Source organism: Burkholderia sp. Ap-955, assembly GCF_011753045.1.
GTDB classification, from domain to species: domain Bacteria; phylum Pseudomonadota; class Gammaproteobacteria; order Burkholderiales; family Burkholderiaceae; genus Burkholderia; species Burkholderia lata_D.
Genome location: NZ_VWWH01000015.1, coordinates 55270 through 111626, shown reverse-complemented (window position 1 = coordinate 111626; position 56357 = coordinate 55270). Strand labels below are relative to the sequence as shown.

Annotated in this window: 51 protein-coding genes (2 of these 51 only partly in view); 22 read left to right on the top strand and 29 right to left on the bottom strand. The window is 68.4% G+C overall.

All coding sequences use genetic code 11. The features are described 5' to 3' along the window. From F3J15_RS11835 to F3J15_RS11825, 3 genes are all read right to left on the bottom strand, one after another. On the bottom strand, positions 1-425 hold the 5' portion of the coding sequence (locus F3J15_RS11835) for a (2Fe-2S)-binding protein (RefSeq protein ID WP_089449363.1). The gene continues 76 nt to the left of window position 1, outside the view; only the first 425 of its 501 coding nucleotides appear in the window; the start codon lies at positions 423-425; its stop codon lies beyond the left edge, outside the window. Continuing rightward, a complete protein-coding gene (locus F3J15_RS11830; RefSeq protein ID WP_166891048.1) occupies positions 422-1708 on the bottom strand; it encodes a cytochrome c in 1287 nt (428 codons plus the stop codon). The genes F3J15_RS11835 and F3J15_RS11830 overlap by 4 nt, the downstream gene beginning before the upstream one ends. A gap of 338 nt (positions 1709-2046) precedes the next feature. Beyond that, positions 2047-2319, bottom strand: coding sequence for a UBP-type zinc finger domain-containing protein (locus tag F3J15_RS11825; protein ID WP_166891045.1), 273 nt, complete (start codon positions 2317-2319; stop codon positions 2047-2049). 219 nt (positions 2320-2538) lie between these two features. On the opposite strand from F3J15_RS11825, the gene F3J15_RS11820 reads away from it, so the two are divergent. Then, a complete protein-coding gene (locus F3J15_RS11820; RefSeq protein WP_166891042.1) occupies positions 2539-3810 on the top strand; it encodes an NAD(P)/FAD-dependent oxidoreductase in 1272 nt (423 codons plus the stop codon). A gap of 25 nt (positions 3811-3835) precedes the next feature. On the opposite strand, the gene F3J15_RS11815 is transcribed toward F3J15_RS11820, so the two are convergent. Further along, a complete protein-coding gene (locus F3J15_RS11815; RefSeq protein ID WP_166891039.1) occupies positions 3836-5284 on the bottom strand; it encodes an efflux transporter outer membrane subunit in 1449 nt (482 codons plus the stop codon). Further along, positions 5281-6327, bottom strand: a complete 1047-nt coding sequence (locus tag F3J15_RS11810) for an HlyD family secretion protein (RefSeq protein ID WP_166891036.1) — start codon at positions 6325-6327, stop codon at positions 5281-5283. The genes F3J15_RS11815 and F3J15_RS11810 overlap by 4 nt, the downstream gene beginning before the upstream one ends. An 83-nt stretch (positions 6328-6410) precedes the next feature. Here F3J15_RS11810 and F3J15_RS11805 point away from each other — a divergent pair, with 83 nt between their 5' ends. Further along, positions 6411-7979, top strand: coding sequence for an MFS transporter (locus F3J15_RS11805; protein ID WP_166891033.1), 1569 nt, complete (start codon positions 6411-6413; stop codon positions 7977-7979). A gap of 85 nt (positions 7980-8064) precedes the next feature. Here the strand turns inward: F3J15_RS11805 and F3J15_RS11800 are convergent, their stop codons facing one another. Continuing rightward, a complete protein-coding gene (locus tag F3J15_RS11800; protein ID WP_089449369.1) occupies positions 8065-9045 on the bottom strand; it encodes an alpha/beta hydrolase in 981 nt (326 codons plus the stop codon). Positions 9046-9409: 364 nt separating this feature from the next. On the opposite strand from F3J15_RS11800, the gene F3J15_RS11795 reads away from it, so the two are divergent. From F3J15_RS11795 to F3J15_RS11780, 4 genes are all read left to right on the top strand, one after another. Further along, entirely contained in the window at positions 9410-9841 is a 432-nt protein-coding gene (locus F3J15_RS11795; RefSeq protein ID WP_166891071.1) for a DUF3331 domain-containing protein, read from the top strand. Between the two features lie 547 nt (positions 9842-10388). Further along, positions 10389-12197 carry a winged helix-turn-helix domain-containing protein gene (locus F3J15_RS11790; RefSeq protein WP_166891030.1) on the top strand — a complete coding sequence of 603 codons (1809 nt, stop codon included), beginning with the start codon at positions 10389-10391 and terminating at the stop codon, positions 12195-12197. Between the two features lie 231 nt (positions 12198-12428). After that, complete coding sequence (locus F3J15_RS11785; RefSeq protein WP_166891026.1) at positions 12429-12842, top strand: DoxX family protein; 414 nt, start codon at positions 12429-12431, stop codon at positions 12840-12842. A gap of 89 nt (positions 12843-12931) precedes the next feature. Beyond that, positions 12932-14425, top strand: coding sequence for a mechanosensitive ion channel family protein (locus F3J15_RS11780; protein WP_166891023.1), 1494 nt, complete (start codon positions 12932-12934; stop codon positions 14423-14425). A gap of 168 nt (positions 14426-14593) precedes the next feature. On the opposite strand, the gene F3J15_RS11775 is transcribed toward F3J15_RS11780, so the two are convergent. Further along, positions 14594-15502 (bottom strand): LysR family transcriptional regulator, encoded by a 909-nt coding sequence (locus F3J15_RS11775; RefSeq protein ID WP_069250246.1) that lies wholly within the window; start codon positions 15500-15502, stop codon positions 14594-14596. A gap of 120 nt (positions 15503-15622) precedes the next feature. On the opposite strand from F3J15_RS11775, the gene F3J15_RS11770 reads away from it, so the two are divergent. Next, the gene (locus F3J15_RS11770; RefSeq protein WP_166891020.1) at positions 15623-16528 is read left to right on the top strand and encodes an AraC family transcriptional regulator; all 906 of its coding nucleotides are present in this window, start codon (positions 15623-15625) and stop codon (positions 16526-16528) included. Positions 16529-16714: 186 nt separating this feature from the next. On the opposite strand, the gene F3J15_RS11765 is transcribed toward F3J15_RS11770, so the two are convergent. Beyond that, complete coding sequence (locus F3J15_RS11765) at positions 16715-17392, bottom strand: hypothetical protein (protein ID WP_166891018.1); 678 nt, start codon at positions 17390-17392, stop codon at positions 16715-16717. Between the two features lie 107 nt (positions 17393-17499). Here F3J15_RS11765 and F3J15_RS11760 point away from each other — a divergent pair, with 107 nt between their 5' ends. Further along, positions 17500-18663 (top strand): aldose epimerase family protein, encoded by a 1164-nt coding sequence (locus F3J15_RS11760; protein ID WP_166891015.1) that lies wholly within the window; start codon positions 17500-17502, stop codon positions 18661-18663. Between the two features lie 27 nt (positions 18664-18690). On the opposite strand, the gene F3J15_RS11755 is transcribed toward F3J15_RS11760, so the two are convergent. Next, positions 18691-19548 carry a PhzF family phenazine biosynthesis protein gene (locus tag F3J15_RS11755; protein WP_166891012.1) on the bottom strand — a complete coding sequence of 286 codons (858 nt, stop codon included), beginning with the start codon at positions 19546-19548 and terminating at the stop codon, positions 18691-18693. Positions 19549-19557: 9 nt separating this feature from the next. Between F3J15_RS11755 and F3J15_RS11750 the strand changes: the two genes are divergently transcribed. Then, positions 19558-20445 carry a CoA pyrophosphatase gene (locus tag F3J15_RS11750; protein WP_345891583.1) on the top strand — a complete coding sequence of 296 codons (888 nt, stop codon included), beginning with the start codon at positions 19558-19560 and terminating at the stop codon, positions 20443-20445. A gap of 32 nt (positions 20446-20477) precedes the next feature. On the opposite strand, the gene F3J15_RS11745 is transcribed toward F3J15_RS11750, so the two are convergent. Continuing rightward, positions 20478-21449 (bottom strand): AraC family transcriptional regulator, encoded by a 972-nt coding sequence (locus F3J15_RS11745; protein WP_166891009.1) that lies wholly within the window; start codon positions 21447-21449, stop codon positions 20478-20480. A gap of 94 nt (positions 21450-21543) precedes the next feature. Here F3J15_RS11745 and F3J15_RS11740 point away from each other — a divergent pair, with 94 nt between their 5' ends. Both F3J15_RS11740 and F3J15_RS11735 read left to right on the top strand, forming a co-directional pair. After that, on the top strand, positions 21544-22374 hold the full coding sequence (locus tag F3J15_RS11740) for an oxidoreductase (RefSeq protein WP_166891006.1): 831 nt from the start codon (positions 21544-21546) through the stop codon (positions 22372-22374). Between the two features lie 159 nt (positions 22375-22533). Beyond that, positions 22534-23370: an alpha/beta hydrolase gene (locus F3J15_RS11735; RefSeq protein ID WP_166891003.1), complete on the top strand. Its 837-nt coding sequence runs from the start codon at positions 22534-22536 to the stop codon at positions 23368-23370. Between the two features lie 100 nt (positions 23371-23470). On the opposite strand, the gene F3J15_RS11730 is transcribed toward F3J15_RS11735, so the two are convergent. Further along, positions 23471-24391 carry a LysR substrate-binding domain-containing protein gene (locus tag F3J15_RS11730; protein WP_166891000.1) on the bottom strand — a complete coding sequence of 307 codons (921 nt, stop codon included), beginning with the start codon at positions 24389-24391 and terminating at the stop codon, positions 23471-23473. Positions 24392-24556: 165 nt separating this feature from the next. Here F3J15_RS11730 and F3J15_RS11725 point away from each other — a divergent pair, with 165 nt between their 5' ends. Both F3J15_RS11725 and F3J15_RS11720 read left to right on the top strand, forming a co-directional pair. Further along, positions 24557-25207: a LysE family translocator gene (locus tag F3J15_RS11725; RefSeq protein ID WP_166890997.1), complete on the top strand. Its 651-nt coding sequence runs from the start codon at positions 24557-24559 to the stop codon at positions 25205-25207. Positions 25208-25265: 58 nt separating this feature from the next. Beyond that, on the top strand, positions 25266-25640 hold the full coding sequence (locus F3J15_RS11720; RefSeq protein ID WP_166890994.1) for a gamma-glutamylcyclotransferase family protein: 375 nt from the start codon (positions 25266-25268) through the stop codon (positions 25638-25640). A gap of 43 nt (positions 25641-25683) precedes the next feature. Here F3J15_RS11720 and F3J15_RS11715 read toward each other — a convergent pair whose 3' ends face one another. From F3J15_RS11715 to F3J15_RS11690, 6 genes are all read right to left on the bottom strand, one after another. Continuing rightward, positions 25684-26391 (bottom strand): DUF3142 domain-containing protein, encoded by a 708-nt coding sequence (locus F3J15_RS11715; RefSeq protein ID WP_166891065.1) that lies wholly within the window; start codon positions 26389-26391, stop codon positions 25684-25686. Between the two features lie 16 nt (positions 26392-26407). Next, positions 26408-28579: a hypothetical protein gene (locus F3J15_RS11710; RefSeq protein ID WP_166890991.1), complete on the bottom strand. Its 2172-nt coding sequence runs from the start codon at positions 28577-28579 to the stop codon at positions 26408-26410. Positions 28580-28765: 186 nt separating this feature from the next. After that, complete coding sequence (locus F3J15_RS11705) at positions 28766-30178, bottom strand: 3-deoxy-D-arabino-heptulosonate 7-phosphate synthase (RefSeq protein WP_166890988.1); 1413 nt, start codon at positions 30176-30178, stop codon at positions 28766-28768. 140 nt (positions 30179-30318) lie between these two features. Further along, positions 30319-30873 carry a GNAT family N-acetyltransferase gene (locus tag F3J15_RS11700; RefSeq protein ID WP_166890985.1) on the bottom strand — a complete coding sequence of 185 codons (555 nt, stop codon included), beginning with the start codon at positions 30871-30873 and terminating at the stop codon, positions 30319-30321. A gap of 8 nt (positions 30874-30881) precedes the next feature. Beyond that, positions 30882-31061, bottom strand: a complete 180-nt coding sequence (locus tag F3J15_RS11695; protein ID WP_166890982.1) for a hypothetical protein — start codon at positions 31059-31061, stop codon at positions 30882-30884. A gap of 285 nt (positions 31062-31346) precedes the next feature. After that, positions 31347-32108 carry a fumarylacetoacetate hydrolase family protein gene (locus tag F3J15_RS11690; protein ID WP_166890979.1) on the bottom strand — a complete coding sequence of 254 codons (762 nt, stop codon included), beginning with the start codon at positions 32106-32108 and terminating at the stop codon, positions 31347-31349. A gap of 295 nt (positions 32109-32403) precedes the next feature. Here F3J15_RS11690 and F3J15_RS11685 point away from each other — a divergent pair, with 295 nt between their 5' ends. Beyond that, positions 32404-32883 (top strand): universal stress protein, encoded by a 480-nt coding sequence (locus F3J15_RS11685; protein ID WP_166890976.1) that lies wholly within the window; start codon positions 32404-32406, stop codon positions 32881-32883. Positions 32884-32896: 13 nt separating this feature from the next. Beyond that, a complete protein-coding gene (locus F3J15_RS11680) occupies positions 32897-33088 on the top strand; it encodes a DUF2964 family protein (protein ID WP_166890973.1) in 192 nt (63 codons plus the stop codon). A gap of 103 nt (positions 33089-33191) precedes the next feature. Here F3J15_RS11680 and F3J15_RS11675 read toward each other — a convergent pair whose 3' ends face one another. Beyond that, positions 33192-34376, bottom strand: coding sequence for a tetratricopeptide repeat protein (locus tag F3J15_RS11675; protein WP_166890970.1), 1185 nt, complete (start codon positions 34374-34376; stop codon positions 33192-33194). A 305-nt stretch (positions 34377-34681) separates the two neighbouring features. Here F3J15_RS11675 and F3J15_RS11670 point away from each other — a divergent pair, with 305 nt between their 5' ends. From F3J15_RS11670 to F3J15_RS11660, 3 genes are all read left to right on the top strand, one after another. Then, positions 34682-36415, top strand: a complete 1734-nt coding sequence (locus tag F3J15_RS11670) for a site-specific integrase (protein WP_166890969.1) — start codon at positions 34682-34684, stop codon at positions 36413-36415. A gap of 176 nt (positions 36416-36591) precedes the next feature. Further along, positions 36592-36915, top strand: a complete 324-nt coding sequence (locus F3J15_RS11665; RefSeq protein ID WP_166890966.1) for a TfoX/Sxy family protein — start codon at positions 36592-36594, stop codon at positions 36913-36915. Between the two features lie 89 nt (positions 36916-37004). Next, a complete protein-coding gene (locus F3J15_RS11660; protein ID WP_166890963.1) occupies positions 37005-37916 on the top strand; it encodes a hypothetical protein in 912 nt (303 codons plus the stop codon). Between the two features lie 30 nt (positions 37917-37946). On the opposite strand, the gene F3J15_RS11655 is transcribed toward F3J15_RS11660, so the two are convergent. Next, positions 37947-39098, bottom strand: coding sequence for a branched-chain amino acid ABC transporter substrate-binding protein (locus F3J15_RS11655; protein ID WP_166890960.1), 1152 nt, complete (start codon positions 39096-39098; stop codon positions 37947-37949). 36 nt (positions 39099-39134) lie between these two features. Further along, positions 39135-40364, bottom strand: coding sequence for an FAD-dependent oxidoreductase (locus F3J15_RS11650; RefSeq protein WP_166890957.1), 1230 nt, complete (start codon positions 40362-40364; stop codon positions 39135-39137). Between the two features lie 231 nt (positions 40365-40595). Here F3J15_RS11650 and F3J15_RS11645 point away from each other — a divergent pair, with 231 nt between their 5' ends. Then, entirely contained in the window at positions 40596-42008 is a 1413-nt protein-coding gene (locus F3J15_RS11645) for a PLP-dependent aminotransferase family protein (RefSeq protein ID WP_166890954.1), read from the top strand. 10 nt (positions 42009-42018) lie between these two features. On the opposite strand, the gene F3J15_RS11640 is transcribed toward F3J15_RS11645, so the two are convergent. Continuing rightward, positions 42019-44187 (bottom strand): DUF4132 domain-containing protein, encoded by a 2169-nt coding sequence (locus tag F3J15_RS11640; protein ID WP_166890951.1) that lies wholly within the window; start codon positions 44185-44187, stop codon positions 42019-42021. Positions 44188-44739: 552 nt separating this feature from the next. Between F3J15_RS11640 and F3J15_RS11635 the strand changes: the two genes are divergently transcribed. Continuing rightward, complete coding sequence (locus tag F3J15_RS11635; protein WP_069249436.1) at positions 44740-46164, top strand: PLP-dependent aminotransferase family protein; 1425 nt, start codon at positions 44740-44742, stop codon at positions 46162-46164. Positions 46165-46217: 53 nt separating this feature from the next. On the opposite strand, the gene F3J15_RS11630 is transcribed toward F3J15_RS11635, so the two are convergent. From F3J15_RS11630 to F3J15_RS11620, 3 genes are all read right to left on the bottom strand, one after another. Then, positions 46218-47657 (bottom strand): MFS transporter, encoded by a 1440-nt coding sequence (locus F3J15_RS11630; protein WP_166891062.1) that lies wholly within the window; start codon positions 47655-47657, stop codon positions 46218-46220. Between the two features lie 166 nt (positions 47658-47823). Beyond that, complete coding sequence (locus F3J15_RS11625) at positions 47824-48975, bottom strand: CaiB/BaiF CoA-transferase family protein (protein ID WP_089449400.1); 1152 nt, start codon at positions 48973-48975, stop codon at positions 47824-47826. Positions 48976-48982: 7 nt separating this feature from the next. Further along, on the bottom strand, positions 48983-49921 hold the full coding sequence (locus F3J15_RS11620) for a hydroxymethylglutaryl-CoA lyase (protein ID WP_089449401.1): 939 nt from the start codon (positions 49919-49921) through the stop codon (positions 48983-48985). Between the two features lie 147 nt (positions 49922-50068). Between F3J15_RS11620 and F3J15_RS11615 the strand changes: the two genes are divergently transcribed. Further along, positions 50069-50986: a LysR family transcriptional regulator gene (locus F3J15_RS11615; RefSeq protein ID WP_089487224.1), complete on the top strand. Its 918-nt coding sequence runs from the start codon at positions 50069-50071 to the stop codon at positions 50984-50986. 74 nt (positions 50987-51060) lie between these two features. Here the strand turns inward: F3J15_RS11615 and moaD are convergent, their stop codons facing one another. The 5 genes from moaD to fdhD all read right to left on the bottom strand — a co-directional run bounded on the left by moaD (position 51061) and on the right by fdhD (position 55414). Further along, a complete protein-coding gene (gene moaD / locus F3J15_RS11610) occupies positions 51061-51318 on the bottom strand; it encodes a molybdopterin converting factor subunit 1 (protein ID WP_069249441.1) in 258 nt (85 codons plus the stop codon). A 51-nt stretch (positions 51319-51369) separates the two neighbouring features. Further along, on the bottom strand, positions 51370-51939 hold the full coding sequence (locus tag F3J15_RS11605) for a molybdenum cofactor biosynthesis protein MoaE (protein ID WP_069249442.1): 570 nt from the start codon (positions 51937-51939) through the stop codon (positions 51370-51372). 46 nt (positions 51940-51985) lie between these two features. Beyond that, complete coding sequence (moaA, locus tag F3J15_RS11600) at positions 51986-53110, bottom strand: GTP 3',8-cyclase MoaA (RefSeq protein WP_166890948.1); 1125 nt, start codon at positions 53108-53110, stop codon at positions 51986-51988. Between the two features lie 211 nt (positions 53111-53321). Continuing rightward, complete coding sequence (glp, locus tag F3J15_RS11595) at positions 53322-54536, bottom strand: gephyrin-like molybdotransferase Glp (protein WP_166890944.1); 1215 nt, start codon at positions 54534-54536, stop codon at positions 53322-53324. Then, positions 54536-55414 (bottom strand): formate dehydrogenase accessory sulfurtransferase FdhD, encoded by an 879-nt coding sequence (fdhD, locus tag F3J15_RS11590; RefSeq protein ID WP_166890941.1) that lies wholly within the window; start codon positions 55412-55414, stop codon positions 54536-54538. Before fdhD ends, glp begins: the two co-directional genes overlap by 1 nt. A 427-nt stretch (positions 55415-55841) precedes the next feature. Between fdhD and F3J15_RS11585 the strand changes: the two genes are divergently transcribed. Then, a protein-coding gene (locus F3J15_RS11585) for a cytochrome ubiquinol oxidase subunit I (protein WP_069249445.1) crosses the window boundary here: on the top strand, positions 55842-56357 show its 5' portion. The gene runs 885 nt beyond the window's last position; the window shows 516 of its 1401 coding nt (coding positions 1-516); its start codon is at positions 55842-55844; its stop codon lies beyond the right edge, outside the window.

Sequence of the window (56357 nt, the reverse complement as noted above, 5' to 3'; positions counted from 1 at the left end):
GCGAGAATCCGCATGTGCGTGCCGCAGCGGCACAGGTTCGGTTCCATGTGCGTACGCAGCTCCTGTTCGGTCGGCTTCGGGTTGCGCTCGAGCAGGGCCTGCGCGCGCATGATCATCCCGGCGATGCAGTAGCCGCACTGCGCGGCCTGATGCTCGACGAACGCGCGCTGCAGCGGGCCCGGATGCTCGGCGGTGCCGAGGCTCTCGATGGTGCGCACGCTGCGCGTGCCGATCGCGGCCACCGGCATCAGGCACGAGAACGTCGGCTTGCCGTCGACGATCACCGTGCATGCGCCGCACTGGCCGAGGCCGCAGCCGAACTTCGCGCCGTGCAGGTGCAGGTCGTTGCGCAGCGCGTACAGCAGCGGGGTGGATGGATCGATGTCCAGCGTGTGCCGCACGCCGTTGACGGTGAGGGTAATCATCGTGCGGTGTCCTCTTTTCTGAGCTTCGCGGCCATCGCGTCGACGCCCGGCCACGCGGGACGATCGGTATAGGTCTCGCGCACGTACGCGGCGAGATCGGCGATCTGCGCGTCGTCGTACTGGTCGATGAACGACGGCATATAGTTGAGCGTGTCCTCGCCGTGCCAGCCGATGCCGTTGAACATCATCTGGATCGCATTGCGCGGCGTATCGGCGTTCACGGCCGTGCTGAACGCAAGCGTCGGCCGCTCGCCGATCGATTGCATCGGCGCGGCCGGCCCGTGGCACTGCGCGCACGATGCCTGGAACAGCACCGCGCCGCGCTGCGCGGCGGGCGTCGTCGCGGCGCGTTCGGCCGGTGCGGCGGCCGTGGTCGAACGCGGGGTCGCCGACTTCTGGATCGACAGGATGTACGCGGCGATCGCTTCCACGTCCTCCACCGGCACCGTCGCGAGATCGCGCGTGACCGGCAACATCGGCCCGGCCGCCGCGCCGTGCTCGCTCGCGCGGCCGGTGCGCAGGTACGTGACGAGCTGCGCCTGCGTCCACGGCCGCGCGGCATGGCCGAGCGTATTGAGCGGCGGCGCTTCCCAGCCGTCGACGATACCGCCGTCGAATGCGCGGCCGCGCTGCTCGCCGCCGATCGCGTTCAGCGGCGAATGGCACGACGCGCAATGGCCGAGCCCGTCGACGAGCATCCTGCCGCGGTTCCATTGCGCGGACTGCGCGGGGTCCGGTTGATACGCGCCTTCGCGCAGGAACAGCACGTTCCAGAACGCGACCAGCGGCCGGAAGTTCAGCGGAAATATCAGGTCGTTGGCGGGCGCCGTCGCATGTACCGGCTCACGCGTCATCAGGTACGCGTACGCGGCGGCGATGTCGTCATCCGACATCTTCGTGAAATGGATGTACGGAAACGCCGGGTACAGCGGCTGGCCGTTACGCCCGATGCCGGTGCGCAGTGCACGGGCGAACGCGTCGCGCGACCAGCGGCCGATACCGGTTTCCGGATCCGGCGTGATGTTGGTCGCATAGATCGTGCCGAACGGCGTCGCGAGCGGCAGGCCGCCCGCGAACGGCTTGCCGTCCTTCGCCGTGTGGCACACGACACAGTCGCCCAGCGCGACGACGCGCGCGCCGGCGCGCACCAGTTGCGGATCGAACGATGCGGCGGCGGGCGGATCGATCGGCGCGATCGACGGCCGGACCATGATGCCGATCGCGACGGCGCAGGCCGCGATCGCGATGCCGGCCGCGCCGATCCAGAGTCGTTTGTGCTTCATGCGCGCTCCATGCGACGCGGTGCGGCGCAAGTGATGCGATGCGCGGCAACACCGGACGATGCATGTCGGCCGTGCGTGGCCGTCCGATGCGGCCGCGACCGTCTTGCGGCGCGGCGGTGATTGGCGACGGGGATCATGTTCTCACTCCAGCAGTCGATAACGGGCGCCGAGCGCCGTCCTGCGCGGCAGCTCATGAACGGCAGTCTACGCAGAGGCCGCGATCATTGCCTGAAGCGGCGCTGAAACGTTCTGAACGGTGTCCCGCCCCGGATCGGCCGGGGCGCGGCGCGCGGGGCGGATGACGGGCGCGCTGTGTCGCGGCGGCCCCGCGCATCGCATCAGGACGGGATCTCGCCGGCGACGACTTCGTCCTCATAGCACCAGATCCAGCGCTCGCCAGGCTCGATCGAGCGGACGAGCCGGTGGCCGGTTTCACGGAAATGCCGGCTCGCGTGGCGATTCGGCGACGAGTCGCAGCAGCCGACGTGCCCGCAGATCAGGCACATGCGCAAATGCACCCAGCGGCTGCCGGATCTGATGCATTCCTCACAGTAGTCCTTGTCGGTGTCGAACACGCGTGCTTCGTCGAGATGCGTACAGGCGTTGGCCATCTTGCGCTCCGATGCCGGCGCGGGAGCGACGCTCGCGGCGCGGCCGGCACGAGGCCGCAAGCGGGGGGTACGCGGCATTGTGCAGCGTCGCGTCGCTGCCGGACCTTAATTGTCATGAAGCGGCCCGCGCGGCGCGCGGCGGCGGCGTACAGTCGCGAATGCGTCCGGCAGCGGCACCGGCCGGACCGCATCCGACATCGACATCATCGGGAGGCGCTCATGGATCAACCGCAACACGTGCGGATCGTCGGTTTGCCGCGCAGCAGGGACGCGTACGCGATCCGCGATTTCCTGCAGCGGCGCATGATTGCGTACGACTGGTGCGAGCTGACATCCGACGCCGACTGCGCGCAGGTGCTCGGCATCGCGCCGCTGCGCGACATCCGGCTGCCGGTCGTGATCTTTCCGGACGGCTCGCGCCTGTACCAGCCGACCCTGGCCGAGATCGCCGCGCGGCTCGGCTGGGTCGCGCGTCCGCGCTTCGTCGAATACGACGTGTCGATCTACGGCGCGGGGCCGGCCGGGCTGTCGGCGGCGGTCTACGCGGCGTCCGAAGGGCTGCGCGCGGTCGTGATCGAGCGCGGCGCGATAGGCGGGCAGGCCGGCACGAGTTCGCTGATCGAGAACTACATGGGCTTCCCCGACGGCATCCCGGGCGCGGAGCTCGCGGAACGCGCGCGCGAGCAGGCGGTGAAGTTCGGCGTCGAGCTGCTGACGATGCGCGAGGGTGTGCATGCGACGTTCGTCGACGGCAAGATCCGCGTCGAGCTCGCCGACGGGTCGATCCTGGTCGCCCGCGCGAACATCTGCGCGACCGGCATCGAATACCGCAGCCTCGGGTTGCCGGAGGAGCCGGCGTTTCTGAATGCGGGGCTGTTCTACGGCGCCGGGTCGAGCGAAGCGCCGATGTGCGCGGGCGAGCAGGTGTTCATCGTCGGCGGCGGCAATTCGGCCGGCCAGGCCGCGATGAATTTCTCGCGGCATGCGCGTCAGGTGACCATGCTCGTGCGCGGTGCGTCGCTCGCGGACACGCTGTCGCGCTACCTGATCGACCGGATCGAGCGCACGCCGAACATCGAGGTCCGCTACCGGTCGAGCGTCGCCGCGCTGCACGGTGACGGCTGGCTCGACGCGATCGAGCTTCGCTCGGCGGATGGCACCCGCGAACGGCTGCCGGCCACGCGCCTGTTCGTGTGCATCGGCGGCGCGCCGAATACCGACTGGGCGAAGGACACCGACATCATTCGCAATCCGGACGGTTATCTGGTCACCGGCGGCGACCTGTACGACTGTCCGTCGTTCGAGCGCGTATGGCCGTTCGAACGACGGCCGTATCACCTGGAAACCAGCGTGCCGGGATCGTTCGCGGCCGGTGACGTGCGATCCGGATCGGTCAAGCGCGTCGCGTCGGCGGTCGGCGAAGGCGCGATGGCGGTGACCTTCGTGCACCGGTTTCTCGGCGAGGATGCGCATCGGCTCGCGGGCGCGTGATGCAGGTGCGGGCCGTTCGATGGATTCATCGCGCGTCCGCGTGCGTCGCGTCGCGCCATCCGTCCCGGCCGGCGCGTGCCGGCGGCGTCCACCCGCCGCCCAATGCGCGCACGAGGCTCACCGTCGCGACGGCCAGCGCCTGCCGGCTGTGAATCAACTGGCGCCGCGCATTCAGCGCATCGCGATCGGCGTCGATGACCTCCAGGTAGCTGACGTACCCGTGCGCGTAACGGCTCAACGACAGCCGCGCCGCCGCATCCGTCGCGCGCGCCGCGTTGTCGTAGCGCACGATCCGCTCTTTTTGCGCGGCGATGTCGTTGAGTGCGTCCTGCACGTCGCGCAACGCGCCGATCGCGATCGCGCGATAGTTGGCGTCGGCGACGTCCGTGCCGGCCCGCGCGGCCGCCACCATCGCCTCGCGCTTGCCGCCGTCGAACAGCGTCAGCGCGACGTTCGCACCGAGGCTCCACAGTGAACTGTTGCGGTCGAGGAACGTGCGCAGGTCGCGGGTCGCGAAGCCGCCATCGGCGGTCAGCGTCAGTGTCGGCAGCCACGCGGTGCGGGCGATGCCCAGTTCGAGCGATGCCGCATCGGCGCGGCGTGCCGCCGCGAATACGTCCGGGCGTTGGGCAAGCAGCGCGGACGGTAGCCCGGCCGGCACGTCCGGCACTTGCACGGGCACGGCGCGCGCGTCGACGTCGAACGCGGTCGGCGACACGCCGGTCAGCACCGCGATGGCGTCGACGAGGTTCTCGCGCAGCCGGCGGCTCTCCGCGAGATCGGCATGCGCGGTATCGAGATCGGCCGACGCGCGCAGCCCGTCGAGATCGCTCGCCGCGCCGGCCCGCACGCGTGCGGCGATCACGTCGAGCGCGGTGCGCCGCAGCCCGATCGCGCGCGTGAGCGTCACGAGATCGTCGTCGACGTAACGCAGTGTCAGGTAGTCGACGGCCACTTCGGTCGCCACCCGCAGACGCACCGCATCGCGGTCGGCCGTCGCCTGCAGCACGTTCTGTTCGCCGATGTCGGCGTCGCCGCGCAAGCGGCCCCATAAATCGACTTCGTAGCTCGCGGCGACGGGAACCGACCAGTTGTGCATCGTGCGCTTCGGCAGCGCGTTGTCGACCGTGCCGGATACGCGCGTGCGGCTGAACGACGGGTCGACGCGCACGGTCGGCGCCAGCGCGGCATCGCGCACGCCGAGCAGCGCTTGCGCCTGGTCGACGCGCGCGGCCGCCGCGCGGATATCGAGGTTGTGCGCGAGCGCGGCGTCGACGAGGGTGCCGAGTTGCGGGTCGCCGAACCAGGCCGGCCACGCAGCGAGCGACGGCGTGCGCGCATCGGTCGACGTATCGGTCGACGGATCGGCATGGCGGAACCCGTCGTGTCCGACCGGCACGGGCGCGAGCGGCTGCGGCGCGATCGAGCATGCGGCGAGCATGCTGGCGGCGAGTACGGCGGCGGCGCGCTTCATCGCGATTCGCCGTCGGCTTGCAGCGTGACGACGACCGACAGCCCGGGCCGGATGCGCGGCTCCGTCGCAGCTGGGCCGTCCAGCAGGATCTTCACCGGCACGCGCTGCGTGACTTTCGTGAAATTGCCGGTCGCATTGTCGGGCGGCAGCAATGCGAACTGGGCGCCCGTCGCGGGCGACAGGCTCTCGATGTGGCCAGTGAACGCATGCTGCGGCAGCGCATCGAAGCGCAATTGCACGACGTCGCCGGCGCGCACGCGGCGAAGCTGCGTCTCGCGGAAATTCGCGACGATCCATGGGTGCGGCTCGACCAGCGTGAGCAGCGCCTGGCCGGGCGCGACATGTTCACCGGTCTCGACGGTCTTCTTGCCGACGTAGCCGTCCGACGGTGCGACGACCGCCGTGTAGCCGAGCTGCAGCAGCGCGTCGCGCAACTCGGCGTCGTTCTGGCTCGCCGCGGCGTCGGCGGCCTCAGCGGCGGCGATGGCGCTGCGCCGTTGCGCATCGGCCGCCGCGACGCGCGCGCGGGCCGACTTGCGGGCGGCATCGGCCGCATCGAACTCCTGCTTCGACAGGCCGCGCGGCGTCTCGCGGGTCAATTCGCGTGCACGCGCGTAATCGAGTTCGGCTTTTTCCGCATCGGCGTGTGCGGACACGAGCGCCGCGCCCGCCTGCTCGATCAGCGCGTGTGCGCGGCTCGCATCGGCATGCGCCTGGGCGACGCGTGCGCGCTGCGCCGCGACCCGCACGTCGAAGTCGCGCCGGTCGATCTGCACGAGCGCGTCGCCGGCATGCACGAACTGGTTGTCGTCGACGAGCACGCGCTCGACCGTGCCGGCCACGCGCGGCGAGATCACGTGCAGGTGACCGGTCACGTATGCGTCGTCGGTGCCGCGATCGCGCGCGTCGAACTCGTACACGAGCAATGCGACGAGCAGCAGCGCGATCGCGGCGATCGCGACGATGGCCGGCCGGTGCGAGCGTGCGGGCGCGGCGGGCGGCGGCGCCGAAGCGGCCGGCGTATCGGCGGAAGGTGAGGTCATGATCGGCAAACTCCATCGTACGAGCACGGTTCGACGCATCGCGTTATGCTTGCGCCAGCTTGACAGCGGGGAGCCGCTTGACGATGAACACCACGTTTGCGACTGGTCGTGCCGCGCCGGCGGCGGCGCCGGACATCCCGACGTTCCGGTCGATCGCCGCGATCGCGGCCGTGCTGCTCGGCGCGATCATCGCGACGCTGACGTCGCGCATCACGTCGCTCGGGCTCGCCGACGTGCGCGGCGCGCTCGGCGTCGGTTTCGACGAAGGCGCGTGGATCAACACCGCGTTTACCGCGTCGCAGATGTTCGTCGGGCCGCTCGCGATCGCCGCGGCATTCATGTTCGGCACGCGCCGCGTGCTGGTCGCGGGCGCCGTCGTGTTTCTCGGCGCCGAAACCGTGCTGCCGCTCTGCACGCAGTTCGGCGCGTTCGTCGTGTTCCAGGCGATCGCGGGGCTCGCGTCCGGCGTGTTCGTCCCGCTGACGGTCGGCTTCGTCGTACGGACGCTGCCGCCGCGGCTCATTGCGTTCGGCATCGCCGCGTATGCGATGAATCTCGAGATGTCGCTGAACCTGTCGGCCACGCTCGAGGGCTGGTACAGCGAACACCTGAGCTGGCGCTGGCTGTTCTGGCAGAACGCGGTGCTGACGGTGCCGTTCATCGCGTGCCTGCTGCTGTCGCTGGCGGACGAGCCGGTCAAGCGCTTCGCGTCCGGCATCGATGCGCGCGGGATGCTGCTCGGCGCCGGCGGCTTCGCGTGCCTGTGCGTCGCGCTCGACCAGGGCGAGCGGCTGTTCTGGCTGCAGTCGCCGCTGATCGTCGCGCTGCTGGCCGCCGGCATCCTGATGGTCGCCGCGTTCCTGATCCACGAACTCGCGTCGCCGCGCGCGGGCCTCGATCTCGGCTATCTCGCGCGGCCGAACGTCGCGCTGCTGATCGTGCTCGTCGGCCTCGTGCGCTTCACCGTGCTCAATACGAGCTTCATCCCGTCGCTGTTCCTCGCCAGTACCTACGGGCTGCGGCCGTTGCAGATCGGCGATACGCTGCGCTGGATCGCGATCCCGCAGCTGCTGTTCGCGCCGTGCGTCGCACTGCTGCTGCAGCGCGTCGATCCGCGCCGGCTGATCGTGGCCGGCTTCGTGACGGTGGCGATCGCATTCGCGCTCGGTGCACGCCTTACGTCCGCGTGGGCCGAACCCGACTTCATTCCGTCGCAACTGCTGCAGGCGCTCGGGCAGACGATGGCGCTGACGTCGGTGATCTTCTTCTTCGGCAAGCACGTGACGGCCGAACACGTGTTGACGTTCGGCGCGGTCGTGCAGACGACGCGCCTGCTGAGCGGGCAGCTCGGCACGACGTCGATCGCGGTGATTCAGCGGATCAGGGAGGGTACCCATTCGAATCTCGTCGGTCTGCATGTGTCGCTGTCGGATCCCGAGACGCTCGAGCGGCTGCGGGCCGGCGCGGCGTCGCTGGTCGCGCACGGCGCCACGGTCGCGACCGGCAACCAGGCCGCCTACGCGCTCGTCGATCGGGCGGTGCGCGTGCAGGCGACCACGCTCGCGCTGGCCGACAATTTCCGCGTGGCGATGGCCTTTGCGCTTGCCGGCGCGCTGATCGGCATTCTGCTGCGGCCGGTGCGCTCGCCGTGAGCGCGGCGCGGCTGAATTTTTCTGAAAAATCCTGAAGGGCACGTCTGCCGAAGCGGCGTGCGCGCCGCGACGGCAGACGGCGCGCTTACGCCTGCAGGAACGCGAGCAGCTCGGCGTTGATGCGATCGGCGTTCACGACGCACATGCCGTGCGACCCGCCTTCGATCACCTTCAACTGCGCGTGCTTGACGATCTTCGACGACAGCCGGGCCGAATCGTCGATCGGCACGATCTGGTCGTCATCGCCGTGCAGCACGAGCGTCGGCACGTCGATCTTCTTGAGATCGTCCGTGTAGTCGACTTCGGAAAACTCCTTCACGCACAGGTACTGGCCGTGAATGCCGCCCATCATGCCCTGCGACCAGAACGCGTCGATCGTGCCCTGCGACGGTTTGGCGTTCGGGCGGTTGAACCCGAAGAACGGCACCGCGAGATCCTTGTAGAACTGCGAACGGTTCTCGGCGACGTTCTTGCGGATGCCGTCGAACACGTCCATCGGCAGGCCGCCGGGGTTGGTCGGCGACTTCACCATCTGCGGCGGCACCGCGCCGATCAGCACGGCCTTCGACACGCGCTTCGTGCCGTGGCGGCCGATGTAGCGCGCCACTTCGCCACCGCCCGTCGAGTGGCCGACGAGCGTGGCTTCGCGCACGTCCAGGGCGTCGAGCAGGGCGGCCAGATCGTCCGCGTACGTGTTCATGTCGTTGCCGCGCGACGGCTGGCTCGAACGGCCGTGGCCACGGCGGTCGTGCGCGATCACGCGATAGCCGTGCTGCACGAGGAACAGCATCTGCGCGTCCCACGCGTCCGCACACAGCGGCCAGCCGTGCGAGAACACGACCGGGCGGCCGGTGCCCCAGTCCTTGAAGTAGATCTGCGTGCCGTCCTGGGTGGTGATCGTGTTCATCGAATGGGCTCCTGGGTGGGCTGAAGAGGCGCTGCGGGCGGGGGTGCCGGCCGCGGCCGCCATCGCGGGCAGCGCGGCTGCCGCGACGGCCGTCGCGCCGGCAAGCAGCATGTCGCGGCGGCGCGCCGACGGAACGGCGTCGGTCTGTACGGGGTGCATCTGGACTCCTGAAATATGCGGCGCAACGATGCCGCGCGGGATGGTGGATCGGTAACGACCGGCCGCGGCCATCCCGCCGGCAGCCGGTCCGCTTGCGTCGTCGCACGCCGGTTCGTGCGGGCGCGGACGAACGAACGCCGCCGGGAGCGTATCGCGGCGCGATATGCGCCGTACTGAAATCCGGCTGAATTTTCTTGAACGCGCCGCGGAGGGAAATTGGCCGGGCTGCAGAAAAATTAAGCGCGCGACCGGGACTCTTCAGCGAACGGCGACTATCGTCGACATTGGATCATCCGCACACGTTTTGCGCCGCGCGCACGGATCCGACACCCGCACCGCCCGTCACTTGCCTGGATATGTCGCCATGGATGCCTTCAATCGCTGGGAGCACATGATCACGTCGCTCGGGCCGCCTTCCCTGGCGGGCGTCCGGTCGATGCCGATGCCGCGCGCGCGACAGGCGGACGGCCCGCGCCGCGGCCATCGCGGCGACGCGCCGACGCCGTCGAGCGGCGACATACGCCGCCGCAGCGCGATCGTCACCGCCGAGCGGCAGACCGATTTGTCGATGCTGGTGTCGTGGAGCGACCCGACGCACTGCCGCTACGACGAGCAGCGCTGGATCAGCGCGAAGGCGCGCGGGAGCGGGCGGTGCGCGCTCACCGGCGGGCCGATCCGGGTCGGCGATGCCATCTACAAGCCCCAGTGGCGCGGCGCGAAACGGCCGGCGAACTGCCGCGAGATGATTCTGGCGTCGGCGCTCGACGTGTTCGCCGCGCGGCAGTCCCGGCCATGACGCCCGGCAGTGCGGCGTGGCGTCGGTTGCGACCGGCGCGGTACGTCGTGACGCCATCAATCTCGGAACGGAGGCGACGGCGACACGCTTGCCGATACCGCGCGACGAATGGCCGCGGTTTGCACAGGCCCGATCGCACGGCTGCTCGAAACGGGAATCGTTCCGCTATCGGCACGGAGCGACGATCTACCGGCGCTATATGCGGCGCCCGCGCGCATTCGATCGACCGGCCGAATCAAACGGAAAATATGTCGAATTTTCCCGAACCGGCAAGCATATCGTCTGATATATGTAAATCATATTTACGAGCGAATCGGCAATTCGCACATGAATCGTGCGCCGCCGTGCTTCTCTTGCCGCATTCGGGTGCATATGGTCACATGCGTGCCACACGACGTCGTCACGGCATTTTTCGTCATTTCAAAAAATTCGATCGCTTCATTCTAATAATTTGAATCATTCTGCTACATAAATACCGTAGCATTGACGCGAAACCGGCGCCGGGTTTAAACCGTGCGCCGTTGAATGTCACCATCAAGAAATTGCGATGATCCGAATTGGAACACTTCACGTTTTTCTCGACAGACGTGAAATTCGTTCGAACGGCAAGCTGTTGCGCATCGGTAGCCGCGCATTCGAGATTCTCGAGCTGTTGATTCGGGCGAACGGCGCACTGGTATCGAAAGACGAAATCATGCAGCGCGTGTGGCCGCACACCGTGGTGGAAGAAAACAACCTGCAGGTGCACATCGCGTCGCTGCGCAAGGCGCTGGCCGACGACCGGAACCTGATCGTGACGGTGCCGGGCCGCGGCTATCGGCTCGTCATCGAGCAACATGACGACGGCGGCGCGCCCGTGCGCCCGGCGATGTCGCGGCCGTCCGCCGCGCCCGGCGCGCTGTTCGGCCGCGAACGCATGGTCGGCGAGGTGCTGGCCGCATTGCAGGACGCACGCATCGTGACCCTGGTCGGCGCCGGCGGTATCGGCAAGACGCGAATCGCGATCGAAGCGGCCGCGCGCGCGGACGCGCGTTTTCCTGAAGGCACCGTGTTCGTGTCGCTCGCGACGGTCGCGTGCCCGCGCTTCGTGCCGGATGCGCTCGCGGGTGCGTTCGGCATCGCGCAGCCGACCGGCGCGCTGACCCTCGAAGCGGTGCTCGCCGCGGTCGCACGCCGCCGGATGCTGCTCGTGCTGGACAATTGCGAGCACCTGCTCGATGCCGCGGCGCGGATCGCGAGCGCGCTGACCGATGCGGACGACGGGCTGTGCGTGCTCGCGACGAGCCGGGAATCGCTGCGCATCCACGGCGAACGCGTGTGCCCGGTGCTGCCGCTCGACGTGCCCGATGAAGGCGCGGCCGAACACGATGCGATGCGCGCGAGCGCCGTGCAGTTGTTCGCCGCTCGCGCACGCGCGGCCGATCCGCGTTTTCCGCTCGATGCGCGCAGCCTGTCGCTGATGGCGTCGGTCTGCCGCCGGCTCGACGGTCTGCCGCTCGCGATCGAACTGGCCGCGGCGCGTGCCGCCGTGCTCGGCATCGACGTGCTGGCGGCCCATCTCGACGATCATTTCCGGCTGCTGACGGGCGGTTTCCGCACCGCGCTTCCGCGCCATCAGACGCTGCAGGCGATGTACGACTGGAGCGACCGGCTGCTGGGCGATGCCGAGCGCCTGCTGTTGCGATGGCTCGGCGTGTTCCGCGACGGTTTCTCGATCGAAGCCGTGCGCGCGGTGGTCGGCCCGAACGGGCTGGCCGGCGCCGATCTGCTCGATACGATCGCGGGCCTCGTGTCGAAATCGCTGCTGATCCTCGAGACTGCGCACGGCGCGCCGCGCTACCGATTGCTGACGACCACGCGCGCTTACGCGCAGCAGCAGCTCGACGCGCACGGCGACGGCGCGGCGGCCGCGCGTGCGCACGCCGGCTATTTCCTCGCGTTGTTCCGGCAAGCGGCGCATGGCGGTGGCGCGCGGGGCAGCGAGCACGGCGGCCCCACGCGGCTCGATGCGGTGCGGCGTGAGCTCGGCAACCTGCGTGCCGCGCTCGACTGGGCATTCTCGGCGAACGGCGATGCGGTGCTCGGCATCGCGCTCGCGGCCGTCGCGGTGCCTTGCCTGTTCGACCTGTCGCTCGTCGACGAATGCCGCGAACGGGCGCGCGTGGCGCTCGATGCGATGCGCGACGCCGACACCACGGCAGAGGCCGCCGATGCGCGTGTGCGCTTGCTCGCCGCGTATGCGGCGGCGCTCGCGCATACAGCCGGATCGACGCAGGCGGTGCATGACGCGTGGTCGGAAGTGCACGCGCTCGGCTTCGATGCGGCCGAGGCGGAGCTGCCGGCACGCGAGGGCTGACGGCGGATGGGTGGTGTGCCTTCCGCGTTTCAGAACGTTTCAGCGCGGCTCAAGGACACGGGCACGCGGCACGCGTAGATTGCGTGCGTAAGGCGCGGCCATTCCGGCACGCTTGCGTGGCGATCCTGTGCGCGCGCCGAGATATCGCGACGCCATTCGCCACGCGGGCGTCGCGACGCGTGCGGCGCCACCTGCGCCGCCGCGTACCCGCCCAACCGGACGAACCGCCGCATGAAACTTCCCGAATCCGACCTTTCCCGCCACGCTGCCGACCTCGGCCTGCTGTTCCTGCGCGTCACCGCCAGCGTGCTGCTGCTCGTGGTTCACGGCGTGCCCAAAGTCCTGCACTACACGTCGGAAGCCGCCGCCATCGAGGATCCGTTCCATCTCGGCCGCACGCTGTCGATCCTGTTTGCGATCTTCGCGGAAGTCGTGTGCCCGGTCTTCATGATCGTCGGAGTATGGCCGCGCCTCGCCGCGCTGCCGGTGATGATCATCACGCTCGTCGCGCTGGTGTTCGTCCATCCCGACTGGTCGCTGCGCGATGCGCAGTTCGCGTGGATGCTGCTGATCCTGTTCGGCACGATCGCGATCGCGGGCGCCGGCCGCTATGCGTTGCCGGGCGTGGTGCGCCGGCGCGAGTAACGTGGCCGCGGGTGTCGCCCGCGCCCCCATCCCGCCGCAGCGGCGACGGTCCGACCGTCACGCTGCCGTCGCCATCGTTGCGTTCCGATATGCTGAATCTCTCCGATACCGCGCTGTACGGCGCGCCGATCGTGCTGGCCGATCTCGTCGCATGGCGTCTGTTCGGGCGCGGTCGCGGCGCGATGCGGGCCGTCTGGCGCTGCGCGGCGTTCGCCGCACTGACCGCCGTGCTGTTCGCGCACGGCGTGAGCCCGCTCGCCGTTCCCGCCTCGGCCGCGGGCCTCGACCGCGTCGCGCTCCAGGCCATCTGCATCGTGTGGTGGCTGCAATGCGCGATCGTCTTCAGCCTGCTGCTCGATCATCTGCTGTTGCCGCCCGCGTGGCGCAGCCAGCGGCTCTTTCACGACATCGCCGCGGGCGTCGTGTTCGGTGCGGCGGCGGTCGCCGCGTTGGGCTACGTGCTCGGGCTGCCGTTGAGCGGCGTCGTCGCGACGTCCGGCGCCGTGGCGGTGATCCTCGGTCTCGCACTGCAGAACACGCTGAACGACGTGTTCTCCGGGCTCGTGCTGAACACCACGCAGCCGTTTCGTCTGAACGACACCGTGTCGATCGGCGAGATCGAAGGGCGGATCGTCGAGAGCAACTGGCGGGCGACGAAGCTGATCGACAGCCTCGGCAACCTGGTCGTCGTGCCGAACAGCGCCGCGGCTCGCGCAACGATCGTGAACCTCAGCGAACCGTCCGGCCTGCACGGCGTGACGCTCACGCTCGACGTCGATCCCGCGGTGCGGCCGGCGGTCGTCGTCGGCGCACTCGAGCGGGCAGCGGCCAGTTCGCTCGACGTACTCGCGCGCCCCGCGCCCGTTGCCGTCGTGAAGGCATTCGGCACCAACGCGATCCGCTACGAGCTCCTCTGTTACGTCGACGCGCTGCAGAAGACGACGGCCGCGCGCAACGCGCTGTACGATCTCGTGCATCGGCATCTGGCCGCGGCAGGCACCGCGTGGCGGCCGCTCGCGAGCACCGCGCCGTCAGCGGCGACGGACGGGCGCGACGGGCACGGCCGGCGTGACGTATCGCGCCGGTTGCTGCTGTTGCGTGCGGTGGACCTGTTCGCGCGCGTCGACGACGACGATCTCGCCGCGCTGGCCGATGCGCTGGTATCGCGTTCGTTCGGCCAGGGCGACGTGATCTATGCGTCGAATTCGGATACGCGCGTGCTGACGATCGTCGAATCCGGCGTCGCGGCCGTATTCGTGCCGGGCCCGTCGGGCGACGTCGAGGTGCGGCGCATGGCGCCCGGCGATGCGATCGGGCAATCGGTCGTGCTGGCCGGCACGCGCCTGCATGCGACCGTGCATGCGGTGACCGCGATGGCAGTCCTGCAGTTGCGCAGCGAGGACCTGTCGGCGCTGATCCGCAAGAAGCCGGAGCTCGGCAGGCTGATGTGTGAATCGGTCACCGAACATATCGCGACCGAGGAACGGCTGATGATCCCGCCGGTCGAGAAGGCGCACGCGTCGTTCAGCCTGATCGCGTGGCTCGAGAAGGAAATGAAGCGCGTGCACGATTCGATCGTCTGACGCGGGTCGCGCCGCGGTCAGTGACTTTCGCGGGCGCCGAAGCACGCGCGCGGGCAAGCGCAGCGGCCAAGGGCCGGCGCGCTGCAAGCGTTTAGGCGAGTCAGGTCGTTCAGGCGGGAAGGCGGGAAGGCAGACAACACGCGTGCGCGCGGCGCACGGACGGCGCGATCAGGCGAGCTGCAAAAGGCGGTCGACGAGATCGGGGCGATCGAGTTGCTCGACCCACCACAGGAGTGCGCGGCCGGCTTCGTCGCTGCGCCAGGCGAGATAGCAATGCGTGGTGTCGCGCATGCCGGTCACGCGGCGGGCGACGAGCTTGCCGTCGGCGATCGCGCGCGCGGCGATGCATTCCGGCAGCGTGCCCACCGCGAGCCCTTCGCATTGCGCATCGAGCTTGGCCGCGAGCGTCGGCACCGCGAGCGTCGGCTGGCCGGCGTCGATCGCCACCGACTGCGGCGGCAACTCGCGCGACGTATCGCTGATCACCGCGCCGCGATACTGGACGACCGCCGCCATTGACAGCGGCTCGGGAAGCGCGGCGAGCGGATGGGTCGGCGCAACGGCGAACACGTGTTTCAGCGCGCCGATCGGGCGCGCGATGATGTTCGGCAGTTCGGGCGGCTCGCCGGCGGCGCCGACGACGAGATCCGCGCGGCGCGAGATCAGCGCGTCCCAGGTGCCGCCGAGCACTTCGGTCGACAGCCGCAGCCGCGTATCCATCCCGAGTGCATAGAACCGGTGCACGAATGGCCACATCGCGTCGAACGGCAGGATCTCGTCGATACAGATGCGGACCTCGGTTTCCCAGCCTGCCTGCGCGCGCTGCGCCTTCATCTCCAGCTGTTCGGCCGCATGCAGGAGCCGCCGGCCTTCCTCGACGACGATGCGGCCCGCGTGCGTGAGCTTCGCGCGCCGGCCGCTGCGGTCGAACAGCATGACGCCGAGATCGCTCTCGAGTTTCTGTACCAGGTAGGTCAGGGCGGACGGCACGCGATGCAGCAGTTCCGCGGCTTCGGCGAACGTTCCGGTACGGTCGATCGCATCGAGGGCTTCGAGCGCTTCGAATGACAGCTTCATCGCGAGTTCCGGTAGGGGCGGCTGGCGCATCATACCAGCGCGTGCCGCACGAAGGGCAGCGCGCGTCATGCTGGTTTGCTAGACTGATGCGCGTCGTCATTCACCTGCTTGTCTCCACTCATGACTGCACGTCAGGCGGACAACGCTTCTTCCGATTTCATCCCGGCCGACGTCCGGCAGACCGTCGTCGCGCAAGCGCTGCCGAAGGGACAGGTCAGCATCGTCCGGCTGCAGTCGCTGCGCCGCAACAGCGGGCTCACCGCGCCCTATCAACTGGAGAATTCGGATCTCATCGTGTTGCAGTTGCGTCCGTTCGGCGAACAGGATCTGTGGCTCGACGGCCGCCGCGCGCCGTTCGTGCCGTACGGCGCGGGCACGGTCACGGTTTACGATCTCGATCGCGACTGGGTAGCCGATCTGAAGGGCGCGTTCGACTGCATGCATTTCCACATGCCGCGCCCGCTGCTCGAGGAAACGGTGGACGACCTCGGCGGCCGGCAGCGGCCGCGGCTTTACCTGCCGCCTCACCTGAGCGCGCACGATCCGATCGTCCACTCGCTCGGCCAGTCGCTGCTGCCCGCGCTCGCGCGGCCGGACCAGGCGTCGCAGATGTTCATCGATCACGTCGGCCTCGCGATTCAGGCGCACGTGGCCCACCGTTACGGCGGCGTCAGCGAGCGGCGGGAAAAGACGTACGGGAAACTCACGCCGTCGCAGGAGCGCCGTGCGAAGGAGCTCCTGCTCGAGCATCTCGACGGCAACCTCGGGCTGGCCGACGTGGCGAGTGCATGCGGGCTGTCTCGCAGCTATTTCGTGAAGGCGTTTCATCAGACGACCGGGCTGCCGCCGCATCGCTGGCTCATCATGCAGCGCGTCGAACGGGCGAAGGAATGGATGCGCAATCCGAGCCTGCCGTTGAGCATGATCGCCGACGCGTGCGGTTTTGCCGATCAGAGTCACTTCTCGCGGACCTTCACGCGCTTGACCGGCGTCAGCCCTCGCCGCTGGCGCGCCGACCATACCTGATCGTCGTGATGCGGGGCCGGGTAGGCGAGGTTCGCCTCGTCATTCGGTATCGGAACGTGGGCATCCTGCGCGGCTCGATTCGGCCGGGTGCGGAGCGGGCGCGGTGGCGGCGATCGCACGTGCGGCGCGCGGCTTGCGCCACGCCGGCCGGAGAAGCGCGCGCCTGTAGCGGTGTGCGCAGGGGGCTTATGCGTAGTAGCCGATCAGCATGTCGAGATTGCGTTGCGCGTGCTGCTCGAGCGGCGCGAATTCCGCCGATCGAAACAACGGGGCCTGCGCGCGCAGATGCTCGAGCGCCTGCTTGCGGCCGGCGCGGAAGCCTGCCGACGGTGCGTCGGGATCCTGCGCCCACTCGCGCGCGATCGCGCGGTCGTATTCGCGGAGCCGTTCGGGTGCGGCCGCGAGGATCGCGAGATCGGCGTCGAGGAAAATTTGCGCGGCACGCTGCAATTCCGGATCGGCGGCGAACGCGTCAGGCAGCCGGTGCGACTTCGTCGCCAGCACCAGGTCGCGGGCAACGGACACGTGCGATGCATGCGTGTGCAACCAGGCTGCGTCGCAACGCGCGTGCGTGACCTGCGCGAGCCATTGCGCGCTGAGCGCTTCGTTGTCCGCATGATCCGGCAGTGTCGTCGCGTAGACGATGTCGTGTGCCCATACGGCCAGCTCGATGGCCGGCCACAGCGGGTCCGCGCGATACGGCGCGAGGTGCGCGAACAATTCCGCCAGATGGGCGAGCGTGTGGTAGAAGCGCTGCGGCTCGCCGTACGCGTGTTCAACGAGCGGCCACACGGCCGTCGTGCCGAAGCAGGCGTCGCAGGCGGCGCGCAGCGTGCGCGCGATATCGGGATCGAGGGCGTTCATGGCGGCGATCGGCTCGGGCAGGCGGATGCGCGAAGCATAGCAAACGTGGCCGCGAGCAGGCATGCCGCTTGCGCATGCGCACGGATCGCACCGTATCGGAGGTTGCCATGAAACGCATCTGGCCGCGATGCCCGCTGCTCGCGATCTGCGCGGTCGGGGTGTTCGCGCTGCACGCAGGGCCCGCATCGGCGGCGCTCGACGTATCGATCAGCCGCGCGGATTACGGAACGACCGCGACCGGGCAGGCGGTAAGCCAGTACACGCTGGAGAACAAGCACGGCGTGACGCTGAAAGTCATCACGTACGGCGGTATCGTGACCGCACTGAACGTGCCGGACCGGGCCGGCCACGTTGCCGACATCGCGCTCGGCTTCGATTCGCTGCACGACTACGAAGCGCACAACGGCAACATCCATTTCGGCGCACTGATCGGCCGGTATGCGAACCGCATTGCCGGCGGGCGGTTCCCGCTCGATGGCCGGACGTGGACGCTGCCGGTCAACGACGGGCCGAATACGCTGCATGGCGGCCCCGGCAGTTTCGACGCGAAGGTATGGACGGTCACCGGAACGCACGGCGACGCGAACGGTTCGAGCGTCACGCTGCGCTACGTGAGCCCTGACGGCGAGAACGGCTTTCCCGGCACGTTGACGACGGACGTCACCTACACGCTGACGCGTGACAACCAGATCCGCATCGACTACCGCGCGACGACCGACAAGGACACGGTCGTCAACCTGACCAACCACAGCTATTTCAATCTGGCGGGGCAGGCCGGCGGCAGCGTCGAGCGGCAGCTGATCGAGATCGCCGCCTCGCGCTTCACGCCGACCGACGATACGTCGATTCCGACCGGGCAACTGGCGAGCGTGGCGGGCACGCCGATGGATCTGCGCCAGTTGACACCGATCGGTGCGCATCTGCGCGACGCATATCCGCAGCTCGTCATCGCGCATGGGTACGACCAGAACTGGGTGCTCGACCAGGGCGGCCAGCCGGCGCCGGCGTTTGCCGCGCGCGTTTACGACCCGGCGTCGGGGCGTTTCCTCGAGTTGTACACGACACAGCCGGGGCTGCAGTTCTATACAGCCAACGGGCTGAACGGCAGCGTCGCGGGCAAGGGCGGGACGGTCTATCGGCCAACCGATGCGTTCGCGCTGGAGGCCGAACATTTTCCCGATTCGCCGAATCATCCGGCATTCCCGACGACGATGCTCAAGCCCGGCGAGACGCTGCACGAAGTGACGGTGTGGCGGGTGGGGGCGCGGTGAACTGGGGCGCGGGCCGGATCGTCTCCGCTACAGGTTGATCACGCCACGCCCGAGTTCGATCACGCGCCCACCGACGCCGATTTCACCGCTCGCGCTGACCGACAACCGCAACCGGCAAGGCCGGCCGATAGCGTCACCCTGTTCGACCTGAAACGCGGCCGGTAGGTCGCGATTCATTGCAAGCAGCCACCCGCCCAGATTCGCGCAGGCCGACCCCGTGCCCGGGTCTTCCGAGACGCTGCCTTGCTTCACGAAGAAGTAGCGCGACACCACCGTCCCCGGTCGCTCGGCATCGAACGCGAAGACGTAGGCGGTCTTGCGGCCGAGGCTGCTGGTCGGCCAGATATCGAGGCAGGCACTGTCGGGCTGCGCGCGACGCACGGCGGCGGGGTCCTTGAGCGCGACCAGCAACTGGTCGGCGCCGGTGTCGATCCAGATCGGCGGTGCGAGCAGATCGTCTTCCGTGAGCCCCAGCAATGCCGCCATTCGGGCATCGGACAATTCACATGGCGCCGTCTTCGGCATGCCTGCGTGCGGCGCGGTGAACGTCCACACGTCGTCATGCGCGCTGACGTCGACCACGCCGGCCTTGAACTCGAGCGCGAGCGCGTTCCCCGCACCCTGCAGGTCGCGCACGACATGCGCGGTGCCGAGCGTCGGATGGCCGGCAAAGGCCATCTCATGGCCCGGCGTGAAGATGCGTACCCGCGCATGGGCGTGCTCCGACGGCAGCACGAAGGTCGTTTCGGACAGGTTGAACTGCACGGCGAGTGCCCGCATGGTCGCGTCGTCCATGCCGCGCGCATCGTCGAATACGCAAAGCGGGTTGCCGCCGAAAGTCGATTCGGCGAATACGTTCAGCAGGCGGAAGGCGTAGGAAGGCATTTGAATCTCGTGTGGGTGCGGCAATCGACGGGCCGCGGGGCACGTTTGTCGGCGGCTTGCGGCAGAGCGGCGGCGGCATGGCGTCGCGATGCGTCATTGTGCCCGCAAGATGCGATGAAAGGGCGGCATACGGGCTGTCCGTTTTTCATGCATGATCGGGTTTCTCCGTTTGCCGATGGAGATCCGATTCGATCATTCAACTATCCGCAAGGTGCAGGTTCGAGCGTGCAGGGGGAAGACATGGGATCTGACGGAAGCGCTCCGGATACCGGCGGCGACCAAGCGAATGCCGGCTCGCCGCAAACGCTTCTGGACGCGATCGTCCGTGGCGTGGAAGGGCACGGCATCCCTGCCGGCACCGACTGGCCGACCGCGATGCAAACCCTCGCGGACAACGATAGGCAGTGGAAATTCTCGGCGGTGCTGGTCGCGATCGTCGCGCGGCGCGAGCCGACGATCCTGCTGACCACGCGTGCGTCGGATCTCAGGGAATACTCGTCGCATGTGAGTTTTCCGGGCGGCCGCCCGACCGAGTCCGATCGCGACATCGGCGCGACCGCGTTGCGCGAGGCGTTCGAGGAAATCCGCCTCGCGCCCGATGCGGTCCGCTTGGTTGGCAGCTTGCCGATCCACAAAACCAGAAAGCGCAATCACGCGATCTTTCCCGTGATCGGCATCGTGCCGGAAACGGCGATCTGGGAGGCGGCGCCCGCGGAAGTCGCGGAGATCTTCGAGTTTCCGTTCGCCGCGCTGCTGAATCCGGACCTGCTGCGGCAATACACGGACGGCGAACGTGTGGGCGCATGGTACTGGGCGGAGCAGGCGCAGGACATCTGGGGCGTGACGGCGCTCATCCTGAGGTCGCTCGCCGGTCTGGTCCGCGATGCCATGCGTTGACGGCATGCGTGACGGTCGCATGCCGACGCACATCAATGCGACGACACGAATGCCGCATCTTCGAACGCTTCCGGAATCGCGAAGCTTTCGCGCATGCGCTGCGCCTCCTTCGCCGGCGTCAGACCGAACAGGCGCTTGAATTCGCGGCTGAACTGCGACGGGCTCGTATAGCCCACCGCGTAGCCGGCCGCCTCCGCCGTCAGGTCCTCGCGCACCATCAGCAGGCGCGCCTGATGCAGCCGTGTCGATTTCAGGTACTGCATCGGCGACACCTGCGTGATTGCCTTGAAGTGGCTGTGAAAGCTCGGCACGCTCATGCCGGCTTCGTCGGCCAGTTGCGGCACGTCGAGCGGCTGCGCGTAATCGGCATGGATCACGCGCAGTGACCGGCCGATCCGGCCGAACTGCCCGCGCATCGCCAGCGCGCTGCGCATCGCGTTGCCCTGCGCGCCGGTCAGCACGCGGAAATACAGCTCGCGCAGCAGTGCGGGGCCGAGCACCGCGGCGTCGAGCGGCCGGTGCATCGCCTCGACGAAACGCAGCACCGACGCGTGCATCGCTTCGTCCATCGGCGTCGACATCATGCTCTTCGGCGCTTGCACGGTTTCCGCGAGGCCGGCGCGGTCGATCTGCGCAGCGAGTTCGGCGGCCAACGTGAAATCGAGGTGCAGGTACAGCGCGAGCAGCGGGCGTTCGGGCGTGGCGTCGGTTTCCATGCTGAACGGCACGGGCACGGACACCGCCAGGTAGTGATGCTCGTCGTACAGATAGCGCTCGCCGCCGAAGTAGCCGCGCTTGGAGCCCTGGCACACGATCACGATGCCCGGGTCGTACAGCACCGGCGTGCGCGACAACGCGCGGTTCGAGCGCAGGATGCGCACGCTCGGCAGCGCCGTCAGGTTGTAGCCTTCGTCGGGCGCCAGCGCGCGCAGCAGCGTCACCAGGCGTTTCCGGTCGCGCGGCGGCAGCGCGCGAGTGCGAGTGGGGGCGGGCGTGGTGCTCATAGTTTTGTGCAAGAAAATCAGCGGAATCGGGCTTATCCGGTGTGGTTCGTCAGACTAGTATGCACGCTCCAATCGACATTCGGGAGAAGCTCAAATGGCATCCGGCAAGCTCATGCTCATTACCGGCGTCAGCAGCGGCTTTGGCCGCGCGCTCGCGCAGGAGGCCCTCGCGGAGGGTTACACGGTGGTCGGCACCGTGCGAAGCGCGCAGGCGGCGCAGGATTTCGACGCGCTGTCCGCGCAGGCCTTCGCGCGGGTGCTCGACGTGACCGACTTCGATCGCATCGACGGCGTCGTGGCGGACATCGAGGCGAACGTGGGGCCCGTCGACGTCCTGGTGAACAACGCCGGCTACGGGCACGAAGGGATCATGGAAGAGGCGCCGCTCGCCGAGATGCGCCGGCAGTTCGACGTGAACGTATTCGGCGCGGTCGCGATGATGAAGGCGGTCATACCGACTATGCGCGAACGGCGGCGTGGCCACATCCTCAACATCACGTCGATGGGCGGCCACATCACGATGCCGGGCATCGCTTACTACTGCGGCAGCAAGTTCGCGCTCGAAGGCATGACCGAAACCGTCGGCAAGGAGCTGGAGCCGTTCGGCATCGCGGTGACGGCCGTGGCGCCGGGTTCGTTCCGCACCGACTGGGCCGGCCGCTCGATGGCGCGCACGCCGCGCTCGATCGCGGATTACGACGCGCTGTTCGATCCGATCCGCCGGGCGCGTGAAGAGAAGAGCGGCAAGCAACTGGGCGATCCCGCGAAGGCTGCGCGGGCGATGCTCGCCGTGATTGCCGCGGAACGTCCGCCCTCGCACCTGCTGCTCGGCAGCGATGCGCTGCGGCTGGTACGTGGGAAATTGGCTGCGCTGGACGCGGAAATTCGTGCGTGGGAGGCCGTGACGGTGTCGACGGATGGTTGACGTGCGGCGCTGCACGATCGTTCGCCCGTAGCGGGTTCGTCCACGTTGTCGAAATCGTCGACGGTCATTCGCAACTTGGCATCATCGTTTAACAAACCTGTCCGATAATGGCTACCGGCCACAGCGCCGAGCTCATCCACCTTACCGGAGTCCATCGAGATGCCAACCGTCACAACGAAGGATCACGTCGAGATTTTCTACAAGGATTGGGGCCCGAAGGACGCGCAGCCCATCGTCTTCCATCATGGCTGGCCGTTGTCGGCGGACGACTGGGATGCGCAGATGCTCTTCTTCGTCCAGAAGGGCTATCGCGTCGTGGCGCACGATCGGCGCGGCCACGGCCGGTCGGCGCAGGTGTCGGACGGTCATGACATGGATCATTACGCGGCGGACGCTTTCGCGGTCGTCGAAGCACTCGACCTGCGCAATGCGGTGCACATCGGCCACTCGACCGGTGGCGGCGAAGTCGCGCGCTACGTCGCGAAGCATGGCGAGCCGGCCGGCCGCGTCGCGAAGGCGGTGCTGGTCAGCGCGGTGCCGCCGCTGATGGTGAAAACCGCATCGAACCCGGAAGGCTTGCCGATCGAAGTGTTCGACGGCTTCCGCAAAGCGCTCGCCGACAATCGCGCGCAGTTCTTCCTCGATGTGCCGAGCGGCCCGTTCTACGGGTTCAACCGCGAAGGTGCAACCGTACATCAGGGCGTGATCCGCAACTGGTGGCGCCAGGGGATGGAAGGCAGCGCCAAGGCGCATTACGAAGGCATCAAGGCGTTTTCGGAAACGGACCAGACCGAAGACCTGAAGTCGATCTCCGTCCCGACGCTCGTGCTGCATGGCGAAGACGACCAGATCGTGCCGATCGCGGATGCCGCGCTGAAGTCGATCAAGCTGCTGAAGAACGGCACGCTGAAGACCTACCCGGGCTACTCGCACGGGATGCTGACGATCAACGCGGACGTCCTCAACGCCGACCTGCTGGCTTTCGTGCAGGCGTAACAGGGTGAGCGCAGGCCCGCTTCGGCGGGCTGCGCTGCCATTGCGGGCCGGCGGCGCGCAGTCGCGCCCGTCGCGCTGTCGGCCATGCGGCCGCTGCGGTTCAGCCCGGGCCGTTGAAGCGGATGCCCGGAAACGTCAGCCGCGGCATCCGGCTCTCCAGGAACGCGAGCAGTTCGCGCACCTGCGTGGCCTTGGCGGAGTCTTCCGGCCAGACGAGGTAGTACGCGTCTCCCGTATTGACGGCCGTCTTGAACGGCAGCACGAGCTGCTTCTCGTCGATGGCCGTCGCACACAGCGCGAGATCGCCGATCGAAATGCCGTGGCCGGCAATCGCCGCCGCGATCCCCTGTTCGAGCATGTCGAACACCTGCCCGCGCGTGATGTCCACCTCGAGATCATGGCCGCTGCCCTTGAGCCAGCGGCGCCAGTCGCGCCGGTCGGGCGACGGGTGGATCAGCTCGCACGCCGCCGGATTCGTGCGTGCGACCGTCGCGGTCGCACGCGAGCACACCGGAATCAGCCATTCGTCGAACAGCTTCACGCACTGCGTGGCTTCGCCGAACCTGCCTGTGCCGAGCAGGATCGCGCAATCGTAGGATTCGCTGAAGAAATCGACGGTATCGACGTCCATCCACACGCTCGCGATCTGCACCTCGAACGCGGGCCGCGTAGCGCGAAACGCGGCCAGTGCGTCGAGCAGCCAGCGCATCGTGAGCGTGGACGGCGCCTTGAGCCGCAGCACGTCGCGTCGCGACTGGAACAGCACGCACGCTTCCTCGATCTGCCGGAAGCCGCGCCGCAGGCCCGACGCGAAGATGTGCGCTTCCGCCGTCACGGTCATTCTGGGGCCGTGCCGGACGAACAGTTTCCGGCCGAAGTACGCCTCGAGCGTCCGCACGTGCTTGCTCACCGCGCTTTGCGTGAGGCTCAGTTCCTCGGCGGCCAGCGTAAACGAGCCGGTGCGCGCGGCGCTTTCGAACGCGCGCAGCGCGTAGACAGGAGGGAGCGGTTTGGCCTTCACGGGTTTTGAATGTGAATAAAACTCATGTCATCCAGCAGGATTTTCCGTTTTTCAACAGCACGCCGGGTACGGAATACTTCAGAAAACCGTGCAATCCGGTGCGCTTAAGCACGATGATGCCACCGTGTCGGGCACGCACGTCAATTCACCCAACAACTTTTTTTCATGACACTTCACTACCCGCTGCTGTTCGCCTATCTCGCCGCGATCGTGCTGCTCATCGCGACGCCCGGCCCGGTCGTCATGCTCGTGGTCGGCACCGTCGCGCGGCGCGGCTTCCGCCAGGGCATGCTGACCGCGGTGGGCGCGAATGCCGCGAGCCTCGTGATGATCGCGGGGGCGATGCTGATGGTGTTCGGCGTCGTGTTCGTCAGCGAGCGCCTGTTGACCGGGTTGCACGTGGCGGGTTGCGTGTTCATCGCGGTGCTGGCCATCCGGACGCTGCGCGGCGAATGGCGTGCCGGCCGGACGCGTAACGGCAATGACGCCGCGCAACGCGAACCGGCATCGCAGGCGCGAGGCTTGCCCGGCGTCGTGCGCGGCTTTCTCGTCGGCATTGCGAATCCGAAGGACCTGCTGTTCTTCGTCGCGTTCTTTCCGCAGTTCGTCGGCATCACGCCGGATTCGCGCGTGAGCCTGGCCATCCTGGCCGCACTGTGGATCGCGGTCGATTTCACGATCCTGACCAGCTACATGGCCGCGATCAACCATCCGCTGATTCATCGCAAGCAGCGCTGGATCACGGCTTCGTCGGCAGGCGCGCTGCTCGTGATTGCGCTCGCCGGGCTCGGCAGCACGATCGCGGGCGCCGCGTAAGCTCGCCGGCGATCCGCGTTACGCTTCGTTTGCTCCCACTCTTTGACCGAGTTCGATCATGTCCAGCACGCCCGCGACTTTCTCCGAACACCTCTTTTCCTATGGCACGCTGCAACTCGAGCCCGTACAGCTCGCGACCTTCGGCCGCAAGCTCGACGGTCGCGAGGATGCGATGCCCGGTTACGCGATGACGATGCTGAAGATCGACGCTCCGGAAGTGGTGGCGACGAGCGGGAAGACGCATCATCCGGTGGTGGCTTATACCGGCCAGTCCGGTGATCGTGTCACGGGCACCGTGTTCGCGATCACGCCGGAAGAACTGCAGCACGCGGACGACTACGAAGTCGACGCGTATCGCCGCGATCGCGTGGTGCTCGAATCGGGCGTGGCCGCGTGGGTATACGTGGACGCGACTTCGCCGCGACCGGCATGAATCCGGCGCGCGGACAGGCGCGGCGCTGTCGCGCCTTCGCCTGCTAGTCGTTGCGCAGGAACACGACGTAGCCGCGGAACCACGGATTCGTCGCGAGGTACGGCGGCGCGTCCCATTCGCCGCCCTGGATGATGCCGATGCGAAACGGCAACTGCAGCCGCGCGACGCGCGGCAGGTAGTCCGCATAGTCGGGGATCGTGCTGCGGCCCTGGTAGGTCTGCACGACCACTTCGTCGACGATCCCCCTGAGCTGGTTGACCTGGTCGGTATCGATGCGGCTGCTCCAGTCGAGCAGCCCGGTGATGCTCAGCCGGCAATCGGCGGGCAGCGTTTCGCGCAGCGACCGCAGGAATTCGAGGTAATCCTGCAGGTGACGTGTGCGCGCGTCGAAGTCGATCTGGATGCCGGTGATCGTGCGGCCCGACGCACGCCAGCGCGTGAGCTGCGCGAGCATGATCTGCGTGACGCGCGGCGTCCAGCGCAGCGTATGCGCGCGATAGACGAGCCACACGCGCGCCTGCGGCACGGGCGGCAGCGCCACCCCTTGCGCGATCACGCGGACCTGCGACTCGTCCCGCGGCGACGCCTCGATCTGCCCTTGCAGCACGTAGACGGCACGTGCGCCGTGCACGACCGCCTGCGGCTTCACGCCTGCCCACAACCAGAACGCGTCGTACCGCGCGGCGTCGACGGTGCCGGCCAGCGCGACGCGTCCGGCCAGCAGCAGCGCGATGCACGCCAGGCGCGCGATACGCTTCACGCGACGCTTACCAGTAGTAGCGAAGCTTCTGCGCCCACGGGCTGCCTGCGTAGCTCGCCTTCAGCGTATCGAACCAGCGCTTGCGTACGTTCTTCGGTACGTCCTTGCCGCCGCATTCGTTGGAGCCACCCGGTGCATAGCACTTGATCGCACGGTAGTACGCGTAGGCGCGGTCGTTCGGGTTCGCCTGCGCATCGGCCATCACCGTCACGTAGCTCGACATCCGCTCGAACGGCTTGCCCGCGAACTGCGACGGCGCGCCGCCGAGCGTCGGCGGGATGCGCGTGGCGGCCGTCGTCGATGCGTTGCGCATCCACGGCGGCACCGGATCGCTTTCGAGGCCGGGCGCGGGCGGGTGCAGGCGCACGAAATCGGCGAGACAGTTCAGCCCTTTCGCATCGGCGGGATTCTGCTGGAGCACCGTGGCGATGTCGTTCGCGGACGGGCACGTATAACCGTCTTCATTTTTGGCGCCGGCTGCGATGAACGGCTTCAGCGGATCGGCCGGCTTGCCGGACACCAGCGCGGCATCGGCGATGAACTCGGCGTAACGCGAGCGGGTGAGCTCCTTGTACAGCAGCGTGTACAGCGCGGTGTCGCGCAGCGCACCGCCGGTCGCCTGGTTTTGCGCCTGGGCGCGCAGCAGGTCCGCATTGGCCGAGCGTTGCAGCAGCACGGCGCGGATCGCGGCGTTCTGCACGGGCGAATCGTCGGCGAATACGTCGTTGACGAGTCCGGCCTGCTCCAGGTTGATCGCGAGCGCGAGTTCCAGCGCTTCGCGCTGGAAGCGGAATTTCGCGAGCGGGATCAGGTCGCGCCACAGCTGGCGCGCCTTGTCGGACTGGCCGCTATCCTCCAGCGCGAACCCGCGCAGCGCCTGCTGGCTCAGGCCGAAGTAGTCGAGCGGCTCCGCGGGCGTCTGCGGCAGCAACGCGAGCGCGGCGTCCGGCTTGTGGCCGATCTGGACGTACCAGGTCGCGAGCAGGTAGTCGTAGAGCGCGGGCGCGTTCGCGAAGCGCGGCTTCTGCGCCTGCAGGTCGTCCAGCGTCAGCGGCTTGGCGCGGCTCGAGTCGCTGTTTTCCGACGTGCGCATGCGCAGCAGGTCGACGGTCGCGAGCACGGTCGGCGACTGGATCTGGCTCGCGTCGAATTCCGACCCGAACAGCAGCTTGCTGTCGAGTTCGTTCGCGAGCTGGATCAGCGGCACGTTCGACGTCGCCGGCGACCAGCGCGCGAGCGCGTGGCCGTACAGGTCGGCCTGCTGCGTGACGTTGCCACCGAGCCACGCGACACGCCGCAGCAGCCCGTTTGCGGAGGTCGCATAGCGCCCCTGCGGGTACACCTTCAGGTAAGTGCGAAACACCGTATTCGCGGCGTCGAGCGACACCTTCGTCACGCGGCCGCGCGACGGCGCGGGGCTGTCGTTGTCGAACACGTTGGCTTGCGCGGCGTTCAGCTGCGCGCGCCCGGCCATATAGAGCCCGGTTTCCTTCAGCCACGGGTTCGCGCTGTGCGACGCGCTCGCGAAGGCACGGGTCGCGGTGAGGAAGTCGGCGCGGTAGAACGCGTTCGTGCCGTCCAGGTACGCGGCGAACTGCTGGCCGAGCGGCGACTTGACCGGCGGTTTCGTCCAGGCGGCACTCGCGCCGCCGGCAGCGCAGGTCTTCTGCGCGATGTCGGCACGCGCCGCGCGCAGGCGCGCGGCTTCGTCGGCGGGGAGGCCGCCGGCACTGCCCAGTGCGTCGTTGAATGCGTCGGCGCCCGAGGTCATGCTGCGGCAGATGCTGCCTTCGCCGTCGGCGTACTGGTTCGACGGTGTTTCGGTCTCCGCCGCGCCGCCGGTCTTGTCGGGCGTCTTCTGCCCGATATAGATCCATCCGGAAAAGTCCATCGGAAACGGCACGATGATCTGGTTGATCCGGTCTTTCGCCGGGATCGTCTTCGGGTCGGGAAACGCCTGCGCGACCTTGGCGCTGTCGACCATCATCAGCATTGCGTTGATGCGCGTGTCGTTGGCGGGGCTCAGTATCGGCAGGTTGCCGCAGAAGTACGCATTCTGCCGGAGCGTGACCGGCGCTTCGCAGCTATCGTCCGAGCTGGCATGGGCCGCCGGAATCCAGAACAGGCTGGCCGCCAGCGCGGCGAACAGGTGTCGGTGCAGCAATGGGCTTTTAGGCATTTTTTCTTGTGCCGGGTGTGGGGCCGCAGCGGCCGGGTCTCTCAGGTGAGGCGTTTCGCCCCGGCGCGTATCGTACCGCACTGGATGCACGAATTTCGCCGGTGCGGGCGGCGGCCGGGCGCATCGGCAACCGGTGTGCGCCGGACGGCTAGTCGTATCGATGGTCGGTCCGATCCGTCTCCCGCATCACGCGTACACGCTGCTGGCGACGCCGTCGTCGGCCACATCGTCGATCGCGGCCCGCAAGTCGTCGATCGCCACCATCAGCTCGCGGACCTGCCGCAACGACGGGTACTGGTGCAGCACGGCATGCCATTGCGGCAGCGTCAGCAGCGCGTGCCAGACGACACCCAGGCCGCCCGGATCGGCGTCCGGCCGCTGCGCGAGCGCGCTCGCGTATTCGAGGCTCGCCTGCGCCGACAGCAGCTGCATCCGGCTGGCGGCGCCCAGCAGGCGCGGCGTCGTGTCGGCCGATGCATCGCAGCAATAGAGCACTTCCCGTGGCAGCTCCGCTTCGTCGGTCGTCAGCGCCCGCAGCGACGCGCCGTGCACGCGCACCGTGCCCTGGTGCGTATCGAACGCATAGAGCGTGTCCGGGTCGGCCTGCGCGAGCAGGTTCAGGCCGCGCAGCAGCCGCGGCAGGTCGGTCGTCGCGGCATCCGCGGACGCTTTCGCTTCGACGAGGAAGCGCACGTTCCACGCGGGCGCCGGGTCATCGCCGCGCGTGCGTTCGAGCAGGATCGCGTCCCATTCGGTTTTCGCGCGATCGTGGCGGCCCGGAATCGATGACGGCACGCGCATCGACGTCACCACCCGGTACGTGCGGCGTGCATCGACGGCGTCGAGCCGACGCGCCAGCGCGTCGAGCGCCTGCGCGGCCAGCGCTTCGACGGCTGCGCCGCGCTGCTGTGACGCGACGCCCTGCGCGACGGCGACGGTGCTGCCTTCGAGCGGGCCCTGGCGCACCCAGAGCGACCGGTAGCGACGCACGTGCTCGTCCGCTGCCAGGGCATCGACGCGCAGCATGCGTTCGAGTGCGGGGCTGTCTTTCAGCTTGACGATGTCCTGCTCGAACGCGGTGTCGGTCGCCATGTCGGGCAGGGAGAGCAGGTGCTGCAGCGTGTCGTGCAGTTCGGCCCACGACGCGGCGGTGGCGGCCGCATGCAGCCGCGCGAGCCCGTCGCGTTGCCACGGGCGGGCGCTGCGCTCGAGCTTGGCCGGGTGCGCGATCGCGTTGACGGCCGAGTGCAGCGCGCGACGGTCCTGCTCGGCATGCGCGGACAACGACGCGTACTCGCGCACGCTCGGCGCATCGTGCCGCAACACCGCGGCCTGAAAGGCGGGATCGCCGGCGTGCGTATCCATCGCATCGCGGATCATCTGCGCGAGGGCGTCGATGAAGCGCTGCCGCAGTGCCGCGTCGGGCGTCTGCCCGTCGCTTCGCATCCGGCGCGCTTCCTCGATCACGATCGCGAGCGTGGCGGCCGGGTTCGCGGCGTCGGCCGGCGACGAAGCGCTGTCGAGCGGCGGCAGCCGGTAGCGGCGCGCGACGGTGCGCAGGGTTTCGTCGAGCAGGGCGGGAAGCGGTGTCAGCGACATGGTCGGTATCGGCTTGAAGGCGATGCGCGTGCCCGGCAGGGCGGGCCCGTGCGTGCGGTGATGTGCAACGGTATCACGTCGGGACGGGCCGGATACGGGGCGTGTCGTTGCGAACGGAATTGGTGCTATGGCACGCGGCATCAGTCGTGCGCCATGTTCCTGGTCAACGTCTCGATGGTCAGGTTTTCGTCTCGCGGCCTGCCGACGCCTGCGTCGAACGGGTAGCCCGTCCGCTCACCCGTTCGCGTATAGCCGCGGCGCAAGTAGAAATCGATCAGTTCGTGGCGCGCCGACAGGACGACCATCACGGCCGTTCTGATCTTCCAGCGGCGAACCGCGAATTGCTCGGCTTCGTTCAGCAACGCTTTTCCGAGCCCACGATCCTGCATTGACGGCGCGACGGCTAATGTGCCGATATAGGCCACGTCTCCGTCTTTCCTGACTTCGATGCAGCCGGCGATGCCGCCGTCGATCTCGGCGACGAGCAGGACGGAGTCCGGTGCACGCAGCGTCGCGGCGAGCTGTGGCGACGTGATCCGCGGGCCGTCGATTAATGATGCTTCATGTGTCCATCCGGCTGCCGCCGTCGTCGGACGGTACGCAGCGTTGACCAGTTGAACGAGCGCGGCGACGTCTTGCTCGTTCGCTGTGCGGTAGCGGGCTGTGCGTTTGGTTGCGCCTGTCGTTTCGTCCATTGAAGTTCTCAGGTTCCATAGCCGCGGTTCGTCCTGAACGTCCCGTCGCCCGCCGCCGGCTCGCTCATCGTCGGCGCGGCCGTGCTTGTGTCGGCCGGCATCGTCGTTGATCGTCCGTGGACGCTCCATTCGTCACCGCAATCGCTGGCGGCGCTCGCAGCGTTCTCGACCACGCCGCCGTTCGTCATCTACTTTCGGTTCGTCCGGATGCTCGGCTCGGTAGGTGCGACGGCGCAGGCCTACTGCGCATGCAGATCGGCGTTGGCATCGGCATGGCACTGCTCGGGGAGTCTCTGTCGGCATCGGCATGACTGGGACTCGGATGCGCCGTTGCAGGCGTGGCCGCCATCACGTCAGCACGGACGGCCACGCAACTGACAGCGGCCCCTGAGCACGACGCGCATCGATCGCAGCCGGAGCGCTGCGGGCCGCTATCGGCCGGCCCGCTCAGGCGTATCCGCGCACCACCCGCATCACGCCGTCAACGTCACCGACAGGCTGCCGAGTTCGCCGAAGCGCACCGTCAGCGCGTCGCCGAGCGGCACGTCGATCGCGCCCGCGTACGAACCGGTCGTCACGATTTGCCCGGCGCGCACGGCGTCGCCGCGCGAGGCGAGGAAATTGACCAGCCACACCAGCGGCTTCAGCGGATCACCGTCCGGATGGCGGCCGTCGATCGTGCGGTTCAGCGCGCCTTCGAACGACAGCGCCAGCGTCTCGAGCGGCACGTTCAGCCCGTCGGGCACGACCGGGCCGACACACAGCCCCTGGTTGAATTGCCCGTCGGCCAGCAGCTCGAACTTCGACGCGCGCGTGGGCTCCGCATAGCGGCAGCCGAGCACTTCGAGCACGATGCGCACTTCGCGGATCGCGTCGCGCACGTCCCGTTCGTCGTACGGCTGTTCGCGTGCAGGCAGGTCGCGATCGAGCACGAACGCGATTTCCGGTTCGATCCGCACGATCGGGCCGCCGACGACGCGGTACGGCGCGTCGGCCTCGCGGATCGTCGACGCGAAGATCGGCGCGACGATCACGCGGTCGGGCGGCGGCAGCGCGCATTTCCAGCCGCCGACGGGTTCGCCGAGCAGGTCGGCCACGCGCTGCTGGATCGCGAGGGCGGTCTCGACGTTCTCGGGGCGCAGCGCATCGGGCAGCAGCGGGCCGGGCGAGCCGGCATGGCGGGCGGCGACGAGATGCTGGGCGGCGCCGTCCACGCGTTCGGTAGTCGTTGTCATGTCGGTTGAGCGAGTTGAAAGTGGGCCGGCAAATAAGGGCCGGACGAAAGTCGCACATTCGATGATAGCGCTTTCGGCACGATGATCGCTCGATTGCGCTGCTTCGGCTTCTGTATCAGCCAGGTTTGCGACCTGGTCGCAAGCGAGCGGGATCGGCGTCACGTCGCGGCGCTTTGCCGCACGGACGGTGTCGGGTCGACCTTGATCGCCATCAACATTCAAACCCGCCATCCGCCGATGATGGTGACAAGGCCGCGCGAACAGACGCGTGGCAACTCACCCCAGCGAGGTTCGCATGTACGAGAAGATCATGGTGGCCGTAGACGGCAGCGGTTCGTCGAAGCAGGCGCTTGCCGAGGCAGTGAAGGTCGCGCTGGCAAGCGACGCACACGTCAGCGCCGTGTATGTGGTGGACAAGTCGGTGCTGTTCACTTATGCGGGCCGTTTCGATCCGCACGCACTGGTCGAGGAAATCCGCGACGACGGGCGCAAGGTGCTGCGCGAAGCCGAGCAGATCATCGCGCTGGCGGGCGCGAAGGGCGAGGCCGAACTCGTCGAGACGGAAAGCATCGGCGAGGACATCGCGGAGCGCCTGCAGCGCTACGTGAAGGAAGGCGGAATCGATCTCGCGGTGGTCGGCACGCACGGGCGGCGCGGGATCCGGCGCGTGCTGCTCGGCAGCGTCGCGGAGCGCTTCGTGCGCGGCTCGAAGTGCCCGGTGCTGCTGATTCGCGGCGACGATGACGACGTAGCGGCTGCCGCTGCGGCCGCTTGACGCGGCGCGCGCGATGATCCGCCGCCAGTCCCGCATCGTCGTCGCGGCGGTCGCCGTGTTCGTGTCGCTCGCGGGGATGATGGCCGTCGTGTCGGGGCTGCTGTTCGACAATGCGATGGCGCTGCGCGGCGGCGCCATCGCGCTGGTCGTCGGCGTGGCCGGCTTCGTCGTGATGCTCAACCCGGGCGCGAAAGGCGAAGCGTGAGGCGGGCGGGCCCGCACGGCTGCTTGCGTCCGACCGTGCGCGAGACAGCCGGCCTCCGCTGTCCGCAAGACCGGCGACAGCCGCGGCCGCGCGGCTTTTCCACTTACTCGCTGGCGGTACCCGGCGCCTTCGTGCCGTCCTGCCCGATCTGTATCGCCAGCCGCTTCAACGTTTCCGCCAGCTCGTCGTTCTTCGGCTGAATCTTCCGCGCCTGCGCGAACACCTCGCGCGCTTCATCCTGGCGACCCAGTTTCCACAGTACTTCGCCCTTGTGCGTCAGCCCGGTCGCATGGGCTTCGCCTGCGTCCTTGTTCGTGTTGCCGTCCTTCGTGAAGATCGCGATCGAGCGGTCGAACCATGTGAGCGCCTCGTCGTTGCGGCCGAGGCGATACAGCGCCCAGCCCTTGCTGTCGAGCGCATACGCATCGTTCGGCGATTCCGCGAGATGCGCGTCGATCATCGCGAGCCCGCGCTCGACTGCGACGCCGGCGTCGGCGAGCCGGTAGCCGATGTCGTTCCGGCGATCGTCGGGAATCCTGTCGAGATCGAGCGCGGCGGCCACGCGGCCCTCGTCGCGTTCGGCGATCGCGAGCGACAGCAGCTTGGCCACGATCTGCTGCCGCAATTCGCTGCTGATCCGGTCGCCGTTGGCGACCAGGCTGCCGAGGTATTGCGTGTAGAGGTCAGGCGCGCCCGGGGCGTCCGCGTTGTTCGCGATGGTCATGCCCGGGCCCGCGCACCAGTCGGTGTCGGCCGCCCCGGCCAGCGTGCCGGCGTAAAGATTGACGTTGCGCGGCGTGCGCGATTGCGCGTAGTAGGTGTAGCCGTTCGCATCCGAGTATCCGCACGCCAGGTATTCGTTCTCCACGTCCAGCACGTACGGGAAATGGCCGATCGGCGCCGAGCCGCCCGGCTCGACCAGCCGGAACGATTCGCCGAGGTCGCCGTCGCCGACGATCGGGTTGAACACCCATTGCTTCTCCGGATGCAGCTTCGGCAGCCGGACCCGGGCGGTGCGCCCGGCCGCGTCGGTCGTGCCGAAGATCACGCTGTCGCGCTGCTCCGGCTTGACGGGCAGCCCCGCGATGACCTGACCGGGCAGGTACAGGCGGTAGCGCACATTCGGCAGCGGCTGGTGCGTGACGGGGTCGCGCAGCACGAACTGATGAACGTAAGCCCCTTTTCCGAGCGACGCGGTCGGCGCGACGTAGGTGCGCGCGTAGGCGGCGGGCAGGGCGGTGCAGCTCAAGGCCGCGGCGACGAGCGCGGCGAGAAGGCGGGGTGTCATGAAATTGCGGTTCTTGTTGGTAAAGGTTTATTGACCGACGGCCTGAATTGCACTGCGCGAACCGCGTGACCGTCGATATCCCGCTGCGGATACCGATATGGATGGCCGGCTCGTCCAGCGCAATTCAACGCGGATCTCGCCCGGCGCAACGTGATGCGAGGAAGCGGCGGATGGATGACGCGGGAATGCAGTGCGGAGCATAGCAGGCCGTGTCGAGCGTCTCGCTCGTGAAGTGACCGCGTCTCTCGCTCGAAACGCCACGCGCGACGTATCCGGCCGCGCGCGCTTCTGTCAAACTCGCGTTCATGAAACCGCGCCTCGCCTCACCGCCTTCCTCCGATTCCGCGCCTGCGCCCGCAGGCTTTCCCGACGCCGACGAACTGGCCGCGCTGCGTGCGTGGTACGCGGGCATGACCGTGCGCCAGGCTGTCGAGCGCTACCTGCCCGATCGGCTCGGCGAACGACGGTCGGCGCGCGGCGTGATCGGCGGCATTCGCCGCCGCCTCGTGCGCGTCGCGCGGCAGGTTGGCCGGCCCGATCTCGCGGAGCGGCTCGGTCATGCCGACGGTGAGCGTAGGCAGGAGGCGAAGGCAGCCGCCGAAGCGATCGGCCTGCTGCGCCATGCGCGCGTGCCGGTCCCGCAGATCAGCGACGACGTCGGCCTGTGGCTGCCCGCGCGTGCGGTCGTCGCGCTGCGTGCGCACGGGATCGCGACGCTGGCCGATCTCACGGTGCGGATTCCGCGCCGGCGCCAGTGGTGGCGTGCGATCGCGGGCCTCGGCGTGGCCGGTGCGCGGCACATCGAGGCGTTTTTCGCCGCGCATCCGGCGCTGACCGAACGGGCGCGCGCGCTGATCGCGGCGACGCCGCGCGGCGCCATCGTGCCGTGGGAGCAACTGAAGCTGCCGCACGAGGTCGACGGCTCGGCCGGCACGTTCCGCGCGCCGCGCGCGACCAGCACGCTCGACGCGGACAACGATTACGCGGCCGTGCACGCGTGGCTGTCGCTGCACGAATCGGCCGCGACGCGGCGGGCGTACCGGAAGGAGGCCGAGCGGCTGATCCTGTGGGCGATCGTCGAGCGCGGTCGCGCGCTGTCGTCGCTGACGACCGAGGATGCGGTCGCGTATCGCGCGTTCGTGCGGCGCCCGACACCGCACGAACGCTGGGTCGGGCCCGTGCGGCCGCGCGGTGCGCCGGACTGGCGGCCGTTCTCGGGGGCGCTGTCCGCGCGCTCCGCTGCATACACGCTGTCGGTGCTCGGCGCGCTGTTCCGCTGGCTGATCGAGCAGCGCTACCTGCTCGCGAATCCGTTCGCGGGCGTCAAGGTGCGCGACACGCGCGGCCCGAACGCACTCGACACGTCGCATGCATTCACCGAAGGCGAGTGGCTGCTCGTGCGCACGATCGCCGACGGGCTCGAGTTCCGCAAGGGTACGCCGGCCGCGCCGCAGTCGCGCTGGACGCCGGCCGCCGCGCAACGGCTGCGCTTCATTCTCGATTTCGGCTATGCGACCGGGCTGCGCGCGAGCGAGCTGGTCGGCGCGATGCTCGGCGACATCGAGACCGATGCGCACGGCGACGCGTGGCTCAAGGTGATCGGCAAGGGCAGCAAGGCCGCGCGCGTCGCGCTGCCGCCGCTCGCGCGCACGGGGCTCGACCGTTTCCTGGTCGCACGCCGGCTGCCGGTCACGCCGTCGCGCTGGCGGCCCGACACGCCGCTGATCCCGAGCCTAGCGGAAGACGGCGCGGCCGCGATCACGAGCGTGCGGTTGTGGAAGGTGATGCAGCGTTTCTTCGCGCAGACGGCCGATCAGGTCGATGCCGACAACCCCGCGCTCGCGCAGAAGCTGCGGCAGGCAAGCCCCCACTGGATGCGTCATACGCATGCGACGCACGCGTTGGCGCGCGGCGCGGAGTTGACGACCGTGCGCGACAACCTGCGCCATGCGTCGATCTCGACGACGTCGATTTACCTGCATGGCGACGACGTGAAGCGGGCGCGACAGATGTCGAGCGCGTTCGCGGCCGACAAGTAACGGCCATCGTGCCGGTCGGGCAGAAGCTGGCCGCGCGTCGTGAGCCGGAAAGGCCGCAGCCCGTGCCTGAATGCGCGTTCCGCAGACGAATGGATGACGCGCCGTCACCTCTCTTCCAATCAGGCGGAACGGTCCGCCGCACACGACGGTCATAAACTTTTTGCAAGGAGCAATGAATGGCATCGAGCCAAGGCACAGTCGATTTCGTCGTCGAGCAGATGGCGGCGGCCGGTACGGTATCGGCGCGCAAGATGTTCGGCGAGTACGGTATCTATTGCGACGGCAAGATGGTCGCGCTCGTCTGCGACGATCGGCTGTTCGTCAAGCCGACGGCCGAAGGCCGCGCGTTTCTCGGCACGTGCGAAGAAGGTTCGCCGTATCCGGTCGCGAAGCCGCACCTCGTCATCGCCGGCGAGCGCTGGGACGATCGCGAATGGCTGTCGGCACTGATCCGGATCACCGCCGCGCAGTTGCCGGTGCCGGTGAAGCGGCGCGGGTAAGGGTTCGTTCGCGTGCCATGTTGCGCTGCGGTGAGGCGTATTCTGTGACACATGTGCGCGACCATCGCGCATCCGGTGGGAGCACAAGAATGAAGACATCCGGACATCCGCGCGGCACGTGGCTTGCTCGCCGCGCCCGGCACGCGCTCGTCGCGGCCCTGTGCGTGGGCTGGAGCGCGCTGTCGCTCGGCGCGGACGATGCGGCGACACTGCTCGAACGTTACCGCAGCCTCGGCCCGCAACTGAAGGACAACGCGTTTCACCGGCCGCTGGTGCTCGAATCGGCGGAAGCGTCGTCGTCGCTGAAGGGCGACATCTACGCGGTGGTCGACTATCCGTACGCGGTGGTGAGCAGCCAGCTCGACGATCCCGCGCAGGGCCCCGCGAACTGGTGCGCGGTGCTGATCCTGCACCTGAACACGAAGTATTGCCACGCATCGAGCGGCAGCGACGGCCCGGTGCTCGACGTGAACCTCGGCCGCAAGATCCAGCAGAAGCTGCCGGACACCTATCGCGTGCAGTTCCGCTATCGCGTGGCGGCCGCGACGCCCGACTATTTCCAGGTCGACCTGACCGCCGACAGCGGCCCGATGGGCACGAAGGATTACCGGATCGCGCTGGAGGCCGTGCCGGTCGGCGCGTCGCGCACGTTCCTGCATCTGACGTATTCGTATGGCTTCGGCACGGTGGGCCGCATGGCGATGAAGACCTACCTCGCGACCGTCGGCAGCGACAAGGTCGGCTTCACGACCGTCAGCGGCGGATCGGCCGCGCAGCCGCAGTACATCGGCGGCGTGCGCGGGCTGCTGGAGCGCAACACGATGCGCTACTACCTCGCGATCGACACGTATCTCGCGACGCTCGACAAGCCGCTCGACCAGCGCCTCACGCGCTGGTTCGACGCGACCGAGCAGTATCCGCAGCAACTGCACGAGGTCGAGCGCGGCGCCTATGTGCAGATGAAGGCGCAGGAGGTGCAGCGGCAGCAGGCGGCGCGGTGACGCCGCCTGCTGCCGACTGCTCGGCGTCGATCAGTTCGACGCGCCGCCGACCGTGCGGATGCTGTGCCATTGCCCCTGTTCGACGCGGAACAGCGTGTACGGCGGCTTGATCAGGTCGCCGCGCTCGTCGAAGGAAATCTTCCCGGTCACGCCGGTGACCGATACGCCGGGCAGGCTTGCGACGATCTTGCCGCGATCGGTCGAATCGGCCTTGTGGACCGCCGCGATCATCGCGAGCGCCGCGTCGTACGCGAACGGCGCATACAGCTCGACGTCCTGGTTGAAGCGCGCCTTGTAGCGCTGCCCGAACGCGACGGCCGACGGCAGCTTGTCGAGCGCCGGCCCCGGTTCGAGATCCTGCGTCCCTTCGCCCGAACTGCCGGCGATCTTCAGGAAGGCGTTGCTTTTCAGTGCGCCGGCGCCGAACAGCTGCGCGCGGATGCCGAGCGAGCGCATCTGCTTGACGAGCATCGCACCCTGTTCGTCGAGCCCGCCGAAGAACAGCAGGTCGATGTTGTTGCTCTTCATCGTGGTCAGGATGCCGCGAAAATCGACGGCCTTGTCGTTCGTGTATTCGCGACCGACGACGCTGCCGTGCGCGTCCTTCACGCCTTTCTCGAACGCGTCCGCGAGCCCTTGCCCGAAGGCGGTGCGATCGTCGATGATGCCGATCCGCTTCGCCTTCAACTGCTCGACCGCGAAGCGGCCGGCCACCACGCCGCCGACGCCGTCGTGCCCCATCGTGCGGAACACGTTCTTGAAACCCTGCATCGTTAGCTGCGGATTGGTCGAGCCGGGCGTGATCATCGCGACGTTCGCCTGCTTGTAGACGGCCGACGCCGGTATGCTGCAGCCCGAGTTGTAGTGGCCGACCACGCCGACCACGCCGTCGTCGACGAGCTTTTGCGCGACCTGGATCGCGATGCGCGGATCGGCCTGGTCGTCCTGCACGTCGAGCACGAAGCGCACCGGCTTGCCGCCCACGGTCGGATGTTTCGCGTTTTCTTCGTCGAGCGCGAGTTGCGCGCCGTATTGCAGATCCTTGCCGACGCGCGCGACGGGCCCCGTCAGCGGGCCGGCGAAGCCGATCTTGACGGTTTCCGGGTCCGCGGCCTGCGCGGATGCGGCGACCGTGCCGATCGAGCAGAGCGCCAGCCATGCCAGCCAGTTACGACGATTCATGATGCCTCCTTGCAGGGGTGGAAGTCGCGGCGCGCGTCAGAATCGCGCGGCCCGGTACGGGGTGAGGTCCAGCGGCGGTGCGCGCTGGGCGACGAGATCGGCGACGATTTGCCCGGTGATGCCGGCGAGCGTCACGCCGAGATGCTGATGACCGAATGCATGGATCACGCGCGCGCTGTGCCGTGCGCGGCCGATCACGGGCACGCCGTCCGGCAGCGTCGGCCGGAAGCCGAGCCAACTGCGCGTCGGTGTGCCGAGCGATGGCACGGCTTCGCGGGCGGAACGCGTAAGCAGTGCGACGAGCGACGGATTCATCGGCGCGTCGAAGCCGCCGAGTTCGACGGTACCGGCCGCGCGCAGCCCTTCGTCGAGCGGCGTCATGTAGAAGCCGCGCTCGGCCCAGCCGACCGGCCGCGTGACGATCGGTTCATGCGTGCCGAACTGCACGTGATAGCCGCGCTCGGTATCGAGCGGCACCGCGTCGCCGCACGCGGCCGCGAAGGCGCGCGAGCGGGCGCCGGCGGCAATCACGACGTGATCGAACGCGTGCACGGTACCGCCCGCATGCACGTTCGCGCTGTCGCCGGCGGGCTCGATCCGCTCGACGCGCGCGCGTTCGAGCGTCGCGCCGCCGGTGGCGAGGTGCGCGAACAGTTCGCCGAGAAAGCCGCACGGATCGGAGAAATGCCAGCTGCCGACGAACAGCACGCCGCGCGTGAAGATCGGAGCGAGCGCGGGCTCGAGCTGGCGGATCGCGCCTGCGTCGAGCGTCTCGAACGGCACGCCGAGCCGGCGCCGCAGCGCGAGCGACGGCTGCGCGGCGTCGAACGACGCCTGCCGCGCATACAGGTACAGGCATTCGCGCGGCCGCACGAACGCCGCGAGCCGTGCGGCGCCGAGCAGCGGCGCATAGCCGTCGGCGGCGCGCGCCAGCAGCGCCGCCAGCGCGGTCGCGCTGCGTGCATGGCGCGCGGGTGTCGACGCGAGCAGGAACCGCGCGAGCCACGGCGCGCCGTGCAGCAGATACGGCCAGCGGATGCGCAGCGGGCTGTCGGCGGCGAACAGGAAATGGGGCAGGTTGCGGAACACCGACGGGCCGTTCACCGGCACGCAGCCGTACGGCGCGAACGTCGCGGCATTGCCGAACGACGCGCCCTGACCGATGCCGGCCGGATCGAACAGTGTCACGCGGTGCCCGTCGCGCTGCAGCCATGCCGCCGCGCCGAGCCCGATGAAGCCTGCACCCACGATGGCGACATTCGCCATGACGCGTCCCCTCCGGTCCACATGAGTCACACAAAGTTGAGATTAAGAATCACACAGTAATTTTTTGTGTGCAATCAAAATGAGATTGTGTGGCGCCGGTGTTTACCCGATCCCAACTGACTGATTCAGCTGACATTTCAGCTGACGTTTGACGGGGAGGAGATGTCATATACAATCGCTGGGCAGGTCAAAATGGCAGACAAACGCTTTTTGTGTGGTCACGGGCGACAAATGGCATCAGACAAACTTTTCGGCGAGCGAGATGGCAGCCTGCCGGCGCAGGCGAAGCGGCCGACTTATGTCGAGGTATCGAGCTCGATCGAGGCGGAAATCCGCAATGGCACATATCCGCCGGGCAGCCGCCTGCCGCCGCAGCGCCAGCTCGCCACCGAGCTCGGCATCAACGTGTCGACCGTATCCCGCGCGTACAAGGAATTGCAGCTGCGCGGCCTGGTGATCGGCAGCAAACGCCGCGGCTCGCTCGTCACCGGTGGCGCGATGCCGAGCATCGAGCCGGCCCGCGCGTCGCTCGCGGCCGGCAACGGCGTGATCGACCTGACCGTGAACCGCCCGGCGACGGGCGAATTTCTCGCGAGCCTCGCGCAGACGTTCGGCACGTTGCCGAACGATCCGCGCTTCGCCGCGCTGCAGGAGTACCAGCCGCCGCAGGGCCCCGACTGGGCGCGCGCCGCCGGCGCGCAGTGGCTCGCCGCGCCGGGCTTCACGCCGTCGCGCGACCAGGTGGTCGTCACGAGCGGCGCGCAGCACGGGCTGTACGCGGTGCTGAACAGCCTGATCGGCACCGACGGCGTGATCGTGGCCGATCGCCTGACGTATTACGGGCTCAAGGCGCTCGCGCCGGTGTTCCAGTTCGAGATCGTCAGCGCGCCTGCCGACGACGACGGCCTGCTGCCCGACGAGATCGAGCGGATCTGCCAGCGCATGCCGGTCAAGGCGATCTTCGTCGTGCCGAACCTGCAGAACCCGACCGTGACGACGATGAGCCTCGCCCGCCGGATGGCGCTCGTCGACCTCGCGCGCCGTCATCACGTGACGATCATCGAGGACGACGTGTACGGCCCGCTCGTGCGCGACCGGCTGCCGGCAATCGCAGGGCTGTGCCCCGAGCTGACGTTTCATATCGGCGCGACGTCGAAGATCCTCGCGCCGGGGCTGCGCCTCGGCTACCTGAGCTGCCCGCGCGACAGCGTCGCCCTGTGCGCGGAGGCGGTGCGCACGACCGCGTGGATGCCGGCCCCCACGTCGATGCTGATCGCGACGGTGTGGATCGAAGACGGCACCGCCGAGCGGATCATGGGCGCGCAACTGGCGGAAATCCGCGCGCGCGTCGATCTTGCAAGGGAACTGCTGCCGGCCGGGCAACTGAAATCCGATCCGGCGTGCATGTTCGTATGGCTGCGGCTGCCGCCGCCGTGGCGCGCCGACGACTTCGCCGCGAATGCGAAGGCGCGTGGCGTGATCGTGATGCCGTCGTCGACGTTCGCGGTCGATCGCGCGGAAATCGAGCACGGCGTGCGCATCAACCTCGCGTGCCCGGCCACGCGCGACGAACTCGTCAACGGGCTGCGGATTCTCGCCGGCACGCTGAAGGACCGGCCGCGCGCGCTGTTCGGTTCGATCTGACGGTGGCCGCTCAGTCGAGCAACCCCGCGACCACATCGACGATCCGCTGCAGCAGCGCTTCGTCGTAAGGCAGCCACGGCACCGCGCGCAGCGGCGACGGCGGCGGTTCGATCGCGGATTCGACGGGTTCGCCGTCGCGCGTCACGCGCCCGGTCGCGCAATGCACAGACCACGTGCCGACGCGCACATGGCGATCGTCGATCGTCATCCGGCCTTGCGCGATCGGTTCGGCGAACACGAGCGCGAGCACCTGCTTGCGATGCCGTGCCATCGCGCCGAGCGGCAGGTCGGACAGCCGGTGCAGGCGCTGCTCGCGCTCGTTCCGCGCGGCGCGCTGGCGCACCGGGTCCGCCAGCGTGTCGGCCGCGCGCGTCGCTTCGTCGTCGAGCGCGAAGGCGGCGACGCTGACGAGCAGGTCGACCGCGCGCGCCACCTCCGAGAACACGACGGGATCGATTTCACCGATCGGCGCTGCCACCCAGCGCCGCTCGTGCCTGCGTTCGACGTGCAGCCGGCCCGACGTGCCCTGGCCGTCGGTGCCGGGAAAGAGCCGCGCGGCGACGCTGAAGGTCGCGCGCACGTCGCCGAACTCGCGTGCCAGGCCGTCGTCGTACGCGCGGATCGACCAGCCTTCGCGGCGCGCGACGCCGAGCAGCGGGCGGCTCGCGAGGACATGACCTTCGAACATCGCGGAATGACTGGTCGCGACGTCTTCGCCGGCCGGCACGTAGAACTCGCGGAACGCCTGCCGAACGGGCTGCCGGATCGCACGGCCGACGATCGCGCGCTGCCACGCGAGCCGCTCGTCCGCATCGGCCAGCAGCGGATGCCAGAGCCGGATCTCGCTGTCGGCGTCGAGTTCGCACGCCGCGCCGGTGGCATCGCGCAGCACGATCTTGCCTTTCACGACGTCGGGCATGAACGAGACCGTTGCGCCGTCGCGCGCGCGTGCCTGCCAGATCATGCGGGTCGAGAACGCGGCGCCGGCCGGCGCATCGACGAGGCGCTCGCGCCATTCGGCATGGCCCAGCGTCATCGCCTGCCAGAAACCCGCTTCCATGCAGGTGGCGAGCATCGTGAGCTGCTTCTTGTCGGGTTTCGCGTCGAGCGTCATGCGCAGCGCGGTGTGCGGCCGCTCGCCGAGCGCGCGTTCGGCGGGCTTCAGGTTGCGCGCGAGCTTCTTCTGCACGCCCGCGTGACGCACGGTGGCCAGCGCATCGCGCAGCGCACGCAGGCTCTCGGGTGTCGGGATCGTCTCGACCGCATGGCCGAGCGCGATCGCGAGCGATTGCGACGGCGCGGTTTTCGCGGCGGTCGGCGCGACGCACACGCCGGTCAGCAACGGCCCGATCAGCGCAGGTAGCCACGGCGCGTCGCGATAGGCCGCGACGCGCGCCGCGCGCGCGACGACCTGCGCGTCGTCGGTCGTGAACGCGCGATCGGCCTGATAGGGGACTTCGCCCGCGTGAATCGCGGCGACGTGCCGCGCGGCTTCGGTCAGCGTGTCGCGCGCGAAGTCGACGTAAGCGGGCTCTTCCGCGAGCGTGGCGGCCGGATCGTCGGCGTTGAACCACAGCCGCTTCGGCGCGAAATACCCGTCGTTCGTCGCGGCCAGCGCGAGCAGCGCGGCCGGCCCGAGTTCGGGCAGCACGTCGAGCTCGCGCACGCGCGCCGGTGAATCGGCATTCGACTGCGCATACTCGTCGCGCAAGGCCGTGATGTCCCGCCGGCCGGCGAACGCGTGGAGGGCATATTTCCCGTACACGGAGAGTCTTTGCAGGCCGTCGTTCTGCGGTTCGTCGAGGATGCGCACGAGTTCGGCCTGCAGTGCGGGCGCGGGCAGCGCGTCAAGACACGACAGTTCCTGTAACGCGCGCTGCCACGCGCCGGCCGGAATGTCGCGGAACAGTTCGAGCGCGGCTTCGGCGTCGACGAGCGGCGCGAGATCGAGTGCGTCGATCTGCGCGCGCAGCCCGCGCGCGAATGTGGCGCGCGGATCGTCGTACGCGTAGTCGTGCTGCGCGACCCGTTCCTCGACACGACGCAGTGCCGGCCACGCCGCGCCGAGCGCGTGCGCGTCGAGCGTCGACAGGTCGAGCGGCGCGCCGGTGAAGCGCGGGTGGTCGGCGGTGCCGGTCAGCCGCGCGACGAGCTGGTCGACGAGGGCGCGATCAGTCATCCACAGCCTCCTTGCCGGACGTACCGTTCCGGCGCCATTTCTGTGCGTTCCAGGCGGCGCGGACCACGCCGCCGAGGGCAGATGCCTGTTCGGTCGTGTGTTGCATTGTGTGACTCCGGCAGTGAAAACCGTGCGGACGCACAGTATTGCACCCCAATTGATGCAGGCTGGCGAAAGGCCGTGCGGCGGGCGTTCCGGGCCGATTGGGCCGCGCCGCGCAGGGCTCGCGGCCGCCCGGCGATTTCATAAGACGTACAGTTTTCTCGCGATGCGCGATGCGCGCCGAACTGTACTCTTGTTCGCGCGATCGATGTGTGTACTCGTCGCCAACTGTTCTGCTCTTAAGATTCCATCATCAAGTGCACAGTGCCGCAGATCCAGTCGTCCCGGAACCCTGTCGGCGCATCTTCAAGAGAGAGCCAGTGCGATGGAAAAGGCAAAACCGGAGGGAAAGATCAGGAATCACGACGGCCCGGCCGGCGGGCGAAACACGGGCGTGTCGGACGCAAACGGCCGGACAGCACAGCTGCGCGGGCCGGCGGGAGGCACGCGATGAAACTCTATGAAAAACTCGCGGACGACATCGAGCGCTTGATCCGCCAAGGCGTGTACCGGCACGGCGACCGGATTCCGTCGGTGCGGCAGGCGAGCCAGCAGCACCGGATCAGCATCACGACCGTGCTGCATGCGTATCTGCTGCTGGAAAGCCGCGGGCTGCTCGAAAGCCGGCCGCAGTCGGGCTATTTCGTGAACCTGCGGCGCGACGACAGCCATGCGCCGGTGCGCGAGCTGCGGCCGTCGAAGCCGATCGCGATCTCGTCGTCGGTCGACGTGAGCCGGCTCGTGCTGTCGACGCTGCGCTCGATCGGCACCGACGACGCGGTGCCGCTCGGCTCGCCCTATCCGGACCCGAGCCTGTTTCCGTTCGAGAAGCTGAACCGCTATGCGTATGCGGCCGGCCGCGACAAGTCGCTGTGGGGCGTGACGGACGGTTTGCCGCCCGGCCATCCGCGGCTGATCCGGCAGATCGCACGCCGCTACCTGGAAAACGGGATGTCGGTGGACCCGAACGAGATCATCGTGACGGTCGGCGCGACGGAGGCGATGAACCTGTGCCTGCAGGCGGTCGCGAAGCCGGGCGACACGATTGCAGTGGAATCGCCGACGTTCTACGCGATGCTGCACGCGATCGAGCGGATGGGGATGAAGGCGATCGAGGTGGCGACGCATCCGGAGTACGGAATCGACATTGCCGCGTTGGCCGCGATCGCGAAGTCGCAGCCGATCGCCGCATGCATGGTGATGCCGAACTTCCAGAACCCGCTCGGTTTCCAGATGCCGGACGAACGCAAGCGCGAGCTGGTCGAGTTCGCGACGAAGACCGGAATGCCGCTGATCGAAAACGGCGTGTACAACGAGCTGTATTTCGGCGATGCGCATCCGAGTTCGCTGAAGTCGTATGACCGCAGCGGGATCGTGCTGCACTGCTCGTCGTTCTCGAAGAGCCTGACGGCCGCGTACCGGATCGGCTGGGCGCTGCCGGGCCGCTATCGTGACCAGGTCGAGAAGCTGAAATTCCTGAACACGCTCGCGACGCCGTCGCTGCCGCAACTCGCGATCGCGGAGTTTCTCGAACGCGACGGCTACGAGCATCACCTGCGGCGTCTGCGCAAGGCGTATGCGCAGCAGGCGAACCTGATGCGCGCGATGGTGTCGCGGTTCTTTCCGGAAGGCACGCGCATTTCGAGCCCGGCGGGCGGGTACGTGCTGTGGGTCGAGCTGCCTGCGCAGATCGATGCGATGCGGCTGTACCAGCTCGCGCTGGAGCAGGGGATCACGATCGGGCCCGGCTACATGTTCTCGATCACGGACAGCTACCGGAACTTCATCCGGCTGAACTACAGCAGCCCATGGTCACCGGAGATCGAGCAGGCGGTGATCACGGTCGGCAAGCTGGCGGCGGCGTGCATGCGGTAGACGGGGGCGTTCTTGCCTGGCGCCGTCCGGCGTAACCCGGACGGCGCCAGGCGTCAGCGATTGAGCTCCTCGAGCCGCACGCCATTGGTTCTCGGGCCGAACGCGCCGATGACGACGACCACGACGAGCATGAACACGGTGATCCCGGTGAACACGCCGGGCACGCCGAAATCCTTCAGCAGCGCGGCGATGATGAAGCCCGACATCATCGCGCCGGCGCGGCTGGCCGAATATGCGATGCCGCTCGCGCGGGAGCGCACCTCGGTCGGGAACAGCTCGCACTGGTATGCGTGATACGCGACCGAGATCGTCTGCCCGGCGAAGCTGATCAGCACGCCGAGCACGATGAGCGGCACGACGGTCCTGACCTGCGCGAACGCGAGCCCGCAGACGATCACGGCCAGCGCACCGCCGACGATCAGGTGCTTGCGCTGGATCCGGTCTGCATAGCGCATCGCGAGCAGCGGCCCGGCCGGCATCGCGAACGCGATGACGAACGCATACAGCAGGCTCTTCGTGACGGTGATGCCCTGGCCGATCAACAGTGTCGGCACCCAGTTCGCGAATCCGTAATAGCCGATGGCCTGGCAGAAGTTGAACGCGACGAGCATCAGCAGGCGGGCGCGATAGGGTGCGCGCCACAATGCCGCGAACGCCGCGCGGGGTACTGCGGGCGCTTCGCTCGCCGGTGCGGGCGGCGGCAGCGGCATGCCCCACTCGCGCTCGGCGATCGCTTCCATCCGGCTCACGATCCGCTCGCTTCGTTCGGCATCGCCGTGTGCGGCCAGCCATCGCGGGCTTTCGGGCACCGCGCGGCGGATGAACCAGACGATCACGGCGCCGGCCGAGCCGGCCAGCACCACGATGCGCCAGCCGTCGAGCCCGAACACCGTCGCGGGAACGAGCCACCACGACAGGATCGCCGCGACCGGTGCTGCGGCGAACATCACCACCTGGTTAAACGCGATCGCGCGGCCGCGCATCTGCTGCGGGACGAGTTCGGTCACGTAGGTGTCGATCGTGACGATCTCCAGCCCGACGCCGATGCCGGTGATGAAGCGCCACAGCAGCACGCCTTCGGGCGTCGTCTGGAATGCCATGATGGCCGACCCGATCGAGTACCACAGCAGCGAGTACGTGAAGACGGCGCGGCGCCCGTAGCGGTCCGGCATCCAGCCGAAGCCGAACGTGCCGACGAACAGCCCCGCGAAGGTCGCCGCGATGAAGGCGGCGATGCCGGTGAAGCCGAAGAATGCCTGCGTGGTGGTTTGCAACAGGCCGCTTTTGGCCATGCCCGGCGCGATATAGCCGGTAAAGATCAGGTCGTAGACTTCGAAGAAGCCGCCGAGGGAAATCAGCAGCACGAGCATCCACTGGTGCCGGGTGATCGGCAGCCGGTCCATGCGCGCGGAGATGTCCGCGCCGGCGCGGATGCCGGCGCATACCTGCGGCGTATCGAGCGGGGCGCCGCCCGCGGTGACGGTCTGATGCATGGGTTGTCTCCTGATCCTCTGACGGGCGGCATGCTTCTTCGAGCTGCCTGCCTTGAAAACGGTTATAGGCGAGCGCGATGTGGAGGGGGCGCCGAATTCATGGCGGCGCGCGGCCGGGCCTGCTTCGACGCCGGCCGACTGTTGCCGGACCGGCATCGGCTGCCGCTCATGCGACCGCGCGGCGTTTCAGCCGTGCCAGCACTTCCTGCGTGTGCTCGCCGACGCGCGCGAGCGCCTGGCGCACGCCGGGCCGTCGTCCGCCCATCGTGATCGGCAGCAGCACGACATCGGTCGTGTGGCCGTCGTCGGTCTGCATCGGCACCAGTCCGCCGCTCGCTTTCAGGTGCGGATCGTCGAGCAGTTGTTCGGGACGGACGATCGGCGCATACGGAATGCCGGCCGCTTCGAGTTTCGGCGACAGCTCGGCGGCGCGATGGTCCTTCAGGATCGCGCCGAGCCGATCGAGCAACCGCGGCCGCACGGCGACCCGCTGCGCGTTGGTGGCGAACTCCGGTTCGGCGGCGAGCCCGGGGCACGCGAGCACGTCGCACAGCGTGACGAACTGCCGGTCGCTGACCGCGCCGATGAACAGCTGTTCGCCGTCCGCGAGCGTGAACACGTCGTAGACGCTCCACGCCGACACGCGCGCTGGCATCGGCGGCGGCGGTTCGTGCGTCATCGCGTACTGCTGCATGTGCTGCGCGCACAGAAACACGCAGTTCTCGAACAGCGCACTCTGCACTTCCTGCCCGCGGCCCGTGCGTTCGCGTTCGCGCAGCGCGGCGAGCACGCCGATCGCACCGAACATGCCGCCCATGATGTCGTTGACCGACGTGCCGGCGCGCAGCGGCCGGCCGACCGGCCCCGTCATGTACGACAACCCGCCCATCATCTGCACGACTTCGTCGAGCGCGAGGCGCCGGTCGTACGGGCCGGGCAGGAAGCCCTTGTGCGTCACGTAGACGAGCGCCGGGTAGCGGGCCGACAGCGTGTCGTAGTCGAGGCCGAGCGTCGCCATCAGGCCGGGTCGGAAATTCTCCAGCATCACGTCGCAGGTGCCGATCAGTTCGACCGCGGCCGCCTTTCCTTCGGGCGTATGGAGGTCGAGCACGACGCTCTTCTTGTTGCGGTTGAACGAACGGAAGAAGCCGATGCCGAGGCCGGGCAGGTTGCGCGTCTTGTCTCCGCCGGGCGGCTCGATCTTGATCACTTCGGCGCCGAGATCGGCGAGGATCATCCCGCACGTCGGCCCCATGACCATGTGCGTGAATTCGATGACGCGAATGCCGTCGAGTGGAAGTCGGGTGTCGTGGTTCATGATGGATTCAGACGGTGGTGGTGGCGGCGGCGTGGGTGGCCGGCAGGCCCGCGCGCCACAGCGCGCCGTGCAGCGTTTCGCCGTCCAGCCAGCGCGCGACCTTCGCGCGCAGCGTCAGCAGCGCGGCAATGTCGATGCCGGTTTCGATCCCCATGTCGGCGAGCATGAACGCGAGGTCTTCGCTCGACGCATTGCCGCTCGCGCCGGGCGCATGCGGACAGCCGCCGATGCCGGCGAGCGTCGCGTCGAAGCGGGCGACGCCCGTTTCGAGCGCCGCGTACACATTCGCGAGCGCGAGGCCGCGGGTGTCGTGAAAGTGGCCACACCAGAAGCGCTCGCCCGCGGCGGCGCGCGCCTTGCCGAACAGTTCGCCGACGGCGGCCGGCCCCGCGTAGCCGACCGTATCGGCGAGGCTCACGCGGTCGGCGCCGGCATCGAGCAACGCATGCAGGTAACGCAGCACCGCGGACTGCTCGACGCGGCCCTGGATCGTGCAGCCGAACGCGGTGCCGATGCCGCCTTCGATCAGCGTCTTCGAGCCGGCCGCATCGCGCGCGGCGCGGATGCGCGCCACCTCGGCGACGACTTCGTCGGGTGTCTTGCGCAGGTTCGAGATGCTATGCGCGCGGCTCGCCGAGAGCGGCACCAGCATCAGGTCGGCACCTGCGTCGATCGCGTGTTCCGCGCCCTTGAGGTTCGGCACCAGCACCGACACGCGCAGGCCGGGCAGCGTCTTCGCATACGACACGAGTTCGGCCGTATCGGCCAGTTGCGGGAGCAGGCGCGCCGGCACGAACGATCCGACCTCGATTTCGCGCTGACCGGCCGCGTACGCGTCGCCGATCCACTCGATCTTGTGTTTCGTCGGAAGAATGCGCGGGATGCTTTGCAGCCCGTCGCGCAAGCCGACTTCGCGTATGACTGCATGCTGGGGGAACGACCGCATGTCGCTTGTCTCCGTTGATTTCGCCAGTGTCGATGTACCGGCGTCGTGCTAACTTTAGACATTCCTGATGGACATTAAAGCGGTATTTCGGAACCGTCACGTTTCCGAAATGGAATGTCTGAATGCTTGATTGTCTGGAGACGGCGGATGCGCGACATCGACCTGAAAACGCTGCGGCTGCTGGTGGCCGTGTGCGATCACCGCAACATGGCGCGGGCGGCGGAGGCGGTTCATATCGAGCCGTCGGCGATCAGCAAGCGCATCGCGCAACTCGAAAGCGACCTCGGCGTGCCGCTGCTCACGCGCTCGCGGCGCGGCGTCGAGCCGACGGCCGCGGGCAATGCGTTGCTCGAGCACGCGCGCAGCGTGCTTTTCACGATGGAGCGCATCGCGAGCGATATCGTCGCGTTCGGCGGCGGGCTGAAGGGGCGCGTCAGCATCTGCGCATCGGCGTCGGCGATCGCGGAGGCACTGCTCGACGACATTTCATCGTTCATGCGCGAACCGGCCAACGAGAACATCCGGGTCGACGTGGAAGAGCGGTTGTCGTCCGAACTCGTGCGGCAGTTGCGCGAAGGCGCGGCGAGCGTGGGCGTGTGCTGGGACAACGTCGATCTTCAGGGCCTGCAGCATCGGCCATATCGGCAGGACCGGCTGGCGCTGGCCGTGCATCGCGATCATCCGCTCGCGAACGCGCCGTCGCTGAGCTTCGAGCAGACGCTGGGCTACGAGCACGTCGGCCTGCTGCCGACGACCGCCGTCCACACGCTGCTGCAGCGCGCGGCCGCCGATGCCGGCACGACCGTGTCGTATCGCGTGATCGTGTCGGGTTTCGATGCCGCGTTTCGCGTCGTCGCGGCCGGGCTCGGGATCAGTGTCGTGCCGATGGAAGTGGCCGATACGTATCGGCCGGTGTTCGGCATCAAGGTGATTCCGCTGGTCGATGCGTGGGCGAAGCGCCGGTTCGTCGTCTGCTTCAGGAGCTTCGATGCGCTGCAACCGGCCGCGCAACGGATGGTCGACTATCTGTCGAGCCGGGCCGCGATGCCAGCCGCGTGCGGCTGATACGCAACGCCAACGCGTGCGAACTGCAACCGGCGATCGAGGTCATGCCGGATTCCTTCCGGCTCGTCGTGATGTCAGCCGCCCGTCACCGGCGGGAAAAACGCCACCTCGCTATCCTCCCGCACGACGAATCCCCCCGTCACCATCTCGAGATTCACGGCGGCCCGCACGGGCCGGTCCATCCGCAGTGCTTCCGCGCTGCGCGCGTCGCGTGCGGCCAGCGTGTCGCGCAGCGCGTCGACGGTGAGTTCGCGCGCATCGATCTCGACGATTTCCTCGTCGAGATCGAGTTGCTCGCGAATGCTTGCAAAGTATTTGATCGTCAGTTTCATTGCGTTGTCTTTAGAAGGAGCGGCGGAATCGGAAACACGAAGCGAACGCAATCAGCCCCAGCGCCGCATCGCCTGGTCGTCGTGCGCTTTCGCCTCGACCCAGCCGGATACGCCGTCGTGGCGGATCTCCTTCTTCCAGAACGGTGCGTGGGTCTTCAGGAAGTCCATCAGGAATTCGCACGCGTCGAACGCGGCCCCGCGATGCGCGGCGGCCACCACGACCAGCACGACCGCCTGGCCGAGCGGAATGCGCCCGACACGATGCACGATCCTGATCGTTTCGAGCTGCCAGCGCGCGCTGGCTTCCTCGACGATGCTCCATAGCGCCTGTTCGGTCATCGTCGGATAGTGCTCGACTTCGAGCGCGATCACGTCATCGACGTCGCCTTCGTTGCGCACGACGCCGAGGAAATTCACGACCGCGCCGACATTCGGATTGCGAACGATCGGCGCGAGCTCGGCGCCGGCATCGATCGACGCATACTGCACGCGCACTTCGAAGCCCGCGGCAATCGACGGTGGCGGTTCGGGATGCGGGTCGGTCGCGTTGTCGGGAGCGGGGCTGCCCGCGTGCAACGGATCGTCCGGCAGCCCGGCACGGGATTCGGTGAAGCTCGTCATGACGATTCTCCTGTAGGCGGTGCGTCCTGGGTCGCGCGGCGGCCCGTCAGCCGCCGACCAGCGACATGCGCACGGTCGGATAGCTCTTGCCCGGCGCACGGGCAGGCCGTGCGGCCCGGCGCTCGGAATAGCGGTCGTCGCGGTGCGTCCAGCGATCGCGCACGGCGGCGGCGAGGTCGGCGGTCGACGCTGCGTCGTCGAGCCACGGCCGCAGATCGGTGCCTTGCGTCGCGAACAGGCACGTATAGAGCTGCCCGTCGGCCGACACGCGGGCGCGCGAGCAGGTGCCGCAGAACGGATGTGACACGCTCGCGATGAAGCCGACTTCGCCCGCGCCGTCGATGTGCGCGCAACGGATCGCGGTCGCGTCGTGCCCGGGTTCGCCGACGAGCACGAGCGGATAGTGTTCGTCGATCAGTTCGCGCATCCGCGCGGCCGTCACGACCTTGTCGCCGGACCAGAAGCTCGCGCCGCCGACGTCCATGTATTCGATGAAGCGCACGGCCACGCCGGACTGCCGGAAGTGCCGCACGAGCGGCAGGATCTGGTCGTCGTTCGCGCCGCGCTCGATCACCGCGTTGACCTTGACTGGCGCGAGCCCGGCCGCCTGCGCGGCCTCGATGCCGGCCAGCACGCGCGACACGGGCACGTCGGCGTCGCTCATCCGGCGGAACACCGCGTCGTCGAGCGCGTCGAGGCTGACCGTCACGCGCGACAGGCCCGCGTCGCGCAGCGTGCGCGCCTTCGCGGCCAGCAGCGAGCCGTTGGTCGTCAACGCGATCTCCATGGGTTTGCCGTCGACGGTCGTCAGCGCGGCGAGGCGTTCGATCAGCGCTTCGAGGTTGCGGCGGAGCAGCGGCTCGCCGCCCGTGATGCGGATCTTTTCGACGCCGAGCGACGTGAACGCACGGGCGATCTTTTCGAGTTGCGCGAACGACAGCCGCTCGGACGACGGCATGAACGCATAGTCGGCGCCGAAGCTTTCGCGCGGCATGCAGTAGCCGCAGCGGAAATTGCATTGATCGATCACGGACAGGCGCAGGTCGCGCAGCGGGCGCCCGAGCATGTCGGACGTGCGGGGGAAAGCGCCGGGCGATGCGCCGCCGGAAAGTGCGGCAGCGGCCGGCGCGGCGGAAACGATGGCATTCACGATCGGTTCGTCGGCCTGCAAGAAGTAAGCGGTGGGGCGTCGCCGGTCGGCCGTGCGTGTGCGGATGAGCAGGCGCACGGCGCGTGACGAGCCTCATCGTGAGGATAGTCCGCCGGGTTTTTACGGCAGGGACACAATCGCGCCCGAATTGCAGGAATACAGTTCGCCGGGCGGCCGGCGTGGCCGGCGCGGCGGGGAATGCCGTGAATCGGGCGGGTGAGCGGCGTCGCGCTCATGCGAGCCAGTGCGCGAATTCGTAATACGGTACCGCGTCGCCGCACGCGATGCGCTGCCCGGCCGGCAGCCGGGCCAGCCCGCTCGCCTGCACGAGCGATTGCAGCGTGCCGGCGCCTTGCTGGCGCAGCGTGTCGAGCGCGGGCGTGCCGTCGAGGCCGACGGTGCAGTGCACGCGCACGAAGCGTTCGCGCTGCGCATCCGGTTCGAAGTCGGCGTCGATCGGCAGCGACGGCACGATCGGCACGCGTGCGTGGCGCCCCTGCAGGCGGCGGATCAGCGGCGCGACGAACAGCGCGAACGCGGTCATCGCGGCCCCCGGATTGCCGGGCAGCAACACCACCGGCCGCGTGTCGAGCCGGGCGAGTGCAACCGGCTTGCCCGGCTTCATGCGCACGCCGGCGACGATGAACGACGCGCCGAGCGCGTCCAGCGCGGGGCGCAGCAGATCCTTGTCGCCCACCGATGCGCCACCGACGCAGATCACCAGGTCGCAACCCGCGTGCAGATCGCGCAGCGCGCGATCGACGGCGGCCGCGGTGTCGGCCGCATGCAGGCGCATCGCGACCTCGGCACCGGTTCCCGAGACCAGCGCGGCGAGCATCGGCGCATTGCTGTTGTAAATCTGTTGCGGTGCGCGCGGCTGCCCGCACGCGACGAGCTCGTCGCCGGTCGTCAGGATGCCGACGCGCAGCGCCGGGCGCACGTCGACGCGCGCGAACCCCTGCGCGGCGGCCACGCCGACATGCATCGCGCCCATGCGCACGCCGGCCGGCACGAGCAGGTCGCCAGCGCGCACTTCCTCGCCCTGGCGGCGGATGTGCGAGCCGCTGCGCTGCGGCGCGTCGAACGCGACCCAGCCGTCCTGCTCGCGTGCGTGCTCCTGCATCACGACGGTGTCCGCGCCGGGCGGAATCATGCTGCCGGTGAAGATCCGCGCGGCCGTGCGCGGGGCCAGCGGCGCCGGCGTGTCGCCCGCATAGCAGCGCTGCGCGACGTGCAGCGGCTCGCCGTGCGCGAGATCCGCGTGACGCACGGCGTAGCCGTCCATTGCGCTCTGGTCGGCCGGCGGCTGGTCGAGCACGGCGGTGAGCGGCGCGGCCAGCACGTGGCCGGCGGCTTCCGCGACCGGGAGGGACGTGGTGGCGCCGAGCGGCGCGAACGCACTGGCGAAATGCTGCTGCGCGGTATCGAAATCGGTCAGGGGTTTCATCAGGAGAGCGCCGGATGCGCTTGAGCGAGCGCGGGTTGATCGGGTTGAGCGGGCTGAGCGGCGTCGGGCGACACGTACTCGACGAAGCCGTCGTTGCGGCAGAAGCCGACCAGCCTGACGCCGGCTTCACGGGCGACGTCGATCGCGAGCGAGGTCGGCGCCGAGATCGTCGCGATCATCGGGATGCCGACCCGCGCGGCCTTGCGCACCAGTTCGTAGCTTGCGCGGCTCGACAGGAACACGAAGCCGTCGTGCAGGTCGGCGCGGCGCCGCGCGAGCCGGCCGATCAGCTTGTCGAGCGCGTTGTGGCGGCCGACGTCCTCGAACACGTCGAGCACGTCGCCGTCGCGGTTGCACCATGCGGCCGCATGGATGCCGCCCGTCTCGCGCATCAGCGTCTGGTGGGCCGGCAACGCGCGCGCGGCACGTTCGATCGCCGCCGCGCCGATACCGGCGGCCGTGCCGGCGGCGGCGATGCGCGGCGGGTGCAGGTCGAGCTGCGCGATGCTTTCGATCCCGCAGACGCCGCAGCCGCTGCGGCCGGCCAGCGCGCGCCGGTGCGCCTTCATCGCCATGAACGCCTGCTGCGACACGGTCAGCCGCACTTCGGCGCTGCCGGCCCGGCATTCGCTTTCGATGTCGAAAACGTCCGATGCGCGCTCAACGATGCCTTCGCTCAGCGCGAAGCCGAGGCCGAACACGTCGAGGTCGATCGGGGTCGCCATCATGACCGTGTGCGCAATGTCGTTGAACACGAGTGCAACCGGCGTTTCCTCGACGACGCGGTCGACGGTGTCGCGCGCTTCGCCGGCACGGTGACGCGTCACATGACACGCGGTGCTGCCGGTCGGATCGTCGCGGCGGATGCAGGACTCCATGCGGTTTTCTCCAGGCGGATCGGCCGGCGGGCCGGCCGGGTCGGGCGCGGGCGCCGGACCAGGGGAATCGGGAGGCTGCCGGGCGGGCGCGGCCGAGGGGGCGCGCCGTCGCTTCGGGCAGGCGTTCATGGGATGTTAAGGGGGATGACAGGCGCACCGGAGGCACAGCGCCGCAACGCGGAAAGCAGTACAGCTGACCATCCCGCAGGCACGAAATGTGTTTTCCGTGCACACATCTTCGGCGGCGTAAGCAGCACAGTTTCAACGCACGTTCGAACGATTGCGAGTATCGTTGCAAACGCGATATCGTCATTCACGCTTCGATGCCATGCGAGTGACCGTTTGTCCTCGCATGTGTTGTCGCCAAGCCGTCGCGCGATTTCCTGCTTCGAGCGTACGTCCTCACAACCACGAGCAAATTACGGTCATGGAAATCTTCGATGCGTTCCATCTCGCCCGATTGCAATTCGCATTCACGGTGTCGTTCCACATCGTGTTTCCCGCGATCAGCATCGGTATGGCGAGCTTCCTGGCAGTGCTGGAATGGCGCTACCTCGTCACCGGCGATGCCGCCTACAAATCCATGTTCCAGTTCTGGTCGAAGATCTTCGCGATCGGCTTCGGGATGGGCGTGGTCTCCGGCGTCGTGATGGCGTACGAGTTCGGCACCAACTGGGCCGGCTTCTCGCGCGTCGCGGGCAACATCACCGGCCCGCTCCTCACGTATGAAGTGCTGACGGCGTTCTTCCTCGAAGCCGGCTTCCTCGGCGTGATGCTGTTCGGCTGGCAGCGCGTGAGCCCGCGCGCACACTTCTTCGCGACGCTGATGGTCGCGGTCGGCACGCTGATCTCGACGTTCTGGATCCTCGCGTCGAACAGCTTCATGCAGACGCCGCAGGGCTACAAGATCGAGAACGGCCTCGTCGTGCCGGTCGACTGGTTC

What these genes read in the sequence shown, in the direction of transcription:
- F3J15_RS11820 (WP_166891042.1), top strand. Translation starts at nt 2,539, where the DNA reads ATGGATCAACCGCAACACGTGCGGATCGTCGGTTTGCCGCGCAGCAGG.
- fdhD (WP_166890941.1), bottom strand. Translation starts at nt 55,414, where the DNA reads ATGGAGTCCTGCATCCGCCGCGACGATCCGACCGGCAGCACCGCGTGT.
- F3J15_RS11830 (WP_166891048.1), bottom strand. Translation starts at nt 1,708, where the DNA reads ATGAAGCACAAACGACTCTGGATCGGCGCGGCCGGCATCGCGATCGCG.
- moaD (WP_069249441.1), bottom strand. Translation starts at nt 51,318, where the DNA reads ATGAAACTGACGATCAAATACTTTGCAAGCATTCGCGAGCAACTCGAT.
- F3J15_RS11770 (WP_166891020.1), top strand. Translation starts at nt 15,623, where the DNA reads ATGACTGCACGTCAGGCGGACAACGCTTCTTCCGATTTCATCCCGGCC.
- F3J15_RS11775 (WP_069250246.1), bottom strand. Translation starts at nt 15,502, where the DNA reads ATGAAGCTGTCATTCGAAGCGCTCGAAGCCCTCGATGCGATCGACCGT.
- F3J15_RS11615 (WP_089487224.1), top strand. Translation starts at nt 50,069, where the DNA reads ATGCGCGACATCGACCTGAAAACGCTGCGGCTGCTGGTGGCCGTGTGC.
- F3J15_RS11720 (WP_166890994.1), top strand. Translation starts at nt 25,266, where the DNA reads ATGTCCAGCACGCCCGCGACTTTCTCCGAACACCTCTTTTCCTATGGC.
- F3J15_RS11700 (WP_166890985.1), bottom strand. Translation starts at nt 30,873, where the DNA reads ATGGACGAAACGACAGGCGCAACCAAACGCACAGCCCGCTACCGCACA.
- F3J15_RS11810 (WP_166891036.1), bottom strand. Translation starts at nt 6,327, where the DNA reads ATGACCTCACCTTCCGCCGATACGCCGGCCGCTTCGGCGCCGCCGCCC.
- F3J15_RS11795 (WP_166891071.1), top strand. Translation starts at nt 9,410, where the DNA reads ATGGATGCCTTCAATCGCTGGGAGCACATGATCACGTCGCTCGGGCCG.
- F3J15_RS11640 (WP_166890951.1), bottom strand. Translation starts at nt 44,187, where the DNA reads ATGACTGATCGCGCCCTCGTCGACCAGCTCGTCGCGCGGCTGACCGGC.
- F3J15_RS11765 (WP_166891018.1), bottom strand. Translation starts at nt 17,392, where the DNA reads ATGAACGCCCTCGATCCCGATATCGCGCGCACGCTGCGCGCCGCCTGC.
- F3J15_RS11630 (WP_166891062.1), bottom strand. Translation starts at nt 47,657, where the DNA reads ATGCATCAGACCGTCACCGCGGGCGGCGCCCCGCTCGATACGCCGCAG.
- F3J15_RS11685 (WP_166890976.1), top strand. Translation starts at nt 32,404, where the DNA reads ATGTACGAGAAGATCATGGTGGCCGTAGACGGCAGCGGTTCGTCGAAG.
- F3J15_RS11705 (WP_166890988.1), bottom strand. Translation starts at nt 30,178, where the DNA reads ATGTCGCTGACACCGCTTCCCGCCCTGCTCGACGAAACCCTGCGCACC.
- F3J15_RS11675 (WP_166890970.1), bottom strand. Translation starts at nt 34,376, where the DNA reads ATGACACCCCGCCTTCTCGCCGCGCTCGTCGCCGCGGCCTTGAGCTGC.
- F3J15_RS11725 (WP_166890997.1), top strand. Translation starts at nt 24,557, where the DNA reads ATGACACTTCACTACCCGCTGCTGTTCGCCTATCTCGCCGCGATCGTG.
- F3J15_RS11605 (WP_069249442.1), bottom strand. Translation starts at nt 51,939, where the DNA reads ATGACGAGCTTCACCGAATCCCGTGCCGGGCTGCCGGACGATCCGTTG.
- glp (WP_166890944.1), bottom strand. Translation starts at nt 54,536, where the DNA reads ATGAAACCCCTGACCGATTTCGATACCGCGCAGCAGCATTTCGCCAGT.
- F3J15_RS11790 (WP_166891030.1), top strand. Translation starts at nt 10,389, where the DNA reads ATGATCCGAATTGGAACACTTCACGTTTTTCTCGACAGACGTGAAATT.
- F3J15_RS11755 (WP_166891012.1), bottom strand. Translation starts at nt 19,548, where the DNA reads ATGCCTTCCTACGCCTTCCGCCTGCTGAACGTATTCGCCGAATCGACT.
- F3J15_RS11740 (WP_166891006.1), top strand. Translation starts at nt 21,544, where the DNA reads ATGGCATCCGGCAAGCTCATGCTCATTACCGGCGTCAGCAGCGGCTTT.
- F3J15_RS11805 (WP_166891033.1), top strand. Translation starts at nt 6,411, where the DNA reads ATGAACACCACGTTTGCGACTGGTCGTGCCGCGCCGGCGGCGGCGCCG.
- F3J15_RS11825 (WP_166891045.1), bottom strand. Translation starts at nt 2,319, where the DNA reads ATGGCCAACGCCTGTACGCATCTCGACGAAGCACGCGTGTTCGACACC.
- F3J15_RS11815 (WP_166891039.1), bottom strand. Translation starts at nt 5,284, where the DNA reads ATGAAGCGCGCCGCCGCCGTACTCGCCGCCAGCATGCTCGCCGCATGC.
- F3J15_RS11680 (WP_166890973.1), top strand. Translation starts at nt 32,897, where the DNA reads ATGATCCGCCGCCAGTCCCGCATCGTCGTCGCGGCGGTCGCCGTGTTC.
- F3J15_RS11625 (WP_089449400.1), bottom strand. Translation starts at nt 48,975, where the DNA reads ATGAACCACGACACCCGACTTCCACTCGACGGCATTCGCGTCATCGAA.
- F3J15_RS11660 (WP_166890963.1), top strand. Translation starts at nt 37,005, where the DNA reads ATGAAGACATCCGGACATCCGCGCGGCACGTGGCTTGCTCGCCGCGCC.
- F3J15_RS11735 (WP_166891003.1), top strand. Translation starts at nt 22,534, where the DNA reads ATGCCAACCGTCACAACGAAGGATCACGTCGAGATTTTCTACAAGGAT.
- F3J15_RS11785 (WP_166891026.1), top strand. Translation starts at nt 12,429, where the DNA reads ATGAAACTTCCCGAATCCGACCTTTCCCGCCACGCTGCCGACCTCGGC.
- F3J15_RS11635 (WP_069249436.1), top strand. Translation starts at nt 44,740, where the DNA reads ATGAAACTCTATGAAAAACTCGCGGACGACATCGAGCGCTTGATCCGC.
- F3J15_RS11745 (WP_166891009.1), bottom strand. Translation starts at nt 21,449, where the DNA reads ATGAGCACCACGCCCGCCCCCACTCGCACTCGCGCGCTGCCGCCGCGC.
- F3J15_RS11665 (WP_166890966.1), top strand. Translation starts at nt 36,592, where the DNA reads ATGGCATCGAGCCAAGGCACAGTCGATTTCGTCGTCGAGCAGATGGCG.
- F3J15_RS11645 (WP_166890954.1), top strand. Translation starts at nt 40,596, where the DNA reads ATGGCATCAGACAAACTTTTCGGCGAGCGAGATGGCAGCCTGCCGGCG.
- F3J15_RS11670 (WP_166890969.1), top strand. Translation starts at nt 34,682, where the DNA reads ATGAAACCGCGCCTCGCCTCACCGCCTTCCTCCGATTCCGCGCCTGCG.
- F3J15_RS11650 (WP_166890957.1), bottom strand. Translation starts at nt 40,364, where the DNA reads ATGGCGAATGTCGCCATCGTGGGTGCAGGCTTCATCGGGCTCGGCGCG.
- F3J15_RS11710 (WP_166890991.1), bottom strand. Translation starts at nt 28,579, where the DNA reads ATGCCTAAAAGCCCATTGCTGCACCGACACCTGTTCGCCGCGCTGGCG.
- F3J15_RS11620 (WP_089449401.1), bottom strand. Translation starts at nt 49,921, where the DNA reads ATGCGGTCGTTCCCCCAGCATGCAGTCATACGCGAAGTCGGCTTGCGC.
- F3J15_RS11780 (WP_166891023.1), top strand. Translation starts at nt 12,932, where the DNA reads ATGCTGAATCTCTCCGATACCGCGCTGTACGGCGCGCCGATCGTGCTG.
- F3J15_RS11695 (WP_166890982.1), bottom strand. Translation starts at nt 31,061, where the DNA reads ATGACGAACGGCGGCGTGGTCGAGAACGCTGCGAGCGCCGCCAGCGAT.
- F3J15_RS11800 (WP_089449369.1), bottom strand. Translation starts at nt 9,045, where the DNA reads ATGCACCCCGTACAGACCGACGCCGTTCCGTCGGCGCGCCGCCGCGAC.
- F3J15_RS11690 (WP_166890979.1), bottom strand. Translation starts at nt 32,108, where the DNA reads ATGACAACGACTACCGAACGCGTGGACGGCGCCGCCCAGCATCTCGTC.
- F3J15_RS11760 (WP_166891015.1), top strand. Translation starts at nt 17,500, where the DNA reads ATGAAACGCATCTGGCCGCGATGCCCGCTGCTCGCGATCTGCGCGGTC.
- F3J15_RS11655 (WP_166890960.1), bottom strand. Translation starts at nt 39,098, where the DNA reads ATGAATCGTCGTAACTGGCTGGCATGGCTGGCGCTCTGCTCGATCGGC.